At 70.9% G+C, this 56,357-nt stretch carries 49 protein-coding genes and 2 pseudogenes (2 of these 51 running past the window's edge); 31 read left to right on the top strand and 20 right to left on the bottom strand.

What is annotated here, in order from left to right:
- The 3 genes from ACQEXA_RS08495 to ACQEXA_RS08485 all read left to right on the top strand — a co-directional run.
- On the top strand, positions 1–130 hold the 3' end of the coding sequence (locus ACQEXA_RS08495) for an NUDIX hydrolase (RefSeq protein WP_432935550.1). It extends 350 nt beyond the left edge of the window; 130 of the gene's 480 nt are visible here — the last part of the coding sequence; its start codon lies beyond the left edge, outside the window; its stop codon occupies positions 128–130.
- Positions 131–184: 54 nt separating this feature from the next.
- A complete protein-coding gene (locus tag ACQEXA_RS08490) occupies positions 185–967 on the top strand; it encodes a 3-hydroxybutyrate dehydrogenase (RefSeq protein ID WP_432935552.1) in 783 nt (260 codons plus the stop codon).
- 68 nt (positions 968–1,035) lie between these two features.
- Positions 1,036–2,964 carry a helix-turn-helix domain-containing protein gene (locus ACQEXA_RS08485; protein WP_432935554.1) on the top strand — a complete coding sequence of 643 codons (1,929 nt, stop codon included), beginning with the start codon at positions 1,036–1,038 and terminating at the stop codon, positions 2,962–2,964.
- Between the two features lie 126 nt (positions 2,965–3,090).
- Here the strand turns inward: ACQEXA_RS08485 and ACQEXA_RS08480 are convergent, their stop codons facing one another.
- From ACQEXA_RS08480 to ACQEXA_RS08470, 3 genes are all read right to left on the bottom strand, one after another.
- Complete coding sequence (locus tag ACQEXA_RS08480; protein WP_432935556.1) at positions 3,091–4,476, bottom strand: MFS transporter; 1,386 nt, start codon at positions 4,474–4,476, stop codon at positions 3,091–3,093.
- A gap of 134 nt (positions 4,477–4,610) precedes the next feature.
- Positions 4,611–5,414 carry a CAP domain-containing protein gene (locus ACQEXA_RS08475; protein WP_432935558.1) on the bottom strand — a complete coding sequence of 268 codons (804 nt, stop codon included), beginning with the start codon at positions 5,412–5,414 and terminating at the stop codon, positions 4,611–4,613.
- Between the two features lie 671 nt (positions 5,415–6,085).
- Complete coding sequence (locus ACQEXA_RS08470) at positions 6,086–7,315, bottom strand: zinc ribbon domain-containing protein (protein ID WP_433129265.1); 1,230 nt, start codon at positions 7,313–7,315, stop codon at positions 6,086–6,088.
- 697 nt (positions 7,316–8,012) lie between these two features.
- Here ACQEXA_RS08470 and ACQEXA_RS08465 point away from each other — a divergent pair.
- Both ACQEXA_RS08465 and katG read left to right on the top strand, forming a co-directional pair.
- A complete protein-coding gene (locus ACQEXA_RS08465) occupies positions 8,013–8,456 on the top strand; it encodes a Fur family transcriptional regulator (RefSeq protein WP_432935562.1) in 444 nt (147 codons plus the stop codon).
- Positions 8,457–8,480: 24 nt separating this feature from the next.
- Positions 8,481–10,703 (top strand): catalase/peroxidase HPI, encoded by a 2,223-nt coding sequence (gene katG / locus ACQEXA_RS08460; RefSeq protein ID WP_432935564.1) that lies wholly within the window; start codon positions 8,481–8,483, stop codon positions 10,701–10,703.
- 100 nt (positions 10,704–10,803) lie between these two features.
- Here katG and ACQEXA_RS08455 read toward each other — a convergent pair whose 3' ends face one another.
- Positions 10,804–12,258: a glyceraldehyde-3-phosphate dehydrogenase gene (locus ACQEXA_RS08455; RefSeq protein ID WP_432935565.1), complete on the bottom strand. Its 1,455-nt coding sequence runs from the start codon at positions 12,256–12,258 to the stop codon at positions 10,804–10,806.
- A gap of 273 nt (positions 12,259–12,531) precedes the next feature.
- Positions 12,532–13,530 carry an NAD-dependent epimerase/dehydratase family protein gene (locus tag ACQEXA_RS08450; RefSeq protein WP_432935567.1) on the bottom strand — a complete coding sequence of 333 codons (999 nt, stop codon included), beginning with the start codon at positions 13,528–13,530 and terminating at the stop codon, positions 12,532–12,534.
- Positions 13,531–13,806: 276 nt separating this feature from the next.
- Between ACQEXA_RS08450 and ACQEXA_RS08445 the strand changes: the two are divergent.
- From ACQEXA_RS08445 to ACQEXA_RS08435, 3 genes and pseudogenes are all read left to right on the top strand, one after another.
- Positions 13,807–14,312 (top strand): annotated as a pseudogene (locus ACQEXA_RS08445) (hypothetical protein); the annotation flags it as partial.
- 151 nt (positions 14,313–14,463) lie between these two features.
- Positions 14,464–15,105: an HdeD family acid-resistance protein gene (locus ACQEXA_RS08440; protein ID WP_433129263.1), complete on the top strand. Its 642-nt coding sequence runs from the start codon at positions 14,464–14,466 to the stop codon at positions 15,103–15,105.
- A 300-nt stretch (positions 15,106–15,405) separates the two neighbouring features.
- Entirely contained in the window at positions 15,406–15,882 is a 477-nt protein-coding gene (locus ACQEXA_RS08435; protein ID WP_432935569.1) for an SHOCT domain-containing protein, read from the top strand.
- Between the two features lie 188 nt (positions 15,883–16,070).
- On the opposite strand, the gene ACQEXA_RS08430 is transcribed toward ACQEXA_RS08435, so the two are convergent.
- Positions 16,071–17,021: a Ku protein gene (locus tag ACQEXA_RS08430; protein ID WP_433129261.1), complete on the bottom strand. Its 951-nt coding sequence runs from the start codon at positions 17,019–17,021 to the stop codon at positions 16,071–16,073.
- Positions 17,022–17,311: 290 nt separating this feature from the next.
- On the opposite strand from ACQEXA_RS08430, the gene ACQEXA_RS08425 reads away from it, so the two are divergent.
- From ACQEXA_RS08425 to pqqB, 7 genes are all read left to right on the top strand, one after another.
- Positions 17,312–18,514, top strand: coding sequence for an EfeM/EfeO family lipoprotein (locus ACQEXA_RS08425; RefSeq protein ID WP_432935573.1), 1,203 nt, complete (start codon positions 17,312–17,314; stop codon positions 18,512–18,514).
- Positions 18,511–19,743 carry an iron uptake transporter deferrochelatase/peroxidase subunit gene (gene efeB, locus ACQEXA_RS08420; protein WP_432935575.1) on the top strand — a complete coding sequence of 411 codons (1,233 nt, stop codon included), beginning with the start codon at positions 18,511–18,513 and terminating at the stop codon, positions 19,741–19,743. The genes ACQEXA_RS08425 and efeB overlap by 4 nt, the downstream gene beginning before the upstream one ends.
- A 202-nt stretch (positions 19,744–19,945) precedes the next feature.
- A complete protein-coding gene (locus ACQEXA_RS08415) occupies positions 19,946–21,760 on the top strand; it encodes a phospholipase C (RefSeq protein ID WP_433129258.1) in 1,815 nt (604 codons plus the stop codon).
- A 250-nt stretch (positions 21,761–22,010) separates the two neighbouring features.
- On the top strand, positions 22,011–22,133 hold the full coding sequence (locus tag ACQEXA_RS08410) for a hypothetical protein (protein ID WP_432935579.1): 123 nt from the start codon (positions 22,011–22,013) through the stop codon (positions 22,131–22,133).
- Between the two features lie 225 nt (positions 22,134–22,358).
- Positions 22,359–22,760 carry an SseB family protein gene (locus ACQEXA_RS08405; RefSeq protein ID WP_359396444.1) on the top strand — a complete coding sequence of 134 codons (402 nt, stop codon included), beginning with the start codon at positions 22,359–22,361 and terminating at the stop codon, positions 22,758–22,760.
- Between the two features lie 137 nt (positions 22,761–22,897).
- On the top strand, positions 22,898–23,986 hold the full coding sequence (locus ACQEXA_RS08400; RefSeq protein ID WP_432935580.1) for a hypothetical protein: 1,089 nt from the start codon (positions 22,898–22,900) through the stop codon (positions 23,984–23,986).
- Between the two features lie 82 nt (positions 23,987–24,068).
- Positions 24,069–24,950: a pyrroloquinoline quinone biosynthesis protein PqqB gene (gene pqqB / locus ACQEXA_RS08395; RefSeq protein ID WP_433129256.1), complete on the top strand. Its 882-nt coding sequence runs from the start codon at positions 24,069–24,071 to the stop codon at positions 24,948–24,950.
- Here the strand turns inward: pqqB and ACQEXA_RS08390 are convergent.
- Positions 24,940–25,359: a MarR family transcriptional regulator gene (locus ACQEXA_RS08390; RefSeq protein WP_432935584.1), complete on the bottom strand. Its 420-nt coding sequence runs from the start codon at positions 25,357–25,359 to the stop codon at positions 24,940–24,942. The genes pqqB and ACQEXA_RS08390 overlap by 11 nt on opposite strands.
- Positions 25,360–25,453: 94 nt before the next feature.
- Positions 25,454–25,804 (bottom strand): VOC family protein, encoded by a 351-nt coding sequence (locus tag ACQEXA_RS08385; protein ID WP_432935586.1) that lies wholly within the window; start codon positions 25,802–25,804, stop codon positions 25,454–25,456.
- Between the two features lie 276 nt (positions 25,805–26,080).
- On the opposite strand from ACQEXA_RS08385, the gene ACQEXA_RS08380 reads away from it, so the two are divergent.
- From ACQEXA_RS08380 to crcB (ACQEXA_RS08365), 4 genes are all read left to right on the top strand, one after another.
- Entirely contained in the window at positions 26,081–26,368 is a 288-nt protein-coding gene (locus tag ACQEXA_RS08380; RefSeq protein ID WP_433129254.1) for an ArsR family transcriptional regulator, read from the top strand.
- Positions 26,369–26,685: 317 nt separating this feature from the next.
- Entirely contained in the window at positions 26,686–27,162 is a 477-nt protein-coding gene (gene crcB / locus ACQEXA_RS08375; RefSeq protein WP_432935590.1) for a fluoride efflux transporter CrcB, read from the top strand.
- A 35-nt stretch (positions 27,163–27,197) separates the two neighbouring features.
- Positions 27,198–27,578, top strand: coding sequence for a DUF190 domain-containing protein (locus tag ACQEXA_RS08370; RefSeq protein ID WP_359396568.1), 381 nt, complete (start codon positions 27,198–27,200; stop codon positions 27,576–27,578).
- Positions 27,575–27,949 (top strand): fluoride efflux transporter CrcB, encoded by a 375-nt coding sequence (gene crcB, locus ACQEXA_RS08365; protein WP_359396429.1) that lies wholly within the window; start codon positions 27,575–27,577, stop codon positions 27,947–27,949. The genes ACQEXA_RS08370 and crcB (ACQEXA_RS08365) overlap by 4 nt, the downstream gene beginning before the upstream one ends.
- Positions 27,950–28,002: 53 nt before the next feature.
- Here the strand turns inward: crcB (ACQEXA_RS08365) and ACQEXA_RS08360 are convergent, their stop codons facing one another.
- Both ACQEXA_RS08360 and ACQEXA_RS08355 read right to left on the bottom strand, forming a co-directional pair.
- Positions 28,003–28,659, bottom strand: a complete 657-nt coding sequence (locus tag ACQEXA_RS08360; protein WP_433134491.1) for a transposase — start codon at positions 28,657–28,659, stop codon at positions 28,003–28,005.
- A gap of 2 nt (positions 28,660–28,661) precedes the next feature.
- Positions 28,662–29,905, bottom strand: a protein-coding gene (locus ACQEXA_RS08355; RefSeq protein ID WP_432920220.1) for an IS3 family transposase whose coding sequence is annotated in 2 segments (ribosomal slippage) — positions 28,662–29,566 and positions 29,566–29,905 — 1,245 coding nt in all. Because the reading frame shifts where the segments join, the coding sequence is not laid out codon by codon here.
- Positions 29,906–30,269: 364 nt separating this feature from the next.
- Here ACQEXA_RS08355 and ACQEXA_RS08350 point away from each other — a divergent pair.
- From ACQEXA_RS08350 to ACQEXA_RS08330, 5 genes are all read left to right on the top strand, one after another.
- Positions 30,270–32,432: a zinc ribbon domain-containing protein gene (locus ACQEXA_RS08350; RefSeq protein ID WP_433129252.1), complete on the top strand. Its 2,163-nt coding sequence runs from the start codon at positions 30,270–30,272 to the stop codon at positions 32,430–32,432.
- A 91-nt stretch (positions 32,433–32,523) separates the two neighbouring features.
- Positions 32,524–33,357 carry an undecaprenyl-diphosphate phosphatase gene (locus tag ACQEXA_RS08345; protein WP_432935592.1) on the top strand — a complete coding sequence of 278 codons (834 nt, stop codon included), beginning with the start codon at positions 32,524–32,526 and terminating at the stop codon, positions 33,355–33,357.
- Positions 33,358–33,503: 146 nt separating this feature from the next.
- Complete coding sequence (locus ACQEXA_RS08340) at positions 33,504–34,427, top strand: glutaminase (RefSeq protein ID WP_432935594.1); 924 nt, start codon at positions 33,504–33,506, stop codon at positions 34,425–34,427.
- Between the two features lie 148 nt (positions 34,428–34,575).
- Positions 34,576–35,964 (top strand): polyprenol phosphomannose-dependent alpha 1,6 mannosyltransferase MptB, encoded by a 1,389-nt coding sequence (gene mptB / locus ACQEXA_RS08335; protein ID WP_433129250.1) that lies wholly within the window; start codon positions 34,576–34,578, stop codon positions 35,962–35,964.
- Entirely contained in the window at positions 35,961–37,325 is a 1,365-nt protein-coding gene (locus tag ACQEXA_RS08330) for a glycosyltransferase family 87 protein (protein WP_432935598.1), read from the top strand. The genes mptB and ACQEXA_RS08330 overlap by 4 nt, the downstream gene beginning before the upstream one ends.
- Positions 37,326–37,408: 83 nt before the next feature.
- Here the strand turns inward: ACQEXA_RS08330 and ACQEXA_RS08325 are convergent.
- Together ACQEXA_RS08325 and rho are read right to left on the bottom strand one after the other, a co-directional pair.
- Positions 37,409–38,236, bottom strand: a pseudogene (locus ACQEXA_RS08325) (D-alanyl-D-alanine carboxypeptidase family protein); the annotation flags it as partial.
- Between the two features lie 109 nt (positions 38,237–38,345).
- On the bottom strand, positions 38,346–39,587 hold the full coding sequence (gene rho, locus ACQEXA_RS08320; RefSeq protein WP_433129248.1) for a transcription termination factor Rho: 1,242 nt from the start codon (positions 39,585–39,587) through the stop codon (positions 38,346–38,348).
- Positions 39,588–39,912: 325 nt separating this feature from the next.
- Here rho and ACQEXA_RS08315 point away from each other — a divergent pair, with 325 nt between their 5' ends.
- Complete coding sequence (locus ACQEXA_RS08315; protein ID WP_432935602.1) at positions 39,913–41,151, top strand: cytochrome P450 family protein; 1,239 nt, start codon at positions 39,913–39,915, stop codon at positions 41,149–41,151.
- Between the two features lie 87 nt (positions 41,152–41,238).
- Here the strand turns inward: ACQEXA_RS08315 and ACQEXA_RS08310 are convergent, their stop codons facing one another.
- Complete coding sequence (locus ACQEXA_RS08310) at positions 41,239–42,366, bottom strand: glycoside hydrolase family 19 protein (protein WP_432935604.1); 1,128 nt, start codon at positions 42,364–42,366, stop codon at positions 41,239–41,241.
- Positions 42,367–42,680: 314 nt separating this feature from the next.
- Positions 42,681–44,264 (bottom strand): alpha-amylase family glycosyl hydrolase, encoded by a 1,584-nt coding sequence (locus ACQEXA_RS08305; protein ID WP_432935606.1) that lies wholly within the window; start codon positions 44,262–44,264, stop codon positions 42,681–42,683.
- A 128-nt stretch (positions 44,265–44,392) separates the two neighbouring features.
- Here ACQEXA_RS08305 and ACQEXA_RS08300 point away from each other — a divergent pair, with 128 nt between their 5' ends.
- Positions 44,393–45,145 (top strand): methyltransferase domain-containing protein, encoded by a 753-nt coding sequence (locus ACQEXA_RS08300; protein WP_432935608.1) that lies wholly within the window; start codon positions 44,393–44,395, stop codon positions 45,143–45,145.
- 222 nt (positions 45,146–45,367) lie between these two features.
- Here the strand turns inward: ACQEXA_RS08300 and ACQEXA_RS08295 are convergent, their stop codons facing one another.
- The 3 genes from ACQEXA_RS08295 to ACQEXA_RS08285 all read right to left on the bottom strand — a co-directional run bounded on the left by ACQEXA_RS08295 (position 45,368) and on the right by ACQEXA_RS08285 (position 47,965).
- Positions 45,368–46,102 carry a GntR family transcriptional regulator gene (locus tag ACQEXA_RS08295; protein WP_432935610.1) on the bottom strand — a complete coding sequence of 245 codons (735 nt, stop codon included), beginning with the start codon at positions 46,100–46,102 and terminating at the stop codon, positions 45,368–45,370.
- A 201-nt stretch (positions 46,103–46,303) separates the two neighbouring features.
- Entirely contained in the window at positions 46,304–47,269 is a 966-nt protein-coding gene (locus ACQEXA_RS08290) for an acetylxylan esterase (RefSeq protein ID WP_432935612.1), read from the bottom strand.
- A 111-nt stretch (positions 47,270–47,380) separates the two neighbouring features.
- Entirely contained in the window at positions 47,381–47,965 is a 585-nt protein-coding gene (locus ACQEXA_RS08285) for an Rv1733c family protein (RefSeq protein WP_432935614.1), read from the bottom strand.
- Between the two features lie 635 nt (positions 47,966–48,600).
- Between ACQEXA_RS08285 and ACQEXA_RS08280 the strand changes: the two genes are divergently transcribed.
- A complete protein-coding gene (locus ACQEXA_RS08280; RefSeq protein ID WP_432935616.1) occupies positions 48,601–49,527 on the top strand; it encodes an NADP-dependent oxidoreductase in 927 nt (308 codons plus the stop codon).
- Positions 49,524–50,240, top strand: coding sequence for a GNAT family N-acetyltransferase (locus ACQEXA_RS08275; protein ID WP_432935618.1), 717 nt, complete (start codon positions 49,524–49,526; stop codon positions 50,238–50,240). The genes ACQEXA_RS08280 and ACQEXA_RS08275 overlap by 4 nt, the downstream gene beginning before the upstream one ends.
- Positions 50,241–50,290: 50 nt before the next feature.
- Here the strand turns inward: ACQEXA_RS08275 and ACQEXA_RS08270 are convergent, their stop codons facing one another.
- Positions 50,291–50,710 carry a MarR family winged helix-turn-helix transcriptional regulator gene (locus ACQEXA_RS08270; RefSeq protein ID WP_432939819.1) on the bottom strand — a complete coding sequence of 140 codons (420 nt, stop codon included), beginning with the start codon at positions 50,708–50,710 and terminating at the stop codon, positions 50,291–50,293.
- Between the two features lie 363 nt (positions 50,711–51,073).
- On the opposite strand from ACQEXA_RS08270, the gene ACQEXA_RS08265 reads away from it, so the two are divergent.
- Both ACQEXA_RS08265 and ACQEXA_RS08260 read left to right on the top strand, forming a co-directional pair.
- The gene (locus ACQEXA_RS08265; protein ID WP_432935619.1) at positions 51,074–51,850 is read left to right on the top strand and encodes a putative protein N(5)-glutamine methyltransferase; all 777 of its coding nucleotides are present in this window, start codon (positions 51,074–51,076) and stop codon (positions 51,848–51,850) included.
- Positions 51,851–51,989: 139 nt separating this feature from the next.
- Positions 51,990–54,005 carry an FAD-dependent oxidoreductase gene (locus ACQEXA_RS08260; protein WP_432935621.1) on the top strand — a complete coding sequence of 672 codons (2,016 nt, stop codon included), beginning with the start codon at positions 51,990–51,992 and terminating at the stop codon, positions 54,003–54,005.
- 3 nt (positions 54,006–54,008) lie between these two features.
- Here the strand turns inward: ACQEXA_RS08260 and ACQEXA_RS08255 are convergent, their stop codons facing one another.
- A complete protein-coding gene (locus ACQEXA_RS08255) occupies positions 54,009–55,271 on the bottom strand; it encodes a zinc ribbon domain-containing protein (protein WP_433129246.1) in 1,263 nt (420 codons plus the stop codon).
- Between the two features lie 255 nt (positions 55,272–55,526).
- Positions 55,527–56,150 (bottom strand): hypothetical protein, encoded by a 624-nt coding sequence (locus ACQEXA_RS08250; RefSeq protein ID WP_432935625.1) that lies wholly within the window; start codon positions 56,148–56,150, stop codon positions 55,527–55,529.
- A gap of 142 nt (positions 56,151–56,292) precedes the next feature.
- On the opposite strand from ACQEXA_RS08250, the gene ACQEXA_RS08245 reads away from it, so the two are divergent.
- Positions 56,293–56,357: the 5' end (the start) of a hypothetical protein gene (locus tag ACQEXA_RS08245; protein WP_433129244.1), read on the top strand. 79 nt of this gene lie beyond the right edge of the window; the window shows 65 of its 144 coding nt (coding positions 1–65); its start codon is at positions 56,293–56,295; its stop codon lies beyond the right edge, outside the window.

The following is a 56,357-nucleotide window of genomic DNA, read 5'->3' as shown; positions in this document are numbered from 1 at the left end:
CGACGAGTCGCTGGACGTCGGCTGGTTCACGGTGGACGCGCTGCCGGAGCTGAACGAGTTCGGACTGCTTCGGATCAAGCAGGCGCTGTCGGATGCACCCACATGGTTCAGCCCCACCAATTCCTTGTGAAGTATGGGTGGTGACCATATGGGGTGGGGGAGGGGCGGTGTCTAGGGTCGACCCATGACCGCGCCCCACTTCACCACCCTCGACCTTCGCGGACGCACCGCCCTCGTCACCGGTGCCGCCGGCGGCATCGGCCGCGCCTGTGTGCTGCGGCTGGCCGCCGCCGGGGCCAAGGTGAGAGCGGTCGACCGGGACGCCGCCGGACTCGACGACCTCACCGGCGCCGCCCACGGCCTCCCGGGCGGCGTGGAACCGCAGGTCCTCGACCTGACCGACCTGGACGCGGCCGAAGTCGCCGCGGCCGGCACCGATGTCCTCGTCAACAACGCGGGACTGCAGTTGGTCCGCCCGCTGGAGGAGTTCCCGCCCGACGTCTTCCACACCGTGCTGACGGTCATGCTGGAGGCTCCGTTCCGGCTCATCCGCGGGGCGCTGCCCCATATGTACGGACAGGGCTGGGGCCGCATCGTCAACATCTCGTCGGTCCACGGACTGCGTGCCTCGGCGTTCAAGTCCGCGTACGTCGCCGCCAAACACGGACTCGAAGGGCTCTCGAAGACAGCCGCGCTGGAAGGCGCCCCCCATGGAGTCACCTCGAACTGCGTGAACCCGGCGTACGTGCGCACGCCCCTCGTCGAGAAACAGCTCGCGGACCAGGCCCGGGCGCACGGAATCCCCGAAGAGCGCGTGCTGTCCGAGGTGCTGCTCCAGGACAGCGCCCTCAAGCGGCTGATCGAGCCGGAGGAGGTCGCCGAGGCGGTGGCCTATCTGTGCAGCCCACCGGCCTCCTTCGTGACCGGCACGTCCATGGTCCTCGACGGCGGGTGGACGGCACACTGAGCGGGGGCATGCCAGAAGTTGTCCACAGGGCAGGTCGGGGCGGGCCGACTGTGGTCCATCCTGGGGGCATGTCTCGCGATCACGTACAGTCCCCGGAGCGTCCCGGCACCTGTGCCGAGGCGCCGTTCCTGGAGCTTCTGGCCCGCGGCGCGTCGGCCGACGCGTACGAGCAGCCGGCGCTGCTCGCACGCGCCGAGGGCCTGCCCGCGGAGCGGGTCGAGGCGCTGGAGCAGGCCAAGCGGCTGGCACTGCGCGTGCGCGCGGAGATGGAGGGCAGACGCCGCCGTGAGGCGGAGCTGTCCGCGCTCTTCGAGACCGCCCACGACCTGGCGGGGCCGAGGGACGTCGACGGCGTCCTCCAGGCGATCGTGCAGCGCGCCAGGTCCCTGCTGAGCACCGATGTCGCCTATCTGACGCTGCACGACGAGAAGGCGGGCGACACCTATATGAGGGTCACCGAGGGCTCGGTCGCCGCGCGCTTCCAGCAGCTGAGGCTCGGCATGGGGGAGGGGCTCGGCGGGCTGGTCGCCCAGACCGCCCGTCCCTATGTCACTCCGGACTACTTCAACGACGGCCGCTTCCAGCACACGCGGACCATCGACGGCGGCGTCAGCGACGAGGGGCTCGTGGCGATCCTGGGCGTCCCCCTGATGATCGGCCCCCAGGTGATCGGCGTGCTCTTCGCCGCCGACCGGCGTGCCCGGGTCTTCGAGCGCGAGGAGATCGCGCTCCTCGGCTCGTTCGCCGCGCTGGCCGCCGCCGCGATCGACACCGCGAATCTGCTCACCGAGACACGGTCGGCCCTGGACCGGCTCGCCCGCGCCCACGAGATTATCCGCGACCGCAGCGCGGTCATCGAGCGCGCCTCGGACGTCCACGACCGGCTCGCCGAACTCGTGCTGCGCGGCGGCGGCGTCCACGACGTGGCAGCGGCCGTCTCCCAGGTCCTCGCCGGCACGGTCGAGTTCGGCGAGGCGGGCGCCGCCCCCACCGCCGCCCTCGAGGCCTCCCGCGCCGAGGGCCACGCCGTGCGGCACGGGGACGACTGGATCGCCGCCGTCGCGGCCGGCGGGGAACTGCTCGGCGCGCTCGTCCTGCGCGGGCATCCGCTGCTCGATCCGGTCGACCAGCGCACCCTGGAGCGTGCCGCGATGGTCACCTCCCTGCTGCTGCTCGCCCGCCGTTCGGCCGCCGAGGCCGAGCAGCGTGTGCGCGGTGAGCTGCTGGACGACCTCCTCGACGCCCGCGACCGCGACCCACGGGTGCTGCGCGAGCGCGCGGCACGGCTGCGCGCCGACCTCGACGCCACCCATGTGGTGCTCGCCGCCCGCCTCGACGGCGCGCCGGCCGACGCCGACCAGGAAGCGGCCGCTCGCCGCCGTCTGTGGTCCGCCGCGTCCCACCTGGCGGCCACCCGGCAGGGTCTGGCCGCCGCCCGTGACGGCGGTACGGTTCTGCTGCTGCCGCTGGAGCCGGGCGACACGGCGACGGACGTCGCCCGCCGGACCGCCGGACAACTGGGTACAGCGGTCAACGAGAAGGTCACCGTCGGCGCGTCCGCACCCCTGGAGGGCCTGGCCGGCCGCCCCGAACTGGTGGCTGCGGCCTACGCGGAGGGGCAGCGCTGCCTCGACGCGCTCCGCCTGCTGGGCCGCGCCGGGGACGGGGCCGCCGCCGAGGACTTCGGCTTCCTGGGACTGCTGCTCGCCGGGGACCGGGACATCGCAAGCTATGTCGAACGCACGATCGGTGCGGTCGTCGCCTACGACGAGCGGCGCGGCACCGACCTCGTACGCACCCTCGACGCGTACTTCGCGTGCGGGATGAGCCCGGCGCGCACCAAGGACGAACTGCACGTCCATGTGAACACCGTGGCGCAGCGTCTGGAGCGGGTGTGCCGGCTCCTGGGCGACGACTGGCAGAGCCCGGCCCGCGCTCTGGAGATACAACTGGCCCTGCGGCTGTACCGGTTGTCGCTGTCACCTGCCGCCCGCTGACCCGAGCGCCCGTCCCCGCCGTTCAGGGCGCTGCCCGTGTACGGGCCTGACGCCTGTGCCCGCGGCAGCCGACGCGGACCGGCCCCGCACGCGCAGGCGCACGGGGCCGGGCTCACGAGCTGGAGGTCAGGCGGTACGCGCATCCGCCGCAGGTGCCTCCACGGGCTCCGCTTCGGCCGCGGAGTCGACGCGGGCCAGATCGCGGTTCCGTGTCTCCTTCGCGACGCCCACGGCGATCAGGGTGAGCACCGAGGCCGCTATGACGTACAGCGCGATCGGAGTGGAGCTGCCGTAGTCGGACAGCAGCGCAGTCGCGATGAGCGGAGCCGGCGCGCCGGCCGCCACCGAGGCGAACTGGGCGCCGATGGACGCGCCCGAGTAGCGCATACGGGTCGCGAACATCTCCGAGAAGAAGGCCGCCTGGGGCGCGTACATCGCTCCGTGCAGCACCAGGCCGACCGTCACCGCGATGACCAGATTCCCGAAGCCACCCGTGTCGATCAGCGAGAAGAAGGGGAACATCCACAGGCCGATCCCGGCCGCGCCCAGAAGATAGACGGGCCGGCGGCCGATCCGGTCCGAGAGCGCGCCCCAGGCCGGGATGACGGCGAAGTGCACGGCGGAGGCGATGAGGACGGCGTTGAGCGCCGTCTGCTTGGAGACACCGGCCGACGTGGTGGCGTACACCAGGATGAACGCGGTGATCACGTAGTAGCTGATGTTCTCCGCCATACGCGCGCCCATGGCGATGAGCACGTCCTTCCAGTGATGGCGCAACACGGCCAGCAGCGGCAGCTTCTCCGTACTTCCCTCGCCGGCCGCCTTACGGGCCTCGGCCTGCGCCAGCGCCTGCTGGAACACAGGCGATTCATCGACAGACAGACGAATCCACAAACCGATGATCACCAGCACACCGGACAGGAGGAACGGAATGCGCCATCCCCAGGAGCCGAACGCGCTGTCGGAGAGCTCGGCGGTCAGCAGCGACAGCACACCTGTGGCGAGGAGCTGCCCGGCCGGTGCGCCGGTCTGCGGCCAGGAGGCCCAGAAACCGCGCCGCCGCTTGTCACCGTGCTCCGACACCAGCAGGACGGCGCCGCCCCACTCGCCGCCGAGCGCGAAGCCCTGCACCAAGCGCAGTGCCGTGAGCAGGACGGGCGCGGCGCTGCCGACCGTGGCGTGCGTGGGCAGCAGTCCGATGGCGAAGGTCGCTCCGCCCATCAGCAGCAGGCTCAGCACCAGCAGCTTCTTGCGCCCGAGCCGGTCGCCGTAGTGCCCGAAGACCAGGGCGCCGAGCGGCCGGGCGGCGAAGCCCACCGCGTACGTCAGGAACGACAGCAGGGTCCCGACCAGCGGGTCGGAGTCGGGGAAGAAGAGCTTGTTGAAGACCAGCGCGGCCGCGGACCCGTAGAGGAAGAAGTCGTACCACTCGATGGTGGTGCCGATGAGACTGGCGGCGACGATGCGCTTCAGATTGGCGGTTGTTGGGGGAGCGGATGCTGCGGAGGCCATGTGCGCCACTTCCTCGTGTGCGGTGGGGACGGGTACGTGTCGGCACACCGTAGGAAGTTGCAGGTCAGGCGCACATGTGGCGGGACTACATAGTTCGTGGACGGTCTATCCATGCAGCCCCTATGTCGGCCCCCTTACCGGGCCGCTCCGAAGTCCTGGGTCCAGTAGCTGTCGGGCTGTGCCAGACCGACGCCGATCTCCTTGAACGAGCAGTTGAGGATGTTGGCCTTGTGACCCGGGCTGGACATCCAGCCCGCCATGACCTCCTCGGGCGTGGCGTAGCCGTAGGCGACGTTCTCGCCGTAGCTGCTCCAGTTGTAGCCGGCGCGCGTGATCCGGTCGCCCGGGGAAGACCCGTCCGACCCGGTGTGCGACATGTTGCTGTGGGCCGCCATGTCCTCGCTGTGTGCCTGGGCCACCTTGGTCAGGGTCGCGTTCAGGGTCAACGCCGAGCAGCCGACCTTGCTGCGCTCGGCGTTGACGAGTGCCACGATGCGGGCGACCGTCGCGGGCGCCGTGGCGGTCGCTGCCGGGGTGCTCGACGGCGTGGGGGTCGCTGCCGGTGCGGCGGTGGTCTTCGGAGCGGAAGGGGCAGTGGTCCTCGGCGCGGGGGCCACGGTGTTCCTGGGGTGCGTGGGCGCGGTGGCCTTGAGCTGCGGAGCGGTAGTCCTGGGGGCGGGCGCAGTGGCGGTCGGAGTGTTCGACGCCGCCGCGGTGGGCTGGCTGTGCCCGTCGGCCGTCCAGTCGTGGTACCAGTCGGAGTTGTTCCACCAGCCCTTGACCTCGGCCGGCTGCTTCGGGGCGCTGGAGGCCTGGTGTCCTCCGCCGTTCCCCCAGTCGGCGCAGGCCACCGCGACGGACGGCACCCCCACGGCGGCTATGGCGGCCGCGGCGATGGCTATCCGCCGGAGACGCTTCTCTTTGCGATGCTTGCTCATGCGTGACCTCACTCGGTAGTCGCCGAGCGCCCCTTGTGCGGCTGGCTCTGCGCAGACTCCGCTGACGAACTGCGGAGACGTAGTCCGGGGTCGCCATTCTTAGGACCGGTTCACACCGAGCGCAAAGGGCCTTCCCGCCCCCCTCCACTACCTCGCTTCGTAGGCTCGGGCGGCCCTTGCCGCGCGTGCGGGAGCGTGCTGACGGGCTCGTCCGGACGCATCGAAATCCTGTCGGCCCGTCAGAAGTCTTTGGGCGACGACTACGAGGGAGAGCGCCGTCGCGCCGGGACCACCCCGAGCCCGGCGCGACGGGCCGCAACGCCAAGCCGGACAAATCCCATATGTCGTCGGGAATGCGTCTACTACCCGGCACCCCTAGTTCCCGAAGCGGTGTGGCGGATATCACGGAACCGCGCCCTCCTGTCCTGCCGGGTGCGGGCGGGAGGGGGTCCGGGGAGCGTCGCGTGTGCGTTGTGTGAAGCCCTGGCGCCGGGGTGATTCGCCCGCCCGTCGACTACCGAGGGCTGCGTGCGCTCGTTCTTTCATCGTGGCGAGCGGACCGCCGGGATCAGTACGTGCTCCTCAGTGGATGCGCGGCACTCGCGACATGCGAGCGGAATCTCAAGGTGAACCTCCCCGGCCTGAAGGCCGGGGCTTCTGCCTTATGCGCTTCAGGCGGCGTGGGCGGATGCCCTGCCAGCACCCTTGCGGGTGGTGGGGTCGTCTGAAAGAGCAGCGCAGTCGACAGCTACACCCGCCGCGGTACTGCTTGCGGGGGTGGCCCGGTTCTGGGCGCTACGCCGTTCTTCCCTGCACGCCCCCGTGCCAGCGCGTCCGAGGACGTCCTGGTGGTAGGCGTGCAGTGACCGCTGGAGCGGGCTCCAGCCGGCCTGGGACCGGCGATACGTGACCTCCACCCGGAGGTCAGGGTCCGGGACGAACGTCCCGTCGTTGACGGCAAGCGTGTGGATATTCACGCCGCCCACGGCGTCCCGGTGGCACCAGAACCCGCAGTTCTTGTTCTTGCAGACGTAGTCGCGGCCGCGGACCTTCGTCCGCGTGTTGCACTTCGGGCACGTCTGCGAGGAGTGGGCTTCGCTGATGTGCTCGAGTTTCAGCCCCGTCTTGTACTGCAGGAAGTCTTCCTGCCGGCCCCGGGACCACTGCGACAGTTGCTGCCGCGTGGACCTCGACGCCCGCCGCTTCTTGTTCGTGTTCTGCTCGATGCCGCGTACGTCGCCGGCGACCAGGCGCACGCCGACGACGGTCTCCGGCCCGGACACCGTCTGGTGGTGCTCGGTCCACGTCTCGTGGACCTCACGCGTGAACTTCTCCGCCTTCGCGGAGACCTGATGGTCGAAGTCGTGCAGCCGCCGCTCGGTCTTTGCTTCGACCTGCTTCTTCGCCGCCTGCAGGCGCCGGTGCTTACGGGAGCCGTTCTTGCATCGGGACATGCGGGACGTCAGCCGTGCGACGGCCTTGTTCCGGTACCGCTTCACGGAACGGCCCTGCCGGCCGTTGAGGACCAGGACTTTCATGCTTCCGTCCGGCAGCGGTGCGGCGAGCGTCATCGGGTTGATGACCCCCTCGTCGATCGCGACCGTCACCGTCGGCCGGCCCTCAACAGGGGCCGGCAGGGCGTCTCCAGGTGCGGAGTAGGCGATGTGCAGGGACCACGACCTGCCGTTCCGGTCCCAGCACAGACGTATCTCGCCCCAGTCACCCGGCGAAACGGGTCGGCCGTCGCGTGAGCGCACCTCCGGCAGTGGCAGCACGATCCGCCCGCGGCCGCGGCCGAGGGAGAGCGCAAGTCGTCCCTCGGGCGTGATCCGCCAGCCGAACTTGGCGGAGAACGACAGCGGCCGGTACTTCTTCTCCCGCCAGGGCACACGCGCCTTCAAACCTTGAGAGCGGTTCGTACGCGATGTCGTGACTGCATCCCACAAGTCGTACGCGATGGCCTGCGCGGTGTGTGCATGGAACGGACGGGCCTCGGAGGGAAGTGAGGTGACGAACCGGCGAACGTCTTCCTTGTTCGTAGTCTCACCCCGTTCCCACTCGCTGCGCAGCCATGCCACGGTCCTATTCCATAGCCCCGCCGCAGTGTGGCACCCTTCGTGAGCACGCACGTGATCTGCGCGGTTCAGCCAGACGGGAACGATCGCTGTACGACCGACGAGGCCAGCTTCCTTCCGGGCTTTCAGCGACGCAAGGCGCGCGGCAACCGCCGGCGGAACAACCTTCTGCTCAACCTCTGCACTCCCCGACATTGCCAACACCCCCGCATCAACGCCTGCCCCCACGGTCCCGGCAACCGTACAGGGCGCAACCGACATCGCGAGCCTGCAGACTGCCCCTATCGACATACCAGTTGAAGGCTGAGGCATACGACTGACAACCAGTCGCCCCATAAGCGAAACGGAGCGTCCTCCGCCGCTGCGCGGCTCCGGGCTCGGGATGAGCTAACCCGGGCGTAAACGCCCGGGCTTGCGCTCAAGAAGCAGGTCAACAAGACCCGGCAGGCGCCCTGACACGCCACCAGACTTGAACCTTTCGTTTGCTTGTAGCCTTCGTGTTTATGGGACTAGGTTGAGCGTCATGACCGCATCCCAGACCCCGACCATCGCCGAGGAGCTGCGCGGTGCCGGCCTGCGGGTGACAGCGGCCCGTGTCGCGCTGCTCGAGACCGTCCGGGACGGCGACCACCTCGGCGTTGAGGCCATCGCCTCCGGGGTGCGCGATCGTGTGGGCCACATCTCGCTTCAAGCCGTCTATGAGGCCCTCCACGCGCTCACCGCCGCGCGACTCGTCCGCCGGATCGAACCGGCCGGGAGCCCGCCGCGGTTCGAGGGACGCGTCGGAGACAACCACCACCACGTCATGTGCCGGTCATGCGGTCGCGTCGCCGACGTGGACTGCGCCGTCGGCGAGGCGCCCTGCCTGACCGCGTCCGACGACCATGGCTTCTCGATCGACGAGGCCGAGGTCATCTACTGGGGCCTGTGCCCCAACTGTTCCACCGCCCGCAATTCAGCACCGTGATCCGCCCAGCTCGGAAGGATTTCCATGTCTGAGAACCACGACGCCATCGTCACCGACGCGAAGACGGAGGACGGAGGTGGCTGCCCGGTCGCGCACGGGCGCGCCCTGCACCCGACCCAGGGTGGTGGAAACCGCCAGTGGTGGCCGGAGCGGCTCAACCTGAAGATCCTCGCCAAGAACCCGGCCGTGGCCAACCCGCTCGGGGAGGAGTTCGACTACGCCGAGGCCTTCCAGGCCCTGGACCTCCCGGCTGTGAAGCGGGACATCGCGGAGGTGCTGACGACCTCGCAGGACTGGTGGCCCGCCGACTTCGGCAACTACGGCCCGTTCATGATCCGGATGGCCTGGCACAGCGCGGGCACCTACCGCATCAGTGACGGCCGCGGCGGCGCCGGTGCCGGTCAGCAGCGCTTCGCCCCCCTCAACAGCTGGCCGGACAACGGGAACCTGGACAAGGCCCGCCGTCTGCTGTGGCCGGTCAAGAAGAAGTACGGCAAGAGCCTGTCCTGGGCCGACCTCATGATCCTCACCGGCAACGTCGCGCTGGAGTCGATGGGCTTCGAGACGTTCGGTTTCGCCGGCGGCCGTGCGGACGTCTGGGAGTCGGAGGAGGACGTCTACTGGGGTCCCGAGACTACCTGGCTCGGCGACGAGCGCTACACCGGCGACCGTGAGCTGGAGAACCCCCTCGGCGCCGTCCAGATGGGCCTCATCTACGTCAACCCGGAGGGCCCCAACGGCACCCCGGACCCGATCGCCGCGGCCCGCGACATCCGTGAGACGTTCCGCCGGATGGCGATGAACGACGAGGAGACGGTCGCCCTGATCGCGGGTGGTCACACCTTCGGCAAGACCCACGGCGCGGGCCCGGCGGACAACGTCGGCCCCGACCCGGAGGCCGCCTCCATCGAGGAGCAGGGCCTGGGCTGGCGGAGCACGTACGGCACCGGAAAGGGCGCTGACGCGATCACCTCGGGTCTGGAGGTCACCTGGACCACCACGCCCACCCAGTGGGGCAACGGCTTCTTCGACAACCTCTTCGGCTACGAGTGGGAGCTCACCGAGAGCCCGGCCGGCGCCAAGCAGTGGAAGCCGAAGGACGGGGCGGGCGAGGGCACGGTGCCGCACGCCCACGACGCCGCCAAGAAGATCGCGCCGTCGATGCTCACCACGGACCTGGCGCTGCGCTTCGACCCGATCTACGAGCCGATCTCCCGCCGCTTCCACGAGAACCCCCAGGAGTTCGCGGACGCTTTCGCTCGCGCCTGGTACAAGCTGACCCACCGCGACATGGGCCCGAAGTCGCTGTACCTGGGTCCGGAGGTGCCGGCGGAGACCCTGCTGTGGCAGGACCCGCTGCCGGAGGCCGAGGGTGAGGTCCTGGACGCCGCGGACATCGCGGCGCTCAAGGCCAAGCTCCTCGACTCGGGGCTGACCGTCGCGCAGTTGGTGTCCACCGCCTGGGCGTCGGCCTCCACCTTCCGTGGCAGCGACAAGCGGGGCGGCGCCAACGGTGCGCGCATCCGTCTGGAGCCGCAGCGCGGCTGGGAGGTCAACGACCCCGACGGTCTGGCGCAGGTGCTGCGCACCCTGGAGGGCATCCAGCGGGAGTTCGAGTCCGGTGCCAAGAAGGTCTCCCTGGCCGACCTGATCGTCCTCGGCGGTGGCGCGGCGATCGAGAAGGCCGCCAAGGACGCCGGGCACGAGATCGAGGTGCCGTTCGCCCTGGGCCGTGTCGACGCGACCGACGAGCACACCGACGTGGAGTCCTTCGCCGCCCTCGAGCCGACCGTGGACGGGTTCCGTAACTACCTCGGCAAGGGCAACCGGCTGCCGGCCGAGTACCTGCTGCTCGACCGGGCGAACCTGCTGACCCTGAGCGCCCCCGAGATGACCGTCCTCGTCGGCGGCCTGCGTGTCCTGGGCGCGAACCACCAGCAGTCGCAGCACGGTGTCCTCACCGCGACGCCCGGGGCCCTGACGAACGATTTCTTCGTCAACCTGCTCGACCTGGGTACGGCCTGGTCGTCGGCGAACGGCGACGGGAACACCTTCGAGGGCCGCGACGCCGCCACCGGCGAGGTCAAGTGGACCGGCACCCGTGCCGACCTCGTCTTCGGCTCGAACTCCGAGCTGCGGGCGCTCGCGGAGGTCTACGCGAGCGACGACGCGAAGGAGAAGTTCGTGGCCGACTTCGTCGCCGCGTGGGTCAAGGTCATGAACCTCGACCGGTTCGACCTCGTCTGACCGTACCGGCCATGACGTCCGGCCCGGCCTGTGCCGGCCGGCCCGGACGTTCCCGGTCCTGACGAAGGCCCCACCCACCTGGGTGGGGCCTTCGTCCTTGTCAGACCGCCGGCGCCGGGTACGTCGGGTACTCGACCCCGGAGACGTGCTGGACGACGCGGATGACCTGGCAGGAGTAGCCGAACTCGTTGTCGTACCAGAGGTAGAGGATCGCGTTGTCGCCCTCCACCTTGAGAGCGCCCGCGTCCACGATCGAGGCGTGGCGGGAGCCGATGAAGTCGCTGGAGACCGCGTCGGGAGCGCTGATGAAGTCGATCTGGCGGCGCAGCGGCGAGGTCAGCGATACCTCACGGAGGTGGTCGAGGACCTCCTGGCGGGTCGTCTCGCGCGCCAGCTGCAGGTTGAGGATGGCGATCGAGACGTCCGGCACGGGGACGCGGATCGAGCTGCCGGTGATCTTCGCCTTGAGGTCGGGCAGCGCCTTGGCGACGGCGGAGGCGGCGCCGGTCTCGGTGATGACCATGTTGAGCGGCGCGGAGCGGCCGCGGCGTTCCGACTTGTGGTAGTTGTCCAGCAGGTTCTGGTCGTTGGTGAACGAGTGGACGGTCTCCACGTGCCCGCGCAGCACGCCGTACTCGTCGTCCATCGCCTTCAGCGGCGGGACGATCGCGTTGGTGGTGCAGGACGCGCAGGACAGGATCCGCTCGTCCGGCTTGACCATGTCGTGGTTGACGCCGTGCACGATGTTGGGCACGTCGCCCTTGCCGGGCGCGGTCAGCACGACCTTGTCGATACCGGGACGCAGATGCTGCGACAGGCCCTCGCGGTCGCGCCACTTGCCGGTGTTGTCGATGAGGATGGCGTCCTTGATGCCGTACGCCGTGTAGTCGACTTCGGCCGGGTCGGCGGCGTGGATCACCCTGATCGCGTTGCCGTTGGCGATGATCGTGCTGTTCGCCTCGTCCACGGTGATCGTGCCCTGGAACTGGCCGTGGATCGAGTCGCGGCGCAGCAGCGAGGCCCGCTTGACGAGGTCCTCGCCGGCCCGGTCGCCGCCGCCGCGTACGACGATGGCACGCAGCCGCAGACCGTTGCCGGAACCTGCCTTCTCGATCAGCAGACGGGCGACGAGGCGGCCGATGCGGCCGAAGCCGTACAGGACGACGTCGCGTCCCTCGCCGCGCTCGAGCTTGTTGGCACCGCTGGCGCCCGCGACGGCCCTGGCGGTGAACTCCGCGACGGACAGACCGCGGTCGTCGGCCTTGTAGGTGGCGGCGAGCATGCCGATGTCGATCTGCGAAGGGCCGAGGTCGAGCGTGCTCAGAGCTTGCAGGAACGGCAGCGTCTCGGTGACCGAGAGCTCCTCACCGGCGATCTGCCGGGCGAATCGGTGGGTCTTGAGGATGCTGACCACCGACTTGTTCACCAAGGAGCGGCTGTGCAGCAGGACGGTGACGTCCCGCTCGCGGTGCAGCTTCCCGATGATCGGGATCATCGACTCCGCGATCTCCTCGCGGATCTTCCAATTGGTGAACGAGTCGTCATTGACAGTCACAGGTTTATCTTTCGAGCTAGGCGGTGCTCATATGGTAGCCGCCCGCTTTTTCGATCTTCAGATGGTGTCCCCAGCTGATCAGTGGCCAGATGCCCGCGCGCTTCCGGGGGCGTTCGTCGATGTCCAGGGAGCCGGTCTCGGCGAGCAACAGGCCTCGCGGCGCAAGGAGCTGGGCGCGCCGCCGTCCGCAATGGCCCCGGCGGCTGCCGCTTCGAGGTGACGCTGCCCGCGGCCGAGAGACGACGCGCCCCGCCCGCCACCGGTCCGGGGTGTCTACCCGCGAAGTCCCGCCCGCGCGAACTCGCGCATGCCCTCGTCAAACCCGACCGACGGCTTCCAGCCCAGCTCGGCGCGCAGGCGCGAGGAGTCCGCGGTGATGTGGCGTACGTCGCCCAGCCGGTATTCGCCGGTGACCACCGGCTCCGGACCTCCGTGGGCGGCGGACAGGGTCCGCGCCATCTCCCCGACGGTGTGCGGCTCGCCGCTGCCGGTGTTGTACGCCGTGAGCACACCCCCGGGCGCGTCCACCTCCAGCGCCGCCACGTTGGCCGCCGCCACGTCCCGTACATGCACGAAGTCACGCCGCTGGCGGCCGTCCTCGAAGACGCGTGGCGCCTCCCCGCGGGCCAGCGCGGAGCGGAAGAACGAGGCGACGCCCGCGTAGGGGGTGTCGCGGGGCATCCGGGGGCCGTACACGTTGTGGTAGCGCAGCGACACGGCGGAGCCGCCCGTGGACCGGGCCCAGGCGGCCGCCAGATGCTCCTGGGCGAGCTTGGTGGTCGCATACACGTTTCGCGGGTCGGCCGGGGCGTCCTCGCCGACCAGCCCGGGGGACAACTCCTGTCCGCACGCCGGGCACAGGGGCTCGAAGCGCCCGGCCGCGAGGTCGGCGACGGCCCGCGGGCCCGGCCGTACCGCCCCGTGCCACGGACACTCGTAGCGCCCCTCGCCGTAGACGACCATCGACCCGGCCAGCACGAGACGCCGTACGCCCGCGTCCGCCATCGCCGTCAGCAGCACCGCCGTGCCCAGGTCGTTGCGGGAGACGTAGTCGGCCGCGTCGGCGATTCCGTTGCCGAGACCGACCAGCGCCGCCTGATGGCAGACGGCGTCGACGCCGGGCAGGGCACGGGCGACGGCGTCCGCGTTCCGCACGTCGGCGCCCGTGCCCTCCCGCACGTCGAACACCACCGGCTCGTGGCCGCCCGCCCGGAGCGCCTCGACGACTTGGGACCCGATGAAACCGGCACCGCCGGTGACCAGTACACGCATACGCCCACGCTAGGTCGGTCGCGGTGCCGGAACCCCCGTGCCGCCCACCACGTCACCGCTCCGTAAGACCGAGCGGTGCGGACGCGGTCGCCGTTCGGAAGCGGCCGGCGCGCCTCTTGGTCCGGTGAGGTGAACAGCCGGCCCGTGGCTGGCCGGGATCTTGGGCTGCGCGGCCGTCCTGCCAGCAGACTTTCAGCCGGCCCCGGCAGGGGGAACGACTCGGCCAGGAGGGCTCACTCCGTCGGCTCGGCACTCCGATCCCACCGGGAGGCTGCGATGTCCGACGCGCACGACGTCGGGGCGAAGGCGCGCATCGCCGAGCGCCGGGCCCGGACGGACTACACCGGCGGTGTCTACGGATCCCTGCTTGCCGCCTCCGTGGTGGTGGGTGTCGGCGCGTGCCGATTCCCCGCGTCGAAGTGGTGGTGCTGCTGCTGAGCACCGGCGTGGTGTTCTGGATCGCCCATGTGCACGCCCAGTTGTTCGGTGCCCGTCTGGCGCAGCAGGCCCTGAACCGCCGCGTGGTGCTGCACGTCTGCCGTGACGAGTGGCCGATCGTCAAGGCCGCCGTCCCGCCGGCCGTCGCCGTGGCCGTCGGCCTGCTGCTGGGTCTGGACGCACAGGGCGGTTTCTGGCTCGCACTCGCCGTGGCCGGACAGGTGGGGTGGTCGGGGGCCGGGGCACGCCGTGCGGGCGCCTCGTGGCCCCTCGTGGTCGTCAGCGCCGCGGTCAGTCTGGTGCTCGGTCTGCTGATCGTCGTGTTCAAGTTGGTCCTCAAGGAGGGGCCGGGACCGGACCAGCGGCGGCCCACGACCTCACCCGTCAGGGGTGACCCGGCACCCGACTCCGAGCGGGACTCTGATCTGTACGGGTCCCGGCCGCCGTGCCGTCGGCGCTCTCCGGTGACCTGCACCGATCGCGCGAGGAGGAGCCATGACCGTATCGCGGGGTCCAGCGGCGCGAAGTGCGCACGAGCACCTTTCCGGCGACTCCGTCACGGGGGACGACTCCGCGGGACTGTCGGCCAGGCTGGCCTCCTCGTGGACGCTGATCCTCGGCTCGGCGCTCGCGACCCTGATACCGGGCATCCTGGTGCTGGTCTGGCCGCACGAGACCCTGCACGTCCTGGCGGTCCTCACCGGGCTGTACCTGCTGGTCACCGGGGCGTTCCGGTTCGTCGGGGCCTTCTCCCGGGCGGAGCACGACGAGCGGCTGCCGCGCCTGCTCGTGGCGCTGCTGCTCGTCCTGGCCGGGGTGCTGTGCCTGAGGCACCCGTTGCAGACCATCGCCGCTCTCTCGCTCGTCGTCGGGGCCGTGTGGCTCGTATCCGGCATGCTCACCGCCTACACGGCCTTCGCCGACCGCGACCTGCCGCACCGGGCCTTCGTCCTCGGTGCGGGCGCCCTCGGCATGGTCGCCGGGCTCGTGGTGCTGGCCCTGCCGGCCCCGTCGGCGGTCGTCCTGACCCGGCTGCTGGGCCTGTGGCTGGTGCTGCTCGGACTGGCGGAGCTGATCGTCGCTCTTGCCTGGCGGGACGCACTCCGCAAGGTGGGCGTCACCGGCCGATCCGGTTGAGCGCCGTCTGCGACGTGCTGAGCCGTGGCCCGGGAATCCAAGGCCGGTTGATCTCCCTGTTTCCGGTGGCCGTCGCGGGTCTGGCCCTCGGCGAAGCCGTCGCGTCCTCGTCCTGGTACCGGCAGAAAGCCGGTCTGCCCAGTGGCCCGACGCGCGAACGGTGAACGCCCGCCTCGTGGGCCGCCTGGGGAACCGGCCAGGAACACCAGGCTCACCCCCGTCGGGTGAGGCCGCAGCCGGGCGCCGCGCGCAGGGTGGATTCGGCAGCCGTCGGGCGGAAGCCCGGAACGGAGGAGGGAAATGGCCGAGCAGACCTACCTTGCCTACGACTACCCACTGCTGAGCGCCTTCTGGACGATGCTGTGGTTCTTCCTGCTGGTCATGTGGTTCTTGCTGCTCTTCCGGGTGGTCGTCGACATCTTCCGCGACGACTCCTTGGGCGGCTGGGCCAAGACCGGCTGGCTGGCCTTCGTGATCGTGCTGCCGTTCCTCGGCGTCCTCGCCTACGTCGTCGCCCGCGGCAAGGACATGGGCCGCCGCGAACTGGCACAGAGGCGTGCCCAGCAGGAGGCCCTGAACTCCTACATCCGGGAGACGGCGACCGGGCGGGGCAGCCCGAGCAGTACGGAGGAACTGGTCAAGCTCTCGGAGATGCGGGGCCGCGGCGACATCACGGACGAGGAGTTCCGCAGGGCGAAGGAACTGGTTCTGTCGGGCCACGGGTCGTCGGGTTCGCCGACCGTGTCGCCTCAGGTCCCCGGATCGGCCAGGCGGTGATCGCACAGGCCGGCTCCTACCTGGGGGACGCGTCGCACGGCGCGGCACTGCGGGGCGTCGGCCGTGTTTGTCACGGGGCGGGGACCGGCGAGCAGGCCGGCCCGGTGACCCACGAGACCGGTCGCGCGACGGGCGGGAACCTCTGGTTCCCGCTCGGTCCGGCCGGCGGACCACCCGGCCGGGCCCGGTCAGGCGCTGCGCGGCCGGCGGGCGGTCTTCTTCGCCGTGGTCTTCTTCGCCGTCTCCTTCGCGGTCTTCCGGCCGGCGGTCTTCTCGGCGGGCGCCTTCTTCGCCGCGGCCCTGGCGGCGGCCTTCTTCTTCGGGAGTTCGTGCACCTCGGCCCGGGTGTCCTCGCCGCGGGACGCCCTGGCCTGCGTCACTGACGCCTGGAGCGCGGACATCAGGTCCAGCACCTTGCCGGGCTCGGCCTCCGGCTCGGGTGCCTCGGGCGGTGCCTGGCCCTCCCGCTTGGCTTCGATCACCTGCTCGAGCGCCTCGGTGTAGCGATCGGCGAAGTCGGGCCCTTCGAGGTCGTCGCGGGTCATGCGCTCGATGAGGCACTCGGCCTCGGTGATCTCGTCCTCGGACAGCCACACGTCCGGCGGCACCAGCTCGGAGGGGTCGCGGACCTCGTCCGGCCAGCGCATCGCGTGCAGTACGAGCGCCTCGTCCCGCACCCGCAGCAGACCGAGCCGCTCCCTGCCGTGCCAGGCGAACTTGGCCACCGCGACCTTCGACGTCCTCACAAGCGCCTTGCGCAGCAGGGCGTACGGCTTCTCGGCGACCGTACCGGAGGCCTGGAGGTAGTAGCCCTCGCCGATGCGGAGCGGATCGATCGACTCGGCCGGCACGAACCCCTCGATCTCGATGGCCCTCGCGGTCGGCAGAGGCAGCGCCCGCAGTTCCTCGTCGAGCACCGGGACGACCTGGTCCTTGGAGATCTCGTAGCCCTTGCCGATCTCCTCCTGCGAGACCTCCCGATCCTCGACCTCGCAGTATTTCCGAACGCGAACGCGGCCCATGTCGCTCAGGTGGTACTGATGGAACCGGACGCTGTGGTCCTCGGTGGCCGGGACCACGTCGATCGGGATCGTGACCAGACCGAAGCTGATCGCTCCCGACCAGATGCTCCGGGGCATCGCAGACCTCCCTGACGTGCACCGAGACCACCCCAGCCTACGGAGCGCCCCCGTGCACGGCATGGTGAAGGCGTCCACCGGGAGGAGGGCCGTCGGCCGCGGGCACGGCGGGCCGGTCGGCCGCTCGCGGTCCGTTTGCGCGGCAAGCACTCGGTTAACCGCGAGGGAACTCTTGGTGATCATCCCCCGTGCGGGGCTGTCCGGGCCCGCGCCGCTGCCTAGCATGAGGTGCTCGCGCCCGGTTCAGGGCGCGTCAGTACGTCGTACGTCGTCCGGGGAGGCGCGGAGGAATGCCGGTGTCCGGCCTCACCTCTCGACGGGGCCGCATCTGGGCCGCGGGCGGGATCCTGCTCATCCTGGCCCTGATGGCGGCGCTGCTGGTCACCACGCTCGGCGGGACCCATCGGGCGCGGGCGGCGGCAGACGGACTGCCGCGCACCACGGTCGAGGTGTCCCCGAGCGGCTGCGGTCGCGGCTGGAACAAGCCGGTGTCCGGTCTGCAGGTCTTCGACCTGCACAACACCTCGGACGGCCCGGCGGAGGTCTATCTGGAGGACCCGCGCAGCCGGGCCCTGTACGGGGAGATCGAGGGTCTCGCACCCGGGACCACCCGGTCGCTGACCGTCCGTCTCGGCACGGGTTCGTACGCGTTCACCTGTCTGCCGGACGACGCCGGCGCGGTCACCGGACCCACCGTCCGCATCACCGGCGGGACGGCCGGCCCCGCGGCGGCCCCGGTCACCGAGCACGATCTGATCCCCCTCGCGATCGACTACCAGAAGTGGGTCGCCGGAGGCCTGGACGAGTTGGCCGGGCTGACCGGGCGGCTGAGGAGTGCGATCGACCGGGGGGACCTCGCCGGGGCCCGTACGGCCTGGCTCCCGGCCCATCTCGCCTATGAGCGGCTCGGCGCGGCCTACGACGCCTTCGGCGACGCGGACGGGCGGATCAACGGAACCGACGCGGGGCTGCCCGGCGGCGTCCACGACCCGTCCTTCACCGGCTTCCACCGCCTCGAGTACGGGCTGTGGCACGGCCAGAGCGCGGACGCCCTGCGCGGCCCCGCGGCCACCCTCGTCAAGGACGTCGGCGCCCTGCGCGCCGACTGGGCACAGGCCCGTATGGACCCGGCGCAGCTGGGCCTGCGGGCGCACGAGATCCTGGAGAACACGGTGCAGTTCGAGCTGACCGGGCGGACCGACTACGGCAGCGGCAGCAATCTCGCCACGGCCCGTGCGGGCATCGACGGGACCCGCGCCGTCCTGTCCCGGCTGCGCCCCCTGCTCACCACTCGGTACCCGGACCTGCCCGCCCTCGACCGGGAACTCGACCGCGCTCAGCGCACCCTGGACGGCTTCCAGCACGGCGGCACCTGGACACCGCTGAACCGCCTGGACCGTACCGGGCGCGAGCAGGTCGACGCGGTCCTCGGCGACCTGGTCGAACGGCTGGCCTCGGTGGCGACCATCTGCGACCCGCGGAGGACGGTATGAGCACCTCCTCCGAGGCGAGCAGAGTCGGCCGCCGCGGCTTCCTGCGCGGAGCGGCCCTGGCCGGTGCCGGGCTCGCCGCCGGTGGCGCCGCCGCTCCGGCGACCGGCGCCGACCCCATGGGCCCGCCGCCGATCGCCCCCTTCCACGGCACCCGTCAGGCCTCGGTGCTCGCGGCCCCGCGCCGGGTCACCGCGTTCGCCGCTCTCGACGTGACCGCGGGGAGCCGCGAGGAGCTCAGCGATCTGCTGCGCACCCTCACCGCCCGCGCCCGCTTCCTGACTTCGGGCGGAACGCCGCCGGCCGTCGGGATCACCGGTCCGCCCACCGATTCCGGCATCCTGGGCGAGGAACCGCCCGCCGGCGCGCTCGCGGTGACCGTCGGCGTGGGCGCCTCGCTCTTCGACCACCGGTTCGGCCTGGCCGCCCGCCGCCCGCGCAGGCTGACGGCCATGCCCGCCTTCCCCGACGACGACCTGCGCGCCGAGTGGTGCCACGGAGACCTCAGCCTCCAACTGCACGCCGACGACTCGGACATGGCGCTGCACGCGCTGCGTGACATCGCCCGGCACACCCGCGGCGCCATGCAGGTCCGCTGGCGCCTCGACGGGTTCAGCAGCCCGCCCCGTCCCGTCGGCACCCCGCGCAATCTGATGGGCTTCAAGGACGGCACGGCCAACCCCGACCCCACCGACGCCCGCGAGATGAACCGCCTGGTGTGGGTGGGCAGGGGCATGGGCGAGCCGGACTGGGCGGTGGGCGGCAGTTACCAGGTCGTACGTCTGATCCGGATGCTCGTGGAGTTCTGGGACCGGGTCTCCCTCAGCGAGCAGGAGCGGATGTTCGGCAGGGCCAGGGGTACCGGTGCCCCCCTGGACGGGAACGCCGAGCACGACACCCCCGACTACCCCAGCGACCCCAAGGGCGATGTCATCCCGCTGGACAGCCACATACGCCTGGCCAACCCGCGCACGGCGGCCACGGCCGACCAGCGGATCCTGCGCCGCGCGTACAACTACGACGCGGGCCTGGACAGCAACGGCAACCTCGACATGGGACTGCTGTTCTGCTGCTACCAGCAGGACCTTGTCCGCCAGTTCGAGACCGTGCAGCACCGCCTCGCGGGCGAGCCGCTCACCGACTACATCAAGCCGTTCGGCGGCGGTTACTTCTTCGCGCTGCCGGGAGTGCGGGACGGCGCGGACTGGTTCGGACGCACGCTCCTCGGCTGAACCTGTCTAGACAACTTACCGAGTTGTTGGTCAATACACGGTCAAGATTTCTTCTGGCTTCCCTGACCCGCTGTTCATGTGCACGCCATCACCGCTCCAGCGAAGTGCCGCCCGCCCGGCGAAACATCCCTGACCGTACGGCGCAACGACGTTCGTGTCCGGAAGGTGAAGCATCATGGCGAGCAAGGGAAGACGAGCAACGATGAGGAGTCTTGGAGCGCTCCTGGGTGCGGCCGCGCTCACGGCCCTCGGCGCGAACGCGCCGGCCTGGGCCGCCGCTCCGAACGGGTGGCCCCACTCCTCGACCGCCACGCCCATCAAGCACGTGGTCGTCCTCTTCGACGAGAACGTCTCCTTCGACCACTACTTCGCGACCTACCCGCAGGCCGCGAACACCGATGGCACGAAGTTCACGGCGTCCAAGAAGACCCCGAAGGACGTCGACAACCTGCGTACCGCCGGGCTGCTGACGAAGAACCCCAACCAGTACGCGCCCAAGCGGCTCACCCCGTCCCAGGCACTGACCTGCGACCAGAACCACGCCTACGGCCCCGAGCAGTACGCGTACAACGGCGGAAAGAACGACCAGTTCGTCCAGAACACGGACTCGGGCAAGTGCTCCGGCAACCTGTTCGGCGAGCCCGGCCTGGTCATGGACTACTACGACGGCAACACCGTCACCGCGCTGTGGAACTACGCGCAGCAGTACTCCATGAGCGACCGTTCCTACAGCTCCGTCTACGGCCCGTCCACGCCCGGCGCGCTCAACCTGGTCTCCGGTCAGACGCACGGCGTCGTCTCCGTGGACCCCGCGACCGGCACCGAGAACCCCAAGCAGACGACGACGCCGGACTCGTACACCGTCCAGTCGCCCGACGCCAAGGGTGTCGGTACGGTCACCAACGACCCCGACCCGGCGTACGACGACTGCTCCGACAAGGACCACACCAGCAAGAACGCGCTCGCGTCGATGCAGGGCCGCAACATCGGTGACGTCCTCAACTCCAAGAAGGTCAGCTGGGGTTGGTTCCAGGGCGGCTTCCGCCCGTCCACCGCGTGGGACGGCAAGCAGGGCGACTACGCCAAGTGCGACGCCACGCACACCAACACCGGCGGCGCCGCGGTCGTGGACTACAGCCCGCACCACTCGCCGTTCGAGTACTACAAGTCGACGTCCAACCCGCACCACCTGCCGCCGAAGAACGTCGACGAGATCGGTCACAACGGCCAGGCGAACCACAACTACGACCTGACCGACTTCGACGCTGCCCTCAAGGCGGGCAAGCTCCCGGCGGTCAGCTTCGTCAAGGCCGCCGAGTACCAGGACGGCCACGCCGCCTACTCGGACCCGATCGACGAGCAGCACTTCCTGGTCGACCAGATCAACGCGCTCCAGAACTCGCCGCAGTGGAGCTCGACGGCCGTCGTCATCGCCTACGACGACTCCGACGGCTGGTACGACCACGCCTACGCCAAGCCGCGCAACGGTTCCAAGGACACTACGGTCGGTTCCAACGGCAAGGCCGCCGACAGCCCGGCCTGCCAGGCCGGCCCGGCGGCGTCGGGCGGCTACGCGGACCGCTGCGGCCCCGGCACCCGTCAGCCGCTGCTGGTCGTCTCCCCGTACAGCAAGGTCAACAAGGTCGACCACACGCTGACCGACCAGGCCTCGATCACCCGCTTCATCGAGGACAACTGGCGCACGGGCCGTATCGGCGACCACTCCTTCGACGCCACGGCCGGTTCGCTCTCGGGCATGTTCGACTTCCGGCACCCCAACAACAAGCAGGTGCTGCTGAACGCGGACGGCTCGGTCAAGTCGGTCGGCCGGATCCACCACGTGGCCCCGGTCGCCACCAGCATCACCCCGGGTCCCGCCATGGAGAACACGGCGGCGACCACGGACGCGTCCTCGTTCCCGGCCCTGCCGGTGGGCATCGCGGCGGCCGCGATCGTCGCGGCCGGTGCGACGGGCACGTACATCACCCTGCGCCGCAGGGAGCGCGCCGGCGCCTGACGCCTTGCGCAGCCTGCGGGCGGTGACTCCGGAGATCCCGGGGTCACCGCCCGCGGTGCATCGGGTCTCACCCCCGGCCGTACGGTGTCCCACCGCCCGCGCACAGGGCCCCACCGATGCGGGTGCAGTCCGGGGCCGCCGCGCCGGCTCCCGGCGGGCTCGACGCGGTCGGACGGGAGCCGGCGGCACATCCCGCCGTGGCCGGCGCCTTCGCCCCGACCGGTGCTCACGACCTGTACATCGCCGGTGGGTGCGGGACCTGGCCCACGTCTACCGCTTCCTGGCCCAGGACCTGGGCGGTCCGGGCGTCGAGGGGGCGGGGACGGTCATCGCCGGTCAGGCGCCCCAGTCGGCCGCCAGGCCACGGCCGTGAGCGAAGAGGGTTCCGGCTGTGGGCCGGAGGCCACCCCAGGGCGCCGCTCACTGTCCAGCACGCCGGTCCTGGCCGGTCCGGTCAGGGCGGCCGGATCCCCGAAGGCCCGGCCTTCGATCCGGCCTCCGTGCAAGGAATGGCCCCGCCCCCGTGGGGTACGCGTCGGGGGCCGCCCGGAGCCGAACGTTCCGGGCCGCCCCGCCCGCCACTACCAGGGGATCCGTCATGAACACGCCCAACAAGAACCACCGCTCGACCGCAGCTCAGGAAGCACTGGACACGCTCGCTGTGGATTCCGCGGACTCGACGGCGCTGGACACACTGGCCGGCAGCGACGTGCTGGTCCCCGTGCCGGACGACGTCGACGAGAACGACGCCACCGATCCCTATGCCGTGTCCCTGCCCGTCCTGGAACAACCGGACGGGGAGCAGACGGTGCCCGTGTTCACCTCCGAGACGGAGATGTCCGACCTGCTGCCGTTCGTCTCGCGTTACCGGCTCGTGCCGCTCGGCGCGCTCGCCTCCCAGTGGCCCACCGGCGATCTCACGCTGACCATAGACGCGGCTTCGCCGCACGGGCTGACGCTCAACTCCGACGGAGTGCGCACACTTCTCGCGCGGCCGTAAGGCCCGTACCCACGTCCTGGCCCAGCTGACCGGACGCCCGGCCCGCCGCCGCGCGGGCCCCGGCGCACCAGCCGCCCATGACGCCCCACAAGGGACGCCGACACGGGGCCGGCCGGGGCACCCCTCACAATGACCGCATGAGATGGATCTCCGGCCTGGCCGGCGCACTGCTTCTCGTCGCCGTCTTCGCCAGCATCCTGCGGACCCTGGTGGTCCCGCGCGGCCTCTACTCGGCACTGGTCTACCGGCTGTGGTGGGTCCTGCGCCGGCTGCTGCGCCTGGCCGCCCTCCGCGGTGGCTACGAGGCCATCGACCGGGCGCAGACCTGGCTCGGCTCGCTCATGCTGATGGGCATGCTCGCGACCTGGCTGGGCGGAGCCTTCGCGAGTTTCGGCCTCCTCCTGCACGCCCTGTCCTCACTGACCTGGGCCAACTCCTTCCGCGAGGCCGGATCCAGCATGTTCACCCTCGGCTTCGCCAGCGGTCAGCGGCTGCATCTGTCCGCGGTCGACTTCCTGGCGGCGATCACCGGGCCCGTCCTGATCGCCCTGCAGATCGCCTACCTGCCCACCCTGTACGCGGCCTACAACCGCCGCGAACTCGAGGTGACACTGCTCCAGTCCCGGGCCGGAGAACCCGCCTGGGGCCCTGAGATCCTGGCCCGTCAGTGGCTCGTCGACACCGAGACCGCCCTGCCCGAGCTCTTCCGCGCCTGGGAGCGGCTGGCCGCGGACATCGGGGAGAGCCACGCCAGCTACCCGGTCCTGATCGCGTTCCGCTCGCCCGGCCCGTACCGCAACTGGATGGTCGGGCTCCTCGCCGTGATGGACGCGGCGGCCATGCAGCTCTCGCTCGCGCCGCACGCCGCGCCGGCGGAGGCCCGGCTGGTGATCAGGGCCGGGTTCACCTCCCTGCGCGACATCGCCCGCTCGGTGCGCTTCGCGTTCGACTCCGACCCGGTGCCGGACGGACCGGTCCGTCTCACCTTCGGCGAGTTCGAGGCGGCCGTGGCGATGGTGATGGCAGCGGGCTTCCCCGCCGAACGGACGGCACGGGAGGCGTGGCCGCACTTCCGCGGCTGGCGGGTCAACTACGAGCCGATAGCGTACGAACTGTGCCGCCGCACCGACGCCGTGCCCGCGTTGTGGAGCGGGCCACGCGATTTCCCCTCCGTCCCGATCCCGCCCCGGCGCCCGACGGACCGGCAGCCCCGCAGATCGGCCTGAAGTGCCCCCCGTGGCGGGGTAGTCCGGGCCGGTCCCGCGGGAAGATCCCGGGGGTGAACACCGGCTCGGAAGGGGGATGGTCGTGAGGGCCGTCCTGCTGGGTACGGCCGCCGGCGGCGGCTTCCCGCAGTGGAACTGCGCGTGCGCGCTGTGCACGGCCGCCCGCGACGGCGAACTGCCCACCCGCACTCAGGAGTGCGTCGCCGTCTCCGGCAATGCGCGCGACTGGTGGCTCCTCAACGCCTCACCGGACATCGGTACGCAGGTGACGGCCACCACCGCGCTCCGGCCGGGCCCGGGCCCGCGGGACACCCCGCTCAGGGGCGTTCTGCTGACGGACGCGGAGGCCGACCACAGCGCGGGACTGACGGCGCTCCGGGGCGCGGCCGGCCTGAAGGTGTACGCCGCGCCACCGGTCCTGGCCGTGCTGGCCCCGGTGCGGGCGGGACTCGACCGCTGTGCCGTGTGGGAGTGGGTGGACGCCCTGACCGACGGTGGGTTCGTCCTGGCCGGCGGTCTGGTCGTCTCCGCGCATCCGGTGGGCGCCGAGGCGCCCGGGTACGTGGCCGGTGCCGCTCCCGACGACCACTGGGTAATCGCCTACCGCGTCGAGGACCTGTCCACCGGCGGAGTGCTCGTGTACGCACCCCGCGTCGGCGCGTGGTCGCCGGTCCTGGACGAGTTGCTGACCGAGGCGGACTGCGCGCTGCTGGACGGCACGTTCTACACGGCGGACGAGCTGGACGCGATCGGGGGCGGACCCGGGAAGGCGGCGCCGGGCCACCTCCCCGTCGCTGGCGCGCACGGCTCTCTGGCCGCCCTCGCCCGGCACCCGGGACCGCGCCGGATCTACACCCACCTCAACAACACCAACCCGCTGCTCGACCCCGCCTCGGCCGCGCGGCGTCAGGTGACCGAGGCCGGCGCCGAAGTCCTCGCGGACGGCGCCGAGTTCACTCTGTGACCGGCTGCCCCGCGGGAGTCGGCGCGGTGAGCATCCGGGCCAGGACCTCACGCTGCAGCGGCAGCGCCTCGGCGTGCACCTCGCGGCCCTTCTCGGTGAGGGCGACCCACACCCCGCGCCGGTCCTCCTCGCACACGGAGCGGTGGACCAGGCCGTCCTTCTCCAGCCGTCCGATCAGCCGGGACAGAGCGCTCTGGCTCAGATGCACCCGCCCTGCGATGTTCTGCACCCGGCACTGATCGCCGGCCGCCGGTGCCTCGGTGGCGAGGATGTCGAGCACCTCGAAGTCGCTGGCGCCGAGCCCGTACGGGTGCAGCACCCGGTCGATCTCGCACATGGTGTGGGCGTGCACCGACAGGATGTCCCGCCACTGCTCCTCGAGCCGGGCACCGGCCGTTTTCGCTGCCATACTCGCACGGTAACAGAAACGGGCTGCTTTGTTTACCGTGCAACTAGTGCATCTGCAAGCAGCCCGTCGCACCGAAGGAGGGCGCGCGGCCCGACTAGGCGGCCGGGTCCTGGAGCAGCCCCACCAAGTTGCCGTCCGCGTCCTTGACGAAGGCGATCAGCCTGCCGCCACCGACGTCCTGGGCGTCCTGCAGCAGCTCGGCCCCGGCGTCCAGCAGCCCCTTGAGGCGGGCCTTGAGGTCGGACACGTGCCAGTAGGGCACGGGTCCGGTCATCCCCTTGGCGTGGCCGTTCGGGTCGAGGCCGATGTCCTGCCCCGCCGCCTTGTAGCCGACGTAGTACGGCTCGTCGGCGTAGGGCTCCACCTCCAGCAGGGCGCTGAAGAGGGCCTTCGCCCGGGCGAGGTCCTTGACGGGGTAGATGATCGTCTTGAGTTCGGCGGTCATGAGTGCTCCTCGGCGGTTGCGTGGGCCGACGGGGTTCGTCGGTGGTTCCACGCTAGGGCGGGGGGCCGTCCTGTGGCTTCTTCGAAACTGACCGGTCGCGCGCGGCGGAGATCAGCCACCGACGATCCCTCCGGAAGGTGAGGCCTGGCCGCGCACGAGGCCCGGCCGGACCTGTGACGGGCCTGTTCGATCAGAGCACTTCGGCCCGTTACCACCTCGGCCCGGCACCACAGGGCACGCGACAGTGGGTCAGGAGGGCGGTACGGAGGGGACGGCATGCTGAGGACACCGGTGAGCGAGCAGCGGATGTGGATCCTGGAGTGGCTGAAGGACCCGGAGGCCCACTTTCCGCCGCCCCGCCGCGGCGACCTGGTCGAGGACGGCGTGACCGCGGCGGCCGTCGCCGCGAAACTCGCCGTGCCCCGGTCTGTCGCCGATACCGATCTGCGTCTTCTCGCCGCCATCGGCCTGCTGCGCACGAAGAGGATCCGGCGGCACACCCACTACCGCCGCGACGAGGTCCGTATCGCCGAAGTTGCACGCATGTTCGAGAAGGGGTGGTAGACGGCCGCGGCGCGGGCAGGCCGCCTCCGGGAGCGGTGCAGCAACGGCATCGCGTCCGCCGCCGCCCTGGTTTCCGGAGGGTGACCCGCGCCTGCGAGGCGGCCCGTGGGAACGGTGCCGCGGCCGTGGCCCGGCGGCCGATCTGGGTGCGCAGCGGCCCCGGTCGGGGTTACCCTTGCTCGGGCCGCGATCATGTCTTGCGGCGCGGCGGTGGGGCCCGCCGTCCACGAACCGCGGCAGTTCTGCCGCCAACGGTCCCTACTTGCGATGGAGCGTGCCCGTCCAGCAGGGTCGCGGCGAGTAGGAGAAGTACACCGATGAGAGTCCCCCACCCCAAGAGTGCCGACCGCGGCAGTGCCGCCACGCCCGAGCCCGTCCGGCGGCCGTCGTCCTGGCAGGGTCAGGGGCCCGTCGTCGCGGTCGTCTCCCTCGGTGGCGTCGTCGGCGCCACCGCCCGGTACGGCGCGTCGCTGCTGTGGCCCGCGGGGGCCGGGGGATTCCCCTGGGCCACCTTCTGGGTCAACGTCGCCGGCTGCGCCGTGATGGGCGTGTTCATGGTCGTCATCACCGATGTGTGGGCGGCCCACCGGCTGGTGCGGCCCTTCTTCGGCACGGGTGTGCTCGGCGGCTTCACCACCTTCTCGACCTACGCCGTCGACATCGAGCGGCTGGTCGACTCGGGGCACCCGCGCACCGCGTTCGCCTATCTGTTCGCGACCCTGCTCGGGGCCCTCGCGGCGGTGTGGCTCGCGATGGCGACCGCCCGCCGGGCCCTGGCACGGCGGCAACGATGAACGAGACCACCGACCGGCGCCCCGCGGAGGCGGCCATGACACGACTGACCGGCAGGGCCCTCAGGCTGACCGTCTTCATCGGCGAGCACGACCGGTGGCACCACAAGCCCCTCTACGCCGAGATCGTGCACCGCGCGCATGCCGCCGGACTCGCGGGTGCGAGCGTCTTCCGCGGTATCGAGGGCTTCGGTGCCTCCTCCCTCATCCACACCTCGCGGCTGCTGTCGCTGAGCGAGGACCTGCCGGTGGCCGTGGTGCTCGTGGACACCGAGGAGCGCATCCGCGCCTTCCTGTCGCAGCTCGACGAACTCGTCACCGAGGGGCTCGTGACGCTGGACCCCTGCGAGGTCATCACGTACGTCGGGCGGCACGACGCGCCGCCCGCGGCGGACGGGGAAGGCGAGAACTCGTTGTGAATTGGCTGCTGGTGATCGTCGGCGCCATGGTCGGGGCGCCGTTGCGCTATGTCGTGGACCGTGCGGTGCAGTTCAAGCACGACACGGTCTTCCCCTGGGGCACCCTGCTGGTCAATGTCACGGGTTCTCTGGTCCTCGGCCTGCTGACCGGGGCGGCCTCGGCCGGTCATGCTTCCCCGCACCTGCAACTTCTGATCGGTACGGGCCTGTGCGGGGCGCTGACGACGTACTCGACGTTCTCGTACGAGACGCTGCGGCTGACCGGGACGGGGGCGGGGTTCTACGCTGCCGCCAACGTCGTGGCGAACGTGGCGGCGGGGCTGGGTGCAGCCTTTGTCGGGGTTTCGTTCACCCAGGCTCTGTGGCCCTAAGAGCTATCACGTAATGCGGGTCGGGGCGTGTCTCACTTCTGGGAGTGCTTCGTTTACCGGATGTCGATCTTGAGGTTGTGGAGTGCGGCGACGCCGGCGACGGCGTGGTTGATCGCGTTGCCGCGGCGTCTGCATTGGCGGAGGATCTGGTGGTCTTTGAGTCGGGCGATGGTGTGTTCGGCGACGGCCCGCCGTTTGCGGAACCGGCGGTAGGCGCGGTCTTTGATGATGCGACCGTCGACCCCGCGGCGTGGTGTGCGGATGCGGTCGCATCCGCGGTAGCCGCCGTCACCGGACAGGCGGGGATGATCAGGGAGTGTTTTCTGGAGGGTTTCGCGGAAGACGACCACATCGTTGCGGTTGCCCGGCCAGGCGTCTTTGACGGCGACGACGCGGCGGTCGCGGGCTCTGCAGACGATCTGCACGTTGACGCTGCGCCGGTAGTTCTTGCTCTTCGCTGTGCGTTGCTGGTCGTGGACGGGGATGAGGGTGCCGTCGACCACCCACAATTCCCGCCGGTCGGTGGGCGGTGGCCCGAGGAGTTCGGCGAGCGGTGCGGCCAGCCGAGAAATGACCCGGTGGGCGGCCGCGTGGGAGATGCCGAAGAGGGAGCCGAGTTGCTGCATGGTGAGGTTGGTGCGGTACGCGAGGACGATGAGCAGGACCCGGTCGGGGGGGGTTCCCCCCGAGAAGTAGACACCGGTTTGTATGCTTATGCGGCAAGTGTGAGTGTAGCTGAGTGTCGGGCCTCGTAGGCGACGGGGCTGAGCTGGCCGTTCTTCTTGTGTCTGCGGCGGGTGTTGTAGCGCGTGAGCCAGCGGAACACGGACAGCCGGCAGGCGCGGGCGCCGTCCCAGCGGCGGGCGCCTTGCAGTGTTTCGCGTTTCAGGGATGCGTGGAAGCTCTCGCAGGCGGCGTTGTCCGCGCTGGTGCCGACGGCGCCCATGGACTGGGTGATGCCCAACTCCTTGCACAGGTCGGCGAATTCCTTCGACGTGTACTGGGCTCCGTGATCGCTGTGGAAGATCGCCCCGTCCAGGCTGCCGCGGGTCGTGGCGGCCATCCGCAGCGCGTCGGCGACCAGTTCGGTGCGCATGTGGTCGGCGATGGAGTAGCCGACCACCCGGCGGCTGAAGCAATCCAGCACGGTGGCGAGATAGAGGAACTCGCCGTCGCCGACGGGCAGATAGGTTATGTCGCCCATGTACTTCGCACCCGGCTCGGCGGCGGTGAAGTCCCGGCCGAACAGGTCCGGCACCACCTGGTTCGCCGGCTCGGGCACGGTGGTGCGGACTTTCTTGCGCAGGTGCACCCCGACGATGTTGAACTTGCGCATGACGCGGGCCACCTTCTTCTCGTTGATCTCCATGCCGTGCGTGTCCCGCAGCTCGGCGGTGACGCGCGGGGAGCCGTAGGTGCCGTCGGAGTCGTCGTGCACGGCCTTGATCTTCGTCGCCAGGGCCGCCTCGGTCCGCTCCCGCGCGGCGCGGGCCTCGCGACCCGCCCGCCACTTGTAGAAGCTGGAGCGGTGCACGTCGAGCACCTGGCACAGCCGCTTGACCGGGTAGGTCTCGCAGTGGTCCTCGATGAACTGGCAGCGGCCTACCAGGTCATCTCCGAGGCGAAAAACTTCGTCGCCTTGCGCAGAATGTCCCGCTCGGTGGCGAGCGTGGCGTTCTCCTTGCGGGCGGCCTTCAGCTCGGCCTCCAGGGCCTGGATGCGGGCTGCGAGCTCCTCGCGGGTGGCCTCGACGGCCGGGGTGGTGCTGGTCACGTTCTTCCTGGTCAAGCCGGTGGTGCTGCCGCCGCGGGCGCGGTCGGCGCGGATCCAGTTCCGCAGGGTCTCCGCGTTGAGTCCCAGGTCACGCGCGGCTTGCGCGATCGTGAGATCAGCATCCGAGTGGAACAGGGCCACGGCGTCGGCCTTGAACTCGGGCGAATAGACCTTCATCACCATAATCGGTCACCCTCTCCCGACCCCCACCGGGGTCGAGGTCAGGGTGTCCACCACTCAGGGGGAGGCTCCGGGGAACGGCAATGCCCAGGGCCGGCCCCTGCCGGTATCGGGCGCGAGTTCCCACAGTTGCCTGACGAGGTGCTGCATGTGCGGCCCGGTTAGGCCTGTCCAGGCACGAAGGTCGGACGAGGTGCAGTGGGCAAGACGCAGGCGCATGACGGCCATCGCAGAGACCGAAGTCCTCTTGTGAGACGGGGCGTTGTCAGTGGGCTCTTGTAGCTTTGGTGTTGGTTGCCGCACTGGTCAAACTGCGGGCAGGTGACGTCGTCGTTGGGCGTGAGTCAAAGAAGGTGGTGGAGCATTGGTGAGCACAGCATTGGGCAAGCCCGTGTCCGCCTCCGGCGGTGCGCCTCCTGCCCGCCGGTTCCGGGGCAAGAACAAGGGGAAGCGCTGGACGCGGGATAAGGACACCGAGCTTGCGGTGATCCGCCTCCCGCTGGATGTCCACGACCCTGATACCCGGCACCGGACCGAGGACCTGTTCTCGGCGATGTGGTCGATCAAGCGGGCCTTGCAGCGTGATGCGCGGGACGCGGTCGATGCGTACTGGGCCGGTGATGTCCGCCGCGAAGTGGATGTGAAAGCGTGGCGGCTGGAACTCGGTCTGTCCCGGGAAGGGATGGAACGCCGCGCCTACCGGCACATGGAACACTCGAAACACCTTGCCCATCACGTCACCAAAGCTTTGGTGATGCACCAGGCGGATGAGGTGTTCGAGACGTCGGTGAGCCGGCATTTGTTCCCGGATGCCTCCGGCCGCAGGCACGGCCGGCCCCGCGTGGGCCGGTGGTGGGACTACACCCGCATCCCCGGCCGCGCCCGCTCCCACACCACCTCGCGGACATGGGAAACCTTCCGGCTCCACGGCACCCTCGCCGGGCACCTGGACACCTACCGCCATCGCAGCCTCGACCGCACGTTCCTCACCCCGGAGCAGGTCGCCGCGCTCCCTGCAGGGATCGGGGTGCTCGAGCAGCCGCGGCACCTGCCTGCTCCTATGCGCCCTTCGGGACGCGTTCAGACGGGCGAGGTGACGGCGAAGGACACGCCGAAGACGCGGGCCGCCACGTGGTGGGATCACACCGGACCTTTGGCCGTCGTGTTCACCGGCGGAGCGGATTCCCGCCGCGGCGACCTGGTCCTGCCCGTCCGCCTGCCGTCGGGTTCGGGCCGCTGGCCGCGTCTGCTGCACTTCCTGACCAATCCCGATACCTGGCACAAGATCGACCTCGTGCGCCGCCGCGACACCTCAGCGCCGGGCGGATGGGCGTACCAAGCCCACCTGATGGTCCTGACCGGCGGCTACGCGTCCCCCGCCACGAAGGCCCGGCGTGCGGCGGCGGCCGCACTGGAGCGGGTCGGCGGGATCGACGGCAACGTCTCCAACCTCTCCATCGTCTCCTTCCCGAACACCTTCGACCCCGCCGACGGCGACGTCGAAACAGCCCGCATCGAGCCCAGCGACGCGGAGCTTGCCGCGCTGGCGAAAGCCCGGCGCAAGGACCGCGGCCGCAGGCGCGCCCTCGACCGCTCCCGCCGAGCGTCCAACCCCGGCCAGTACCAGCCGTCGAAACGCCAACAAGCCCGGGCCGAACGGCGCCAGGCCGCACGCCTGCCCGCCCGGGCCGTCGAAACGCCCGGCGGGGCAAGGGCAGCGAACAAGGCTGGAGTGCCCAAGCAGCCCTACCGGCGCGACAGCCTGTCAGCCGGCTACCGGCTCAACCGGGCTCGCCTTGCCGAAGCCGCGGCCACGCAGGCTGCGGCAAAAGACCACCGCGCCCGCCGCATCGCCGAAGAGATCACCGCCGACCACGGCGCGAACCTGATCGTCGAGGACTGCGACATCCGCACCTGGTACCGCAGGTGGGGCAAAGCACTGCAGGCCACCACACCCGGACGGCTCATAGCTGCCATCGGCCGGGAATGCGAGAAGACCGGCCGGCGGATGCTCCGGGCCTCCACCTTCACAACCACACTCTCCCAGACCTGCTTCTGCGGCGAACGCGTTCCCAAAACCCTCGCCGACCGCATCCACACCTGCCCCACGTGCGGGCTCGTCGGCGACAGGGACAAAATCTCCGCCGCGCTCTGCGCCCACGTCCACCTCGCTGATCCGGACGACCCAAGCACCGCACGCCTGGACATAGTCCAGGCGCACCACACACAGATCATGTTCCATGAAGGGCTGCAAGAAGCCCTGTCGAGTCAACCGCAGCGCGGTGACCGCCCCACCCGGGGCCGCACCCACGCGGCAGCCCACAAGCCGGAAGTTTCCGGCCGCGGGCCTCTGCTCGACAAAACACCACCACCCGGTACCGCACTTACCCCGAATGAGACCCGACCCGCGAACGAGCGGCACAAGGCCCACGTCGGAACAGCCGGCTGCACGGAGCTGACACGCCACCCAGGCGCGCCGGCTCCGTACAGACATCGGGTGGACATCACCTCATTACGTGATGACTCTTAGGGGGCGGACGTGATCCGGGCGGGCGTAGTAAAACCTTCTTGCAGCACTACCGCCTACAGCACTGTCGACCAACTCCTCAGAACTGGATCCCATGAGTGTCATCAACGTCGGTCAGGCCGTCGTCCTCGGAGTCGTCGAGGGGGTGACCGAATTCCTCCCCGTCTCGTCGACCGGCCACCTCAAGATCACCGAGGGGCTGATGGGGATCCCCGTCGACGACAAGGCCGTCGTCGGGTTCTCGGCCGTCATCCAGGTCGGGGCGATCGCGGCCGTGCTCCTGTACTTCTTCAAGGACATCGTGCGGATCGTCTCGGCGTGGTTCCGGGGCCTGTTCAACCCGCGGGAGCGGTATCACCACGACTACAAGTTCGCCTGGTGGGTGATCGCCGCGACCATTCCGATCGTGGTGGTGGGCCTGGCCGCGAAGCCGCTGATCGACGGGCCGCTCGCCTCGCTGTGGGTGGTGGCGGCCTCGCTGATCGTCGGCAGCGGCGTGATGTGGGCGGCCGACCAGATGGGCCGGCACAAGCGCGGCGAGGACGACACCTCGTTCAAGGACGCGATGCTGGTGGGCAGCTCCCAGATCCTCGCGCTGCTCTTCCCGGGCTTCTCCCGCTCCGGCGCGACGATGTCGACCGCGCTCATCCTCGACCTCGACCGGGTCGCGGCGACCCGTCTCTCCTTCTTCCTCGGCATTCCCGCCCTCACCGGCGCCGGTCTCTACGAGCTGAAGGACGCCCTGGGGACGGGGGTGGGCGCCGCGCCGCTGGCCGTCGGGACGATCGTCTCCTTCGTGGTCGCCTACGCCTCGATCGCCTGGCTCCTGAAGTTCGTGGCCAAGCACTCCTTCAACGCCTTCGTGATCTACCGGCTCGTCATCGGCGTGCTGCTGCTGGGTCTGCTCGGGACCGGCGCGCTCAGCTGATCAAGGACCTGCTGCCGGCGGCCGGCTCACCGGCCGGCCGCCGCTGTCCGCCAGGGGGCGGGATGCCGGTGCCGCGGCCTCCCGCCCTCTGAACGTTTCGGTGCCCCCTGGAGCGGTCCGCCCCGCCGGGCGGCACGATGGTGACCATGGCCACCTCGCCGCCCTTCCAGGCCGTACTGGACCGCATCGCCGAAGAGATCGAGCAGTTGCCCGGGCGCGGGCGGCCCGCCGACTACATCCCCGCACTCGCCGCCCTGGACCCGCGACGCTTCGGTATGGCGGTGGCCGAGCCGGACGGCGCCGTGTACGGCGTGGGGGAGTGGCGGCAGCCGTTCTCCACTCAGTCCGTCACCAAGGTCTACACCCTCGCTCTCGACCTCGCCCGCGAAGGCGACGCACTGTGGGAGCACGTGGGCCGGGAGCCCTCGGGCAACCCCTTCAACTCACTGGTCCAGCTGGAGTACGAGAACGGGATCCCGCGCAACCCGTTCATCAACGCGGGCGCCCTCGTCGTCACCGACCGGCTGCACACCCGCACCGGGAACGCCGCCGGTGCGCTGCTCGACTTCCTGCGGGCCGAGAGCGGCAACCCGGAACTCTCCTTCGACCAGGAGGTCGCTGCCTCCGAGACCGCACACGGTGACCGCAACGCCGCCCTCGCCCATTTCATGGCGTCCTACGGCAACATCGGCAACCCGGTGCCGGTCCTCCTCGACCAGTACTTCCGGCAGTGCTCCATCGACGCGTCCTGCGCCGACCTCGCGCTCGCGACCGGCTTCCTGGCCCGGCACGGCATCGGGGCCGACGGCTCACGGCTGCTGACCCGCAGTCAGGCCAAGCAGGTCAACGCGGTGATGCTCACCTGTGGCACGTACGACGCGGCGGGCGACTTCGCGTACCGGGTGGGGCTCCCCGGCAAGAGCGGCGTGGGCGGCGGCATCATCGCGGTCGTCCCCGGCCGCTGCACGCTGTGCGTGTGGAGTCCCGGTCTGGACGAGCGCGGCAATTCGGTCGCGGGCGTCGCGGCCCTGGACCGTTTCACCACTCTCACGGGGCTTTCTGTGTTCTGACCGTGCCGCCCGTGCGCGTGGCGCCGACCGGGGCCTTTGTGTCTCCGACGACGGCCGATCACATTGCGGCCACATGTAGGCCGCCCGGCCGAGGGACGCGCGTCGCTTTCTCGCCACCCGGCGTTGACACGCTAACCGAGTGTTGGCCATGGCTTTCCCCGTCGATCTCCGCCGCTGCCAGGCGCTCGGACTGGCCGGTACGGCCATTCTCGCGTTGGGCGGTGAGACCGCCGGGGCCCTGCCGGTCGCGGATCTGGTCTCCCCCGAGTCCGGGCGAGCCGCCCTCGGACTCGTGGGGGTGTACTTCGGTGTCGTCCTGCTCATTGCCGCCTGGGCACTGCTCGGCAGGGTGATTCGCGGCCCGGAGCCGCCCACCCCACGTGCCCTGCTGCTCGTCCTCGCCGTGTGGGCGGCACCGCTGTTGCTGGCGCCGCCGCTGTTCAGCCGGGACGTGTACAGCTACCTCGCGCAAGGCGCCATGGTCGACTCCCATATCGACGTATACGCACACGGGCCCGCGCAACTCGGCGGTCCGCTGGCCGACGAGGTCGCGCCCGTGTGGCGGAACACGGCGGCACCCTACGGGCCGGTCTTCCTCGTCGTCGCCCGCGCGCTCTCCGCCCTGACCCGTGGTGAACTCCCGGCCGGGTTGCTCGGCATGAGGCTGGTCGCCCTTGTCGGCGTGGCCTTGATGGCGGCGGCGTTGCCGCGGCTCGCCCGGCAGTGCGGCGCCGACCCGGCCGCCGCGCTCTGGCTCGGCGCGCTGAACCCGCTGGTGCTGCTGCACCTGGTCGCGGGCGCCCACAACGACGCCATCATGCTGGGACTGCTGGGCGTCGGCCTGCTCGCCGCCCGCGGCCGCCTGCACGTCGTCGGCGTCGTCCTGGTCACGCTCGCCGCTCTGGTCAAGGCCCCAGCCGCCTTGGGCCTGCTGGCAGTCATCGCGCTACGGCGCCACGTGGGTCTGGCGCGGGGGGTGGCCACGACCACGGTGACGGCGGTGGCCACCACCGTGGTGGCCACGGCGGTCGCGGGCACGGGATACGGCTGGATAGCCGCCCTGAAAACCCCTGTCTCACCGCACAACTGGTCACCCACCAGCGTGCTCGGCCGGGTCACCGGCCGTCTGCTCGACGGTCTGGGAAGCGACTTCGCGCCTCTCGCCATCCCGGTCTGGCACGCCGCCGGACTTCTCGCGACCACGCTCGCGGTGCTGTTCATATGGCTGAAGCTGCGGCCTGGCCCGATCTACGCGCTCGGTCTGAGCCTTGCCGTCGTCGCCGTTCTCGGCCCGGCGATCCGGCCCTGGTACGCCCTGTGGGGGTTGTTCCTCATCGCCGCGGCGGCCCCGAGCGCTTCCGTGCGCCACCGGGTGGCCGCCGCCACCGCGGTGCTCGCGCTGGGCGTGCTGCCGAGCGGTGGCCCGCCGGACACCGCCCAGGTGGTGCTGGCCGTCTCCGGCGGCGTCCTCGCCCTGGTCGTCCTGTGGCAGGCGCACCAGGCGTCGCAGGCTCCCGTGCTGGGAGGAACCGCGTGAGACCTCCCCGTACCGAGAGGGGACGGCTCGTTCTCGTCCTGTGCCTCGCCGCCGCCGTGGCCGTCTTCACGGCCACGGTTCCGCTGCTGCGCGGCTGGTTCGACCTGCGCGTCTACTACGGGACCGTGGACGCCTGGGTGCACCATGGCGGTCACATCTACGACTACCGGGTGCCGGGGACGACATACGGCTTCACGTATCCGCCGTTCGCCGCCCTGTGCATGCTGCCGATGGCGTTCGTCGGCCTGAACACGGCCATCGTCGGCGCGCTGCTGCTGAACCTCGCGGCCGTTTCCGTCGTGCTGTGGATCCTCGTCGGTGCGGAGTTGCGCCGGTACGGATGGTTCGGCTGGGCCCTGGCCGCGTGCACGCTGGCGGTACTGGAACCGGTGCGGGACACCTTCAGCTTCGGGCAGGTCAACCTTCTGCTGCTGGCTCTGGTGCTGGTCGACGCCTGGTTGCTGTCCACCGGCCGCGAGCGCTGGGCCGGGATCGGCATCGGACTCGCGGCGGCCATCAAGCTGACGCCCGCGGTCTTCATCGGCCTGCTTCTGCTCGCCCGCAGATGGCGGGCCGCCGCCGTCGCGACCGCCGTCGCGGCGGCCGGCACGCTGTTCGCCTTCCTGGCGGCTCCGAGTGCCTCCCGCTTCTACTGGGGGCACGCCGTGTGGGACACCACCCGCGTCGGGCGCCTCGACTACGTCTCCAACCAGTCGTTGCAGGGCGTCCTCGCCCGGCTCGCGGCACCGGGCGAACCGAGCCATGCGGCCTGGGCGGTGACCGCCGTCCTGGTTCTCGCGCTGTGGGTGTGGCGCACCCACCGTGCGCTCAGGGCCGGCGAGTGGCGGGCCGCCTTCGCGCTGACGGGGCTCACCGCCTGCCTGATCAGCCCGATCACCTGGGTGCACCACCTCGTCTGGCTGCTGCCGTCGTTCGCCGTGCTGGTCCAGGCGGGTCGGCTGCGGATCGCGGGCGCCCTCTACGCGGTGCTGTGCAGCAGTGTGGTGTGGCTGTGGTTCGACGACGCATCGGGGATCGACGGCTTCATCGGCAGCAACATCTACGTATGGATCACCCTCGGTCTTCTGTTGTGGCTGCCGGTCGGTCAGCCTCGGGCCGGGCGCCCGTTCTTCAGCCGCATCGCCAGCGCGACCACCGCCCCCACGCCCACCCCGACGGCACCCGCGAGCGCCCCTCTTTCCGGCCAGTCGGTGTCCTCCGCCGGAGAGGCCGCGGGCGCGGGCGCGGGAGAGGGACGGGACCGCGACCCTGCCGGGCGGGCGGGAAGGAGCGAGCCGACCGGCGTGACACGTCCTTCGGCGGCGAACCCCCAGTCGAGCAGCGAGCGCGCCTCCTCGTAGACCGCGTGCGGGCGGCCTCCTTGAGGGTTCATCACCGTCACCACAAGGGTGCGCCCGCTGTGGCGGGCGGCGGCCACGAGAGTGTTGCCCGCATGGCTGGTGTAGCCGTTCTTGATGCCGATCAGCCCGGGGTAGGCCGCCACGCCGTCGCGACCGGTCAGCAGCCGGTTCGTGTTCGCGATCTCGTACGAGGACCCGCCGTCGCCGGGGAATTTGGACTCGACGGTGCCGCAGTAGCGTGTGAAGTCCGCGTTCTGCAGTCCGGCCCGCCCGAACACCGCGAGGTCGTACGCGGACGACACCTGTCCGTCGGCGTCGTATCCGTCGGGGGTGACCACGTGGGTGTCGAGAGCGCCCAGTGAGCGGGCCTTGGCCTGCATCTGGCGGACGGTCGTCGGCACCCCGCCGTTGAGTGCGGAGAGTACATGCACGGCGTCGTTGCCGGAGTTCAGGAAGACCCCCTGCCACAGGTCGCTGACCCGGTAGGTGTGCCCCTCGCGGATGCCGACCAGGCTGCTGCCGGGTTCGACGCCCGCCAGGTCGAGCCGGCTGACGGTGTGCTCGGTCGCGCCGGGCAGCGTCGGCAGGACGGTGAGGGCGAAAAGGGTCTTCAGGGTGCTCGCGGGAGGCAGCGGGCGGTGCGCGTCGTGTGCGGCGAGCACGGCGCCGGTGCCGGCGTCGGCCACCACCCAGGACAGGGCCGACACCTCGGGCAACGGGGTGGCTCCTGGGCGTGGCCGCACCTGTGTCCCGGACTGGTACAGGGCCGAGGTCCGTGCGGTCGTGGACCCGTCGGTACCGGAATCGGCGCCCGTGTCGGCGACGGCGGGGTGCGGTACGAGGACCGGTGCGGCAAGCACGCCGATCGTGCAGCAGGAGACGACGACGCGGGATGAGAATCCGATGCTCATACCGGAAACGTTAGGAAAGGTACGGGTGTGTATGCCCGGATGACGTGGGCCGAGTGGGGGGATGGTGCACCCGGATGCCGGAAACCGGGACGTCGACGGGCCCTGTGGGTCACCCGGCAGGCAGCGTGGGCTGGATCTGGCGCAGGAAGGCCGTGTTGTCGGGGGTGGCCCGCAGCCGTTCCAGCAGGGTCTGCAGGTTGGCCTGGCCGTCACCCGACTGCAGGGCACGCCGCAGTCCCCGCACGGCCGTCAGCTCCCGTGCGGACAACAGGAGTTCCTCGCGACGCGTGCCGGACGGGGCGATGTCCACAGCCGGGTAGAGGCGGTGGGAGGCGAGGGCGCGGTCGAGCCGCAGTTCCATGTTGCCGGTGCTTTTGAGCTCCTCGAAGAAGAAGTCGTCGGCTCGGGAACCGGTCTCCACCAGAGCGGTGGCCAGGATGGTGAGGGAGCCGCCCTCCTCGGCCAGACGTGCGGCGCCGAAGAGCCGCTTGGGGCCTTGCAGGGCGGCCGCGTCCACCCCGCCGCTGAGGGTGCGCCCACCGGCGGCGGCCGCGTTGTTGTGCGCCCGGCACAGCCGGGTCAGCGAGTCGAGCAGGACGACGACGTCCTGCCCCTGCTCGACGAGGCGCTTGGCGCGCTCGACGACCAGTTCGGCGAGCGCGATGTGCTGCTTCGGGCTCCGGTCGAACGTCGAGGCGTACACCTCGCCGCGCACCGAGCGCCGCATGTCGGTCACCTCTTCGGGCCGTTCGTCGAGCAGCACCACCATCAGGTGGCACTCGGGGTGGTTGCCGGCGACCGCCGCGGCGATCTGCTGGAGCAGCACGGTCTTGCCGGTCTTGGGCGGCGCGACGATCAGCCCGCGCTGTCCCTTGCCGATGGGCGAGAGGAGGTCGATGACGCGTCCGGACAGGCCGGCCGCCGGGTGTTCCAGGCGAAACCGCTCGCGCGGGTGCAGCGGGGTGAGGTCGCGGAAGTGCGGACGGCCGCGCAGTTCGTCCGGGGCGCGGCCGTTGATCTGCTCGACCTCGGTGAGGGAGCGCCCGGCACGGGTGCCGACGAGCGTGTCGCCCTTGCGCAGCCCGTGGCGGCGGATGAGGGCAGGGGCGACCTGGGGATCGGCGGGCGAGGCGGCACAGCCGGCGGAGCGCAGATGCCCCTTGCCGTTCTGGTCCACGTCGAGCACGCCGGTGACGGTCTGGGGCGGGGTTTCCTGCCGTGCGGCAGAGGGTTCGAGTGTGGTGGTCATTCGGGGTCCTTTCACGGACGGAGACTCGGTACGGGAGGGGGAGGGGCCGGGGAGGCGGATAGGAACGCGCCTCGCTGCGGCGGAGAACATCACCTCGGGCACGGCGGAAACACACTGCTCACGAGGTGATGCGGGAAAGCCGATGCGTCTGCGTCGGTCACGGGAAGACGGACGAGTCGACGCACTGGGAGGAACGAGCACCGGCGCCCAGAAGGGGCGTACACAGGTGCTGATCGCACTGTAGCACTCGACGAGCGGGTGCGGGGCCGGGATGGATCCGGGCGTCCGGTTCAACGTATCGCGGACGTGGCCTATTCCGGCCTTCGGCGCGGGGTGCCGGCTTCGCCCAGGTGCTGCGCATCGTGCGGCAAGCGGGCAGAATCGATCGCCGTACGGCGTCAGAGCGACCCCCACGGCAGGAGTTCCGGTGGACACCTCCTCCGCCGCACCACACCGTATGGACCCCTCAGGTGGATGCCCGCACGCCGACAACGCCAGACTGCTCGCTAGAGGTGCCGTCACGCCGGTCGTGCTGCCCGGGGAGATCGAGGGGGTGGCCGTACTCGGGCACGACGCCCTGAGGGAGTTCCTTTCGCACCCTGATGTCGCGAAGAACGCGCGTCACTTCACCGCGCTGCGCGAGGGGCGGATCGCCGAGGGCTGGCCCCTGATGACCTTCGCGACCGTGCAGGGGATGACCACGGCCGACGGCGAGGACCACCGGCGGCTGCGGTCGCTCGTAAGCCGGGCGTTCACGGCGCGGCGCGTCGAGGAACTGCGCCCGCGTGTCGAGCAGTTGACCGCCTCCCTGCTCGAGGACCTGGCCCGCGCCGCCGCATCCGCCGACGGGGTGGCCGATCTCAGGCGGCACTTCGCGCTGCCCCTGCCGATGGCGGTCATCAGTGAGCTGCTCGGCGTGGACGACCGCTACCGGGACCGGCTGCACCAGCTGTCCAGCCGGGTCGTGGCCACGGACATCGGCCCGCAGCAGGCCATCGCCGCCAACCGGGACCTCGTCGCCGTCCTCGGTGAGATCGCCGCCGCCAAGGCAGAGTGCCCGGAGGACGACCTCACCAGCGCGCTCATCGCCGCCCACGACGAGGACGGCGACCGGCTCAGCGGGCCGGAGCTGATCGGCACCCTGGTGCTGATGATCATCGCTGGGCACGAGACCACCCTCAACCTGATCACCAACGCCGTCCGGGCGCTCTGCGGCCATCGCGAGCAGCTCGTACTCGTGCAGAAGGGCCAGGTGGGGTGGGGCGATGTCGTGGAGGAGACCCTGCGCTGGGACGCGCCCGTGAGCTACTTCCCCTTCCGCTACCCCGTGCGGGACCTGACCGTGGACGGGACCGTCATACCCAAGGGCACGCCCGTGCTCGCCGGATACTCCGCCGCCGGGCGCGATCCGGCCGTGCACGGAGCGGACGCCGACCGGTTCGATGTCACCAGGCCGGGGCGCAGTGGCGCGGTACGCAGTCTGTCGCTCGGGCACGGTGCCCACTACTGCCTGGGCGCTCCGCTGGCCCGTATGGAGGCCGGGATCGCGCTGGAGCGCCTGTTCACCCGTTTCCCGGAGCTCGAACTCGCCCTTCCGGAGGCCGAGCTGACCCCTCATGCGAGCTTCGTGGGCAACAGCGTGCGGACGCTTCCCGTACGCCTGTGAACCCGCGCCCACAGCGGTCGTAGGAGCCTACGGTCACCGCGGGGCACGCCGGGGCCGGAGTCCCGGACCCCGGCGTGCCCGGTGCGCTCAGCAGTAGAGGTTGGAGCCGGGGCTGACGCCGAGGAGCGCGGTGAACCGCTGGTAGGCGTCCACACGGCTCTGCACCTGGGCGGGGTTCCTTCCGTCGCACTCCAGGGAGCCGTTGATGCTGCGGATGGTCTGGCCGAAGCCGGCCTGGTTCACCATCGCGTCGTGCGGGGTCATGGTGCCGGGACCGGACTGCGTGTTCCAGTACCAAAGGCCCGTGCGCCACGCCACGGCGGCGTCGTTCTGCACCAGCCACGGGTTGTCGAGAAGGTCGATGCCGAGCGCGTCCCCGGCGGCCTTGTAGTTGAAGTTCCAGCTGAGCTGGATGGGGCCGCGGCCGTAGTACGCCGCCTGCCCGGCCGGGCAGCCGTTGGGCCGGCCCCAGTCGCAGTAGGTCGGGTAGTTGGCGGTGTTCTGCTCGACCACGTACACCAGGCCGCCGGTCTCGTGGCTGACGTTGGCCAGGAACGCCGCCGCCTCCTGCTTCTTCACGGTGTCGCTGCCCGTGTTGGCGAACCCCGGGTAGGAGCTCAGGGCCTGGACGAGACCGCTGTAGCTGTAGAAGGAATTCCGGTTCGGGAACATCTGGTTGAACTGGGCTTCGCTGACCACGAATCCGGACGGGTTGGAATTGCCGCCGCCGCTCGCGGGAGCGTTCCACTTCTGGTTGGCCGCACCCGTGCAGGTCCAGATCTGCAGCCGGGTGGCGTTGGCGGAGTTGTTGTCACGGACGTCCAGGCACTTGTTCGCGGCCGGGTTGACTATGTCGTGGGCGCCGATGACCACCCACTGCTGGTTGGCGCCGCCCGTACAGTCCCAGAGCTGCACCGCGGCGCCGTCGGCCGTGCTGCGGTCGACGACGTCCAGGCACTTGCCGAGCGCCCGCAGGGTGCCGTCCCCCGGGTTGGACCAGAGCTGGGCGCCGGTGCCGTTGCAGTCGTAGAGCTGTACGGCTGTTCCGTTCGCGCTGTTGGCTCCGGCGACATCGACGCACTTGCCGGCGAGCCCGGTGATCCGGCCGTCGGCGGCGCGGGCGGGCGCGGTGGTGAAGAGTGCGGCCAGCACGGCGGCGAGGACGGCGCCGATCATGAGCCTGAGTGGGAAACGTCTGAAGTGGGGGGTGGACATCACGGAGTTCACTCCTCGTCGGTTCAGGACGGTCTGCGTGGCGACACCGCGACCGGCCCGGGAGCTGCTTCGCTCAGTGGAACTCCGGTAGCACATAAGGGACTTGACGGCGGGGAACCTAAAGGTCTGAACCAATCGCGTCAAGAGGTGAAGCGCCACAACGTTGTCATCCCGGCCAACTGCTCAGGAGTCGAAACCGGACGCGTGGTGAGGTACGCCGAGGTGGGGCGTGTACCGGGGGAGCCGGTCGCCCTCACGGCGCGGTAGCAAGCGCGTGCGGGATGCCCGGGACCCGTCCCGGGCATCCCGCCGCTCTAGCCGTCGAGTTCGAAGACGCCGTAGCCGAATCCGCGGGCCGTGATCACGCCGTCGGTGAGCTCCACTCCCGAGGACGCCAGCGGGCGGCCGGTAGCGGCGTGGGGATGGCGGGCCTCGTCGCGCCGCGGGTTGACGACCACCAGATAGCGGCCGCCCCGGACGTACACGAACGGGTACCCGGTGTGCAGCACCGCCAGCGAGGCGCGCGGGCCGAGTTCCGGAGCGGATCTGCGCAAGGCGATCAGCCGGCGCACGAGGTGCAGCAGGGAGGCCTCGTCGGCGCGCTGCGCGGCGACGGTGGGACGGTCGGGAGAGGGGTCCAGGGGGAGGTACAGACGGTCCTCGGCAGCCGTGGAGAACCCGGCGTTCGAGCCCTCGTCCCACTGCATGGGGGTGCGCGAGCCCGCCCGGTTGTACCGCGGCCCGAGCACGCTGCCCTCCTTGTCCGGCAGGCCCGGGACGTAGCGCATGCCGATCTCGTCGCCGTAGTAGATCGCGGGCAGCGTCGGCCAGGTCAGCTGGAACGCGAAGGCGGCGGGCAGCTGCTCCGCCGTGCGGGGCCCGCAGTTGAGGCGGGAGAAGTCGTGGTTCGAGGTCGGCAGGGAGATGAAACCGGAGGATCCCAGCGCCGCCGCCGCCTTGTCGTAGGCCTCCACGAAGGGGCGTGCGGAGCCCTGGCCGTTCGGGTCGAAGAAGCAGTCCAGCGGGTCCCAGCGCGCGTCGACCGTGCCCTCGCCGTTGCTCCACAGCGAACGCAGGGCCAGACCGTCCGTGGAGCCGCCGAAGTGCAGGAAGAAGTCCGTGTGGAAGCCGGCCGGGACGGAGACCTCGGGGTCGCCCCACTCCGACAGCAGCACTGCCTGCGGATGGGCCCCGTCCAGCCAGTGCCGCAACTCGGTCCAGACCGCGGCCGTCTCCGTCCGGTCCGGGTCGTCCTTGACGAGCGAGGCCGCCATGTCGACGCGGAAGCCGGAAAGCCCGAGCCGCAGCCAGTGGTCCATGACCTCGCGCAGCGCGGCCCGGTTGGCGAGCGGGCCCTCGGCGTCCACCGGCTGACGCCAGGGCTCGTCCGGATCCTCCCGCGCATAGCCGAAGTTGAGGGCGGGCTGGACGTCGAAGAAGTTCGGCAGATACGAACCCGGGCGGGTGCCGGGAGAGGCGACGAAGCCCTGCGGGCGGCCCTGGGGCGCCCAGATGTAGCGGTGGTCGTCGGGGTCGTCCGCGGATGCCCTGAACCACGGATGCCGGTCGGAGGTGTGCCCGGCCACGAGGTCGAGCAGGATGCGGATACCCCGGCGGCCCGCCTCGTCGACGAGTTCCGCCAGATCTTCGGCGGACCCGTATCGGGGCGCGATGCTCAGGTAGTCGGCGACGTCGTACCCCGCGTCGCGGAAGGGGGAGACGAAACAGGGGTTGAGCCACACGGTGTTGACGCCCAGCCACGCGAGGTGGTCGAGGCGCTCGGCGACCCCGTTGAGGTCGCCGATGCCGTCGCCGTCGGAGTCGGCGAACGACTGCGGATAGATCTGGTAGAAGACAGCGTCGGCCAGCCAGGCGGGGGCGGGACGGAACGTGGTCATGGAGGGGACCATACGGGAGCACGCGCGGCCTCGTCGCCGTCCGTCGTTCCTTGAACGAAGTCGATCCGGTCCGAACGATCCGGGGTGATCCGGTCCCCGTGCGCCCCGCTGCGCATAAGCTGGCCGTGATGTTCTCCCCGCACGGTCCCACCCTCCGCGAGCTGGCCGTTCAGGCGCTGTCGTCGGTCGAGCACGGCTACGACCTGCTCGCGCCCAAGTTCGACCACACCCCCTTCCGCACCCCCGACCCCGTCCTCGAAGCGGTCGAAGCGGCACTGGCGCATCTCGGTCCGTTCGAGCGCGGACTCGATCTGTGCTGCGGCACCGGCGCGGGGATGGAGGTGCTGCGCTCCGTCTGCCGTGAGAGTGTCACCGGCGTCGACTTCAGCGCCGGGATGCTGACCGTCGGACGCGAGCAGGTGTCCTCGGGCGGCTCGCCGCGCGTCGACTGGGTGCGTGCCGACGCCCGCGCCCTGCCCTTCGGCCCGGTCTTCGACCTGGCCCTGAGCTTCGGGGCGTTCGGCCACTTTCTGCCACGGGAGTTGCCCGGACTGTTCGCGCAGGTCCACTCGGTGCTGCGGCCGGGCGGACGGTTCGTGTTCCCGATCGGGGCCCCGCCAGGACCGGTCTCGCCCTGGTACTGGGCGCTGCTCGGCTTCGACACCGTGATGCGCGTGCGCAACGCCGTCCGGCGGCCGTCGTTCGTCATGTACTACCGGACGTTCCGCTTCGGTGACGTCCGCCGTGAGCTGGCGCGTGCCGGTTTCACCGTGGCCCACGGGCCACTGCCCGGCTTCGGCCGAAGGCCCGACGGCACCCCGCGCTGCAGGCTGATCGTGGCCACGCGGGACAGCGGTACACCGCAGGTCCGAGCGCAGTGACGGTCGCGGGGCCACATGGCAGGTCCCAGCACGCGGTCGCGCCCGAGCTGAGTGCGTGGGTCCGGGCCAGGAGCAGGGTGACGTCGTCACGCGGTGCCCGCGTGGGCAGCGTCTCGATCACCGACGAGCAGAGCTTCTCCAGGGACCAGCCGGGATGTGCCAGGACGCCGCCCAGTTGCTCCCTTCCGACGTCGATGCCCTGGTCGCGGCGGTTCCGTGCGGTCAGCCGGCCGCCGGCAGCGTGAACTCGTAGACCAGGGCATCGCGTTGGGCCTCCACCACGAGTTCGGTGATCTCCAGCGGCCGGTCCCACTGGTCGTGCACATGGCGTGTCACCCGCACGGACGGCGGCAGCGGGGTGATCGCGTCGCGGTGGTGCAGGGTCAGTCCCGCCGTGCGCATCCAGTCGTAGGCGCGCCACAGCTCGGCGGCGGCCCGCCCGTCCGCCCGGTCGCGGTAGCGGGCCAGCTCCGGCACCTCGGTGACCGCGACCGGGGAGAACGAGGTGACGGCCGACCGTGTCCCGGAACCGTCCGCCGCCGCCGACGCGTACCGGTGCACGAGGGTGGGCCGCCGGGGCGCGAGGCCGAGCGCCCGGGCGTGCTCGGGGCAGGGGACCTCCCAGCTGACGGTCGCCCGGGCGGGATCCGCGTCCTGCGCCCCCACCGGGAACGCCAGCGAGGGGACGTGGTCGGCCGTGGCGCCGGACAGCACCGCGTGACTGCCGCGCCGGTCCGTGGCGACCAGCCCTCCGCGGCGCAGCATCTGCAGGGCCTGGCGTACGGTCTCCCGGCTGACGCCGAAGTGCGCCGCCAACTGCCGTTCGCCGGGGAGTCGTTCGCCCGGCGGGATGACACCGTCGCGCAACTCGCCGAGCAGCTGGGTGGCGATCCGCCAGTAGAGCGGCTCCTCCTGCGGGCGGGGTCGAGGGTGGTCGGGTCGGGTGGAGCGGGCCATGTCCGCGCCTCCTGGTGACAAGACGTAGCCGTGCGGGATCAGTGCGCGACCAGATCTAGCATTGGTCTAAACCACCAGGGAAGGGCGGTCCGGGAGATCGGCCGAATCCGGCCCGTGGCGCCCCGCAGGACCCGCGACGTTCACCACGGGTGTGCCCCAGGTCCCGTGGACGGGCCCGGCTCGGCGTCTCCTCGCGGCTCGTCAGAAACGGGCCGCCAGCCAGCGCAGTTTGACCGCTTCCTGGTAGGGGCCACCGCCCTCGTGGTCGTTGAAGTCGTAGACCTCGACCTTCTTGTCGTCGTGCGCCCACGCGTTGAAGGCGGCGAACACCGTGGACGGGGGGCAGGTCTGGTCCTCCAGCGCGGCCGAGAACAGCGCGGGAGCCCGGCCGCGGGCGGCGAAGTGCACACCGTCGAAGTACGACAGCGTCCGCATCACCCGCTCGGTGCGGCCGCGGTGGGTCTTGAGGTAGTTGCCGATCTCCCGGTACGGCTGCCGGTCCGTGAGCGTCGTGGCGCGCGGGAAGTCGCACAGGAAGGGCACGTCCGGGGCGACCGCCACCAGATCCGGTACGAGACCGCCGACCGCGAGCGTGATGCCGCCGCCCTGGCTGATCCCGACGGCCGCGGTACGGGAGGCGTCGGTCAACGGGTGCGCACGCGCCGCCTCGACGGCACGCACACCGTCCGTGAACAGCCGGCGGTAGTAGTACGTCTCCGGGTCCTCGACGCCGCGCGTCATGAACCCGGGAAAGGCCGGGGCGCTGCCCACCGGGTCGGGCGTCCCGCCGCCGCCCCATGTGCTGCCCTGCCCCCGTGTGTCCATCACGAAGTGCGCGAAGCCCGCCGATGCCCACAGCAGATGCACATGCGGAAGGCCGCGTCCACCGCCGTAGCCGACGAACTCCACCACCGTGGGCAGCGGCCCGTCCACGGATGCCGGAACGGTCAGCCAGCCCTTGACCGGATGGCCGCCGAACCCGGCGAACGTCACGTCGTACACCTGGAGCGTCTTGAGACCGGTGTCGACCGGCTCGAAGCGGGCGTCCAGTTCGTGCTCGCGGGCCTCCTGCAGCGTCTTCGTCCAGAACGCGTCGAAGTCAGCCGGTTCGACCGAGACGCTGCGGTATGCCCGGAGTTCGTCGGGCGGCAGGTCGAACAGGGCCATGAGGAACCACCTTTGACGACAGGAGCACGGATGATCGAGATGATCACACCGTACGGTCGTCGCGGCAGCCCACGCCAGACCTTGATCGCGCCCCGGGAGGGGCAAGGCCCGTCATGCCGTGCGCCGCCCCCAGTCGGGACCCGTCCGGGCCCACTCGGCCTCCCACTCCGCCATGCGGTGGCGTTCGGCGACCCGGCGGTTCACGGCGCGGGCCAGGAGGACGGCTCCGGCTGCTCCGCCCGCGGCCCAGACACCCGACGTCAGGGCGTGCTGCCACACCGCCGCGTCACTCGGCGGGGCGGCGACGCCATGGTCCCTGGCGTCCAGCCACACATCGGTCCGTTCGCCGCGCCGCGAGCCTGCGGGGACCTGGGCCACCGTGGTGCGCGTGCCCCTGCCGGGTTCCTTCCAGCGCACCTTCACGTCGTACAGGGGCTGCCTGGTGCCCTGCGTCGAGGGAGCAGCGCTCGGGGCGTCCTCGACGAGCACCGCGGACACCTGATGGCGCTGGGCGCGCTGGCTCACCTGGGTCGAGTGCGCGTCGTCGTACGCCGTCCAGGCCGCGACCGTACCGGCGAGCGGCGCCCCGACGCACAGCAGTACGGCGACGAGCAGGGCCGTCCACGCCTCGATCACATCGGACCGGCGGCGCAGCGGATTGCGTCGCCAGCGCCAGCCGCGCACCCGGGTTCGCATGTCGACCTCCTTGCCGCCACGTCCCGCTCGTGGAGGGCCCGGCGTTCCCCGCGCGGGCCTCTGGCACCCGCGTCCCCGCCCCTGGCAACGAAGAACCCCTCGGCGGGACACCGCCGACGGCGGCGCGGCGAATCGCCCGCCACCCGGGGCCGGGCCGTCAGACACCCCGGTCCGCACCCGCACGGCGTCGGTCCGGGCGCCTCCCGCGCCCGGGACCGGGTCATGCCGTGTACCGGCCGTGTCCGCCGGCCTCCGGGCGACGGACGGCCGCTCAGGGCCGCGTGCGTACGCGGCCCGGGATGCTTCCGACATGAAACGGCTTTTACGCCAATTCTCCTCCCGGGCGAGGTTCCCGGCCATTTGGCCCCGAAACCCGGGCCCGTGTCGGCCGGGGCGTTCGAGCACGAAGCGTGTCTCCGAACCGTCCCGACCAGGCCCGCAGCCGTGTGTGATCGATTCCCGCGCGCACCCGGGTGCCCTGCTTCCCGTCCCGTCGAGCCGGAACATTGCGGACGTATGAACTCTCCGCAGGCCCGGGAATAGCCGGTCCGTGATCTTCCTTGCCGTGTAGTGGCCGGCATCGGTGGCTTCCGCGACGGGTGGTCCGGCGACAGCGAAGGAGAGTGAGACGGGACATGCCCAAGGCGTACGCGTACACGCGGTACGGCGGTCCGGAGACCGAGGCGTTCATCGAGGTGGACCGGCCGAGCCCGGGCCCGGGACAACTGCTTGTGGCGGTCCGCGCGGCGGGCGTCAACCCGATCGACTGGAAGCTGCGCTCGGGCTACCGCCGTCCCGGCGAGACGGGCTCACCCGCGTTCCCGCTGGTGTTCGGCAGCGAGGCCGCAGGCGTCGTGAAGGAGGTGGGCGAGGGCGTGACCGGCTTCGCCGTCGGTGACGCGGTCTTCGGCAACACCGTGGCCGGCGGCTACGCCGAGTACGCCCTGCTCCAGGCCGCGGTGACCGCGCAGGTGCCGGACGGGCTGCCCTTCGCGGACGCGGCAGTCCTGCCGGTCGCCGCCGCCACCGCGTACGACGGGATCCGCCAGCTCGGCCTGCCCCGGGGCGCGACCTTGCTGGTCACCGGCGCCGGCGGGGGAGTGGGTGTCGCCGCCCTGCAGATCGCCCGCGCTCTCGGGCTGCGCGTGATCGGCACGGCGAGCGAGGGCAAGAAGGACTTCGTGGAGCAGCTCGGCGCCGTGCACGTCCCACCGGGTCCGGACCTGGCGTCGCGGGTGCGGGCGGCCGCTCCCGACGGCGTCGACGGTGTGTTCGACCTGGTCGGCGGCGATGTGCTGGCAGAGGCTGCGACCCTGACGGCCGACCGTTCGAAACTGATCACCGCCGGGGCACCGGCCCAGGAGGTGGAGCGGCTGGGCGGCGCGCGTGTCGCCCGGGCCCGGACCGCGTCCGTGCTCGAGGAACTGGCGCGCATGGTGGGCGACGGGGAGCTGATGCCGTACGTCACCCTGACCTTCCCGCTCGAACGGGCCGGTGAGGCGCTGCGCGCCGTCGAGGACGGTCACGTCCGCGGCAAGGTCGTGATCGAGGTCGCCGAATGAGTACGGAGCGGCACGTCCTCGACAACCCCGCGCTCGCCTCGCTGACCGGCCCGCACGCCCACTTCGCCGAGCGCCGCGGCCGCGTCCTGCGCTACCTGCACGACGTGTCACCCTGGGTGGGCCTGCCCGATGAGCCCGACGCCGACGACTGGGCCGACCTCGCGGCGCTCGCGGGCCCCGGCGCGGAGGCCCCGATCCCCGGTTTCCGCGGGCAGCTCCCGGCGGGCTGGGAGATCACCTTCGCCGTCGACGGAGTACAGCTCGTCGACGACGGACTCGCCGCCGCGCCCGATCCGGAGGCCGTACGGCTCACCCCGGCCGACGTGCCCGAGATGCTGGACCTGGTGGAGCGCACCCGGCCAGGCCCGTTTCTGCCGCGCACCATCGAACTGGGCACCTACCTCGGTATCCGGCGGGACGGCGCCCTGGTCGCCATGGCGGGCGAGCGGCTGCACCCGCCGGGCTGGACGGAGATAAGCGCCGTGTGCACCGCCCCTGAATTCCGGGGCCAGGGGCTGGCCACCCGGCTGATCCTGGCGGTCGCGCACGGCATCCGCGAGCGCGGCGAGACCCCGTTCCTGCACACCGGCGCGGGCAACACGGACGCCATCCGGCTCTACGAGTCCCTCGGCTTCCGGCTGCGCCGCGCCACCAAGTTCCTCTCGGCGCGGGTTCCGCAGCACGCGGGGGACGAGCAGGCCGTGGGGATCTGAGGAGGGGACCGGCAGCGCGCCGAAGAGTCCGCCCGCCCGCGGAGCGCCGGTCAGCCGGCCGGTTTCGCGGACGGTCCGTCCACTACAGTGCCCGCCGCCTTGTTGTACCGCGTCAGATACGTCGCGAAGCGTTCCAGGTCCGCCTCCGGCCAGCCCGCGAGGCGTTCCCGGAAGGCCTCGCGGCGGCTCTCGGTGACCTGCGCCAGGATCCGCGTCCCCGCGTCGGTCAGACGCAGCACCTGCACCCGGTGGTCGTCCGGGTCGGGCTGCCGCCCGATCAGTCCGGCCCGTTCCAGCGCGGCGACCTGCCGGCTGACGGTGGACTTGTCGAGCGCGTAGTGCGCGGCCAGGTCGGTGGCGCGGCAGCCGCCGCTCTCCTCCAGGTGCCCGAGCAACGTGTACGAGACCAGCGACAGTTCCGGATGCATCCGTCCCGCCGAGGCGCGGGCGCGGCGGGCGAACGCCGTCATCTCGCGGTGAATGGCCTCCAGGGCCACTTCAGCCCCGCCCGAACCGGCGCCGCGGTCCGCGGCGGTGGTCTCGCCGGAGCTCTGGGCTGCCTTCACGGGACCTCCTCGCACTTCAAGTTGCACTGTACAACTCGAAGGAGGGGGTGCAGGAGTCCGCCTGGGCGGAAGGAACCCGTCGGCAGCGCAGTCCCTCCTGCTAAGGTGATCGTCCCGGCCCGGATCGCCCCGGCCGGTCGTGGCCGAGGAGGTGAGACCCATTACCGCTGCGTCGGCTCGGGTGCTCTCGCCTCACGACAGCGCGGATCACCGCCGGTAGGTGACCGCGAGGGTGCCCTTCGGTCAACCGGAAGGCTTCCCGGCTCCATGCCACCACTTTCGCTCCCCCACGTTGTTCTCACGCTCCGTTCCGCCGGCTGTGTCTTCGCCGAGGACGAGGCCGAGTTGATTCTCGCCACCGCCCGCACTCCCGACGAGGCCGCCGCCATGGTCGACCGGCGCGTCGCGGGTCTGCCCCTCGAACTGGTCCTCGGCTGGGCCGAGTTCCACGGACTGCGGGTCGCCGTGGAGCCGGGCGTCTTCGTGCCCCGCCGCCGCACCGAGTTCCTCGTCGACCAGGCCGTCGCACTCGGGCGCGGCGCCGCCCTGGTGGTGGACCTGTGCTGCGGCTCGGGCGCGCTCGGCGCCGCGCTCGCCGCGGCGCTCGACGGTCCCGAACTGCACGCCGCGGACATCGATCCGGTCGCCGTGCGCTGCGCCCGCCGCAATCTCGCCCCATACGGCGGCCGGGTGCACGAGGGGGACCTGTTCGCGGCGCTCCCGGACGGGCTGCGCGGGCGCGTCGACATCCTGACCGCGAACGTCCCCTATGTGCCGACCGAAGAGGTGGCGCTGCTGCCGTCCGAGGCCCGTGACCACGAGCCGCTCGTCGCCCTCGACGGCGGCTTCGACGGCCTGGACGTCTTGCGCCGGGTCACCGCCGAGGCGTCCAGGTGGCTGGCCCCCGGCGGCTTCCTGCTGGTCGAGACGAGCGAGGGCCAGGTGCCCGCGGCCCTCGATGCGTTCACCCGGGGCGGGCTCGACGTGCGGCTCTCCACCTCGGAGGAGCTGTACGCCACCGTGCTGATCGGCGTGAAGCGATAGCGGACCCCGTTGCGCCGCCCGGCCGCCCGGTGACGGGGAAGCGGACCGGCGCCGCCCTCCGGCCCCATTGTGCAACTAGTTGCACAATGGGGCGGTCGTCCTCTACAACGGAGGAACGACACGCCGTACGGAGGGCCCGATGAGCCGCTACCCGCATCTGCTGACCCCGCTCGACCTGGGCTTCACCACCCTGCCCAACCGCGTGCTCATGGGCTCGATGCATGTGGGCCTGGAGGAGGCGGAGCGCGGCTTCGAGCGCATGGCCGCCTTCTACGCCGCCCGGGCGCGCGGGGGAGTGGGGCTCATCGTCACCGGAGGCATCGCGCCCAACGAGGCCGGACGCCCCTATGAGGGCGGTGCCAAACTCACCACCGAGGCGGAGGCCGAGCAGCACTCCGTCGTCACCGGGGCCGTGCACCGCGAAGGCGGCAGGATCGCGATGCAGATACTCCACTTCGGCCGGTACGCCTACCACCAGGACCTTGTCGCGCCCAGCGCCATCCAGGCCCCGATCAGCCCGTTCGTGCCGCACGCACTCACCGACGCCGAGGTCGAGCAGACCATCGACGACTACACGCGCGCGGCACGACTGGCCCGGCAGGCCGGGTACGACGGCGTCGAGATCATGGGCTCCGAGGGCTACCTCATCAACGAGTTCATCGCGGCGCAGACCAACCAGCGCGAGGACCGCTGGGGCGGCTCGTACGAGAACCGGATGCGGTTCCCCCTGGAGATCGTGCGCCGGACCCGCGAGGCGGTCGGCGAAGACTTCATCGTGGTCTACCGGCTGTCCATGCTGGACCTCGTTCCCGGCGGCTCCTCACTCGACGAGGTCGTCACACTCGCCAAGGCCGTCGAGGCCGCGGGCGCGACGATCATCAACACCGGGATCGGCTGGCACGAGGCCCGAATCCCGACCATCGCGACCTCCGTGCCGCGCGGCGCCTACACCTGGGTGACCAAGAAGCTCATGGGTGCCGTGTCCGTCCCCCTGGTGACGACCAACCGCATCAACACCCCCGAGCTGGCAGAGCAGTTGCTCGCCGACGGATGCGCGGACATGGTGTCGCTGGCCCGTCCGATGCTGGCCGACCCGGACTTCGTCGCCAAGGCCGAGGCGGGACGCCCCGAGGCCATCAACACCTGCATCGGCTGCAACCAGGCCTGTCTCGACCACACCTTCAGCGGCAAGATCACCTCGTGCCTGGTCAACCCCCGCGCCTGCCACGAGACGGAGCTGGTGCTGTCCCCGACCCGGCTGCGCAAGCGCGTCGCCGTCGTGGGCGCCGGCCCCGCCGGGCTCGCCTGCGCCGTCTCCGCCGCCGAACGAGGCCACGACGTCACGCTCTACGACGCCGCGGACGAGATCGGCGGCCAGCTCAACATCGCCCGGAAGGTGCCCGGCAAGCAAGAGTTCGACGAGACGCTGCGCTACTTCCGCACCCAGCTCGAGTCGCACGGCGTGGACGTCCAGCTGAACACCCGCGTGGCCGCCGCCGACCTCGAAGACCACGACGAGATCGTCGTCGCGACCGGCGTCACGCCCCGCACCCCCGAGATCCCCGGCATCGACCACCCGAGCGTCGTCGGCTACCTCGACGTGCTGCGCGACGGCGCCCACGTCGGCGAACGGGTCGCCGTCCTCGGCGCGGGCGGCATCGGCTTCGACGTCGCCGAGTACCTCACCGACGGCGGGGAGAAGGCGAGCGAGGACCCCGCGACGTACTTCCGCCACTGGGGCGTCGACATGGACTACCGCGCCCCCGGCGGCCTCGCCGCGCCCGACCGGCCCGCCCCGTCACGCACCGTCCACCTCCTGCAGCGCAAGACCACCAAGGTCGGCGCCGGGCTCGGCAAGACCACCGGCTGGATCCACCGCACCGAGCTGAAGCACCGCGGCGTGACCATGGTCCCGGGCGTGCGCTACGACCGGATCGACGACGCCGGGCTGCACATCACCGTGGACGGCGAGAGCCGGGTCCTGGAGGTCGACACGGTGGTGTTGTGCACCGGACAGGAGCCCCGCCGCGACCTGTACGAGGAACTGCTGGCCGCCGGCCGGACGCCGCACCTGATCGGCGGCGCCGACGTGGCGGCCGAGCTGGACGCCAAGCAGGCGATCAAGCAGGGCACGGAGGTTGCGGCGGCGCTATAAGAGTCATCCCCTGATGGGATGCCACCCGATCAGTTTCCGCGTGGGGATTTCGCCGCGGGCTGCGGCGTTTCCTGCGCGGGCGGCTGTTCCGACGTGGTCCTTGTGCCGCTGATGGGCGGGTCGGGTCTCATTCGGGGTAGGCCGGTACCGGTCGGGGGTGTTTCGTCGAGCAGAGGCCCGCTGGCCGGAGATTCCCGGACCGTGGGCTGCCGCGGGGGTGCGGTCCCTGCTGGGGCGGGCACCTCGCTGCGGTTGACTCGACAGGACTTCTTGCAGCCCTGGTGAGAACAAGATCTGTGTGGTGCGGGCTTGGACGGTGTCCAGGCCCGCGGTGCTGGGGTCGTCAGGGTCGGTGAGCCGGACGTGCGCGGCGAGTGCGGCGGAGACCATGTCGCGGTCGGCGATCAGGCCGCAGGAGGTGCATCGGTGGACCCGGTCGGCGAGGGTTTTCCGCACTTCAGCGCCGCACAGGCAGGTCTGCGACAGCTTCGTGTTGACGGTCGACGCGCGCAGCAGGCGGCCGTCGGTCTTCTCGCACTCCGTGCCGATCGCGGCGATGAGCCGCCCTGGTGTGGTGGCCTGCAGAGTCTTGCCCCACAGCCGGTACCAGGTGCGGATGTCGCAGTCCTCGACGACCAGGTTGGCGCCGTGTTCGGCGACGATCCGTTCGGCTATCCGCCGGGCCCGGTGGTCTTTCGCGGCGGCCGCGGTGGCTGCGGCCTCGGCAACTCGGGCGCGGTTGAAGCGGTAGCCGGCCGAGAGGGTGTCCCGGCGGTATGCCTGTTTCGGTACTCCGGCCTTGTTCGCCGCCCGCGCACCGCCGGGGGTCTGGACCTGCCGTTCGGGCAGGTCGGCGGCTTCACGTCGGGCTGCGCGGTCCTGCTGGCGTTTTGACGGCGTGTACTGGGCGGGGTTGGTGGAGCGGCGGGAGCGGTCGAGGGCACGTTTGCGGCCGCGCTCCTTGCGGCGGGCCTTTTCCAGTGCGGCCAGCTCGTCATTGGTGAGCTCGACCCTGGCCGAGCTCACTTCTCTGGCGGCGGGGTCGAAGGTGTCCGGGAAGGAGACGACGCACAGGTTGGAGACGTTGCCGTCGATCCCTCCGACCCGGTCCAGGTTGGCTGCGGCAGCCCGCCTGGCCTTCGTTACCGGGGATGCGTAGCCGCTGGTGAGGACCATCAGGTGCGCTTCGTATGCCCACCCACCGGGCGCACTGGCATCACGGCGGCGGACGAGGTCGACCTTGTGCCAGGTTTCTGGGTTGTTCAAGAAATGGACCAGCCGCGGCCAGCGGCCGGCCCCGGAAGGCAGCCGGACCGGGAGGACGAGGTCGCCTCGCTCCGAGTCGGCGCCGCCGGTGAACACCAGGGCGAGAGGTCCGGTGTGGTCCCACCAGTTCGCGGCACGTGTCTTTGGCTTTCCCTTCGTGGTGACCTTGCCGGTTTCGACCCGTGAGGGCCGTACGGGAACGGGCAGGAGCCGCGGCTGCGCGAGAACACTCGTCTTCGGCGGCAGCCCGGCTGCCTATTCCGGAAAAGTCACGGCCGGGTCGAGGTCCCAGTGCCGGTAGGCGTCCAGGTGCCCGGCAAGAGTGCCGTGCAGCCGAAACGTCTCCCACTTACGGGCGGTGGTGTGGGAACGTGCCCTGCCCGGGATGCGGGTGTAGTCCCACCAGGTGCCCGGCTTCGGCCCTCCGAACCGGCGCCCGGACGTATCGGGGAACAGGTGGCGGTTGATGCCTTCCCACACCTCGTCGGCCTGGTGCATCACCAGAGCTTTGGTGACGTGCTGGCCGAGGTGCCGGGAGCGTTCCATGTGACGGTATCCGCGGCGTTCCATGCCGTCACGGGACAGGCCCAGCCCGGTCCGCCACGCCTTCGCCTCGACTTCCCGACGTACATCGCCGGCCCAGTACGCGTCGACCACGTCCCGGGCATCGCGCTGAAGTGCACGCTTCACCGACCACATCGCCGAGAACAGCTGCTCTACTCGCGACTGGCTGTCGAGCCGGCTCACATCGAGCGGCAGCCGGATCACCGCGAGCTTGGTGTCGTCGCCACGCGTCCACCGCTTGCCTTTGTTCTTCCCACGGAACCTGCGGGTAGACGCGTCAGGGGCAGGTACCGCAGCAAGCAGGTCGGTACTCACGGCATCCCACCTCCTTTTGTTCACGGCAACGGCGAGATTCAGTGCGGAATTTGGCAGCTTCGGCAAGCAAGGCCAAAGCTACCTGCGCCCACTGACAACGCCTGGACAACGGAAGGCCGCGTTTGGGTTCTACGATGCCCGCATGCGTCTGAGTCTGGCCCGCTGCACGAGTATTGAGCTGCGCGCCTGGACCGGGCTCACCGGGCG

This window comes from Streptomyces sp. CA-106110, from assembly GCF_050936285.1.
Taxonomy (GTDB): domain Bacteria; phylum Actinomycetota; class Actinomycetes; order Streptomycetales; family Streptomycetaceae; genus Streptomyces.
The sequence above is the reverse complement of the archived record's forward strand: the minus strand, read 5'-3'. Positions and strand labels throughout refer to the sequence as shown.

What these genes read in the sequence shown, in the direction of transcription:
- ACQEXA_RS08490 (WP_432935552.1), top strand. Translation starts at nt 185, where the DNA reads ATGACCGCGCCCCACTTCACCACCCTCGACCTTCGCGGACGCACCGCC.
- ACQEXA_RS08485 (WP_432935554.1), top strand. Translation starts at nt 1,036, where the DNA reads ATGTCTCGCGATCACGTACAGTCCCCGGAGCGTCCCGGCACCTGTGCC.
- ACQEXA_RS08480 (WP_432935556.1), bottom strand. Translation starts at nt 4,476, where the DNA reads ATGGCCTCCGCAGCATCCGCTCCCCCAACAACCGCCAATCTGAAGCGC.
- ACQEXA_RS08475 (WP_432935558.1), bottom strand. Translation starts at nt 5,414, where the DNA reads ATGAGCAAGCATCGCAAAGAGAAGCGTCTCCGGCGGATAGCCATCGCC.
- ACQEXA_RS08465 (WP_432935562.1), top strand. Translation starts at nt 8,013, where the DNA reads ATGACCGCATCCCAGACCCCGACCATCGCCGAGGAGCTGCGCGGTGCC.
- katG (WP_432935564.1), top strand. Translation starts at nt 8,481, where the DNA reads ATGTCTGAGAACCACGACGCCATCGTCACCGACGCGAAGACGGAGGAC.
- ACQEXA_RS08450 (WP_432935567.1), bottom strand. Translation starts at nt 13,530, where the DNA reads ATGCGTGTACTGGTCACCGGCGGTGCCGGTTTCATCGGGTCCCAAGTC.
- ACQEXA_RS08440 (WP_433129263.1), top strand. Translation starts at nt 14,464, where the DNA reads ATGACCGTATCGCGGGGTCCAGCGGCGCGAAGTGCGCACGAGCACCTT.
- ACQEXA_RS08435 (WP_432935569.1), top strand. Translation starts at nt 15,406, where the DNA reads ATGGCCGAGCAGACCTACCTTGCCTACGACTACCCACTGCTGAGCGCC.
- ACQEXA_RS08430 (WP_433129261.1), bottom strand. Translation starts at nt 17,021, where the DNA reads ATGCCCCGGAGCATCTGGTCGGGAGCGATCAGCTTCGGTCTGGTCACG.
- ACQEXA_RS08425 (WP_432935573.1), top strand. Translation starts at nt 17,312, where the DNA reads ATGCCGGTGTCCGGCCTCACCTCTCGACGGGGCCGCATCTGGGCCGCG.
- efeB (WP_432935575.1), top strand. Translation starts at nt 18,511, where the DNA reads ATGAGCACCTCCTCCGAGGCGAGCAGAGTCGGCCGCCGCGGCTTCCTG.
- ACQEXA_RS08415 (WP_433129258.1), top strand. Translation starts at nt 19,946, where the DNA reads ATGAGGAGTCTTGGAGCGCTCCTGGGTGCGGCCGCGCTCACGGCCCTC.
- ACQEXA_RS08405 (WP_359396444.1), top strand. Translation starts at nt 22,359, where the DNA reads ATGAACACGCCCAACAAGAACCACCGCTCGACCGCAGCTCAGGAAGCA.
- ACQEXA_RS08400 (WP_432935580.1), top strand. Translation starts at nt 22,898, where the DNA reads ATGAGATGGATCTCCGGCCTGGCCGGCGCACTGCTTCTCGTCGCCGTC.
- ACQEXA_RS08390 (WP_432935584.1), bottom strand. Translation starts at nt 25,359, where the DNA reads ATGGCAGCGAAAACGGCCGGTGCCCGGCTCGAGGAGCAGTGGCGGGAC.
- ACQEXA_RS08385 (WP_432935586.1), bottom strand. Translation starts at nt 25,804, where the DNA reads ATGACCGCCGAACTCAAGACGATCATCTACCCCGTCAAGGACCTCGCC.
- ACQEXA_RS08380 (WP_433129254.1), top strand. Translation starts at nt 26,081, where the DNA reads ATGCTGAGGACACCGGTGAGCGAGCAGCGGATGTGGATCCTGGAGTGG.
- crcB (WP_432935590.1), top strand. Translation starts at nt 26,686, where the DNA reads ATGAGAGTCCCCCACCCCAAGAGTGCCGACCGCGGCAGTGCCGCCACG.
- ACQEXA_RS08370 (WP_359396568.1), top strand. Translation starts at nt 27,198, where the DNA reads ATGACACGACTGACCGGCAGGGCCCTCAGGCTGACCGTCTTCATCGGC.
- ACQEXA_RS08345 (WP_432935592.1), top strand. Translation starts at nt 32,524, where the DNA reads ATGAGTGTCATCAACGTCGGTCAGGCCGTCGTCCTCGGAGTCGTCGAG.
- ACQEXA_RS08340 (WP_432935594.1), top strand. Translation starts at nt 33,504, where the DNA reads ATGGCCACCTCGCCGCCCTTCCAGGCCGTACTGGACCGCATCGCCGAA.
- mptB (WP_433129250.1), top strand. Translation starts at nt 34,576, where the DNA reads ATGGCTTTCCCCGTCGATCTCCGCCGCTGCCAGGCGCTCGGACTGGCC.
- ACQEXA_RS08310 (WP_432935604.1), bottom strand. Translation starts at nt 42,366, where the DNA reads ATGTCCACCCCCCACTTCAGACGTTTCCCACTCAGGCTCATGATCGGC.
- ACQEXA_RS08305 (WP_432935606.1), bottom strand. Translation starts at nt 44,264, where the DNA reads ATGACCACGTTCCGTCCCGCCCCCGCCTGGCTGGCCGACGCTGTCTTC.
- ACQEXA_RS08300 (WP_432935608.1), top strand. Translation starts at nt 44,393, where the DNA reads ATGTTCTCCCCGCACGGTCCCACCCTCCGCGAGCTGGCCGTTCAGGCG.
- ACQEXA_RS08295 (WP_432935610.1), bottom strand. Translation starts at nt 46,102, where the DNA reads ATGGCCCGCTCCACCCGACCCGACCACCCTCGACCCCGCCCGCAGGAG.
- ACQEXA_RS08290 (WP_432935612.1), bottom strand. Translation starts at nt 47,269, where the DNA reads ATGGCCCTGTTCGACCTGCCGCCCGACGAACTCCGGGCATACCGCAGC.
- ACQEXA_RS08285 (WP_432935614.1), bottom strand. Translation starts at nt 47,965, where the DNA reads ATGCGAACCCGGGTGCGCGGCTGGCGCTGGCGACGCAATCCGCTGCGC.
- ACQEXA_RS08280 (WP_432935616.1), top strand. Translation starts at nt 48,601, where the DNA reads ATGCCCAAGGCGTACGCGTACACGCGGTACGGCGGTCCGGAGACCGAG.
- ACQEXA_RS08275 (WP_432935618.1), top strand. Translation starts at nt 49,524, where the DNA reads ATGAGTACGGAGCGGCACGTCCTCGACAACCCCGCGCTCGCCTCGCTG.
- ACQEXA_RS08270 (WP_432939819.1), bottom strand. Translation starts at nt 50,710, where the DNA reads ATGACGGCGTTCGCCCGCCGCGCCCGCGCCTCGGCGGGACGGATGCAT.
- ACQEXA_RS08265 (WP_432935619.1), top strand. Translation starts at nt 51,074, where the DNA reads ATGCCACCACTTTCGCTCCCCCACGTTGTTCTCACGCTCCGTTCCGCC.
- ACQEXA_RS08260 (WP_432935621.1), top strand. Translation starts at nt 51,990, where the DNA reads ATGAGCCGCTACCCGCATCTGCTGACCCCGCTCGACCTGGGCTTCACC.